This is a genomic window from Caulobacter sp. GW821-FHT09B11 (assembly GCF_059418205.1).
The window spans coordinates 1-53752 of the sequence record NZ_JBWKPK010000029.1; the positions used below are offsets into that span (position 1 = coordinate 1).

Below are 53752 nucleotides of genomic sequence, written 5' to 3' on the forward strand. Positions count from 1 at the left end.
CTTCGGAGCCGCGGGCGCGGGCGTCGCCGCAGCCGGTGTCCCAGCGGCCGGAGCCGGCGCGGGGGGCTTGGCCGGGCCCAGCATCGACTCTTCGGGGTTCTCGGTGATCACCGGCGGCAGCACCTTGGCGGCCAGGGCCTGCTGGTCGGCGAGCTGGGCGAAGTCCTTGAACAGCAGGATGCGGATGTAGTCGATCGAGGTGCTGTCGGCGAACAGCACCACCCGCCAGCGGCCGTCCAGGCCCTTGACGGCCGCGCCCACCGGCAGGCCACGCGGCACGACGCCGCCGTCGCCGGAGGTGACGACCCGGTCGCCCGGCTGGATCGGATCGGCGCCGCGCAGGTAGTCGAGCTTGGGATTGGGGCCGCCGTCGCCGGTCAGGATGGCGCGGGCGTTGGTGCGGTCGATCATCACCGGCGTGCGCGAGGCGATGTCGGTCAGCAGCAGCACGCGGCTGGCGCCGGGCGCGACGCCGACCACGCGGCCGACCAGGCCGCGCTCGTTCATCACCGGATTGCCGACCACCACGCCCTTTTCCTTGCCGGCGTCGGCCAGGCGGGTGTTGGCGAAGGGGCCGCGGCTGTCGGCCACCACGCGGGCGGCGACCATCGGGATCGGCGGATCGGTCTTCAGGCCCAGCAGCGACTTGTAGCGGTCGTTCTCGTCGACGAGCGCCAGATACTTGTCGCGATAGGCCCGCATCTCCTGAAGCTCGGCCTTCAGGCGGGCGTTCTCGGAGCCGGCGAAGAAGTAGTTGCGCACCGCGCCGACGCCGACGCCGGTCCAGCGGCCGGGCGCGGCGATGACGCCGCTGACCGGCTTGGCCACCGTGTCGACCGTCTGGCGGGTGACGCCGTAGGCCTGCAGCTGCAGGGTCTCGCGCCGGTCGGCCAGGAGGAAGGCCACCGCGATCACGATCGCGACGATGAGCGCCACGGCCGCGGTCCAGGTGAGCGGCACTTTCAGGTCGCCGAGCGGACCTTCACGAAAGGGCACGAACTGTTCTCCTGGCGCCCCCCGGCGCCGATACGGATTGTACTACGCTTAGGCCAGGGTCGACTCGAGGACGCCCTTCATCCACTTGGGATGCTCGAGCACCTTGCCGCAGCCGAGGGCGACGCACGACAGCGGGTCGTCGGCCACGGTCACCGGCAGGCCGGTGTGGTCGCGGATCTCGGCGTCCAGGCCGCGCAGCAGCGCGCCGCCGCCGGTCAGCATGATGCCCTTGTCGGCGATGTCCGAGGCCAGTTCCGGCGGGGTGGCTTCCAGGGCCACCTTCACGGCTTCGACGATCTGCCCGACCGGTTCGGCCAGGGCGTCGGCGGCCTGCTTTTCGCTGATGCGCACTTCGCGCGGCACGCCCTGCATCAGGTCGCGGCCCTTGACGTCGATCGACAGGCCTTCGCCGTCGGCCGGCGCGCGGGCGGTGCCGATTTCCTTCTTGATGCGCTCGGCGGTCGTCTCGCCGATCAGCAGGTTATGGTGGCGACGCATGTAGCTGATGATCGCCTCGTCCATCTTGTCGCCGCCGACGCGGACCGAGCGCGAATAGACGATGCCCGACAGCGACAGCACGGCCACCTCGGTGGTGCCGCCGCCGATGTCGACGACCATCGAACCGGTCGGCTCGTGGATCGGCAGGCCGGCGCCGATGGCGGCGGCCATCGGCTCGTCGATCAGGCCGACGCGGCGGGCGCCGGCGTTCAGGCAGCTGTCGTTGATGGCGCGGCGTTCGACGGCGGTGGCGCCCGACGGCACGCACACGATCACCTTCGGGTTCACGAAGCCCTTGCGGTTGTGAACCTTGCGGATGAAGTACTTGATCATCTCCTCGGCGACTTCGAAGTCGGCGATGACCCCGTCGCGCATCGGGCGGATGGCTTCCATGTGGCCCGGCGTGCGGCCCAGCATCTGCTTGGCCTCGATGCCCACGGCGTGGACGATCTTGCGGCCGCCGACGTTGCGCAGCGCCACGACCGACGGCTCGTTCAGCACGATGCCCTTGCCCTTCTGGTAGATCAGGGTGTTGGCCGTGCCCAGGTCGATGGCGATGTCGTTCGAGATAACGCCGAAGAGGGAAGAGAACATCGAAAACCCTGACTGAGGGGTAGAAGGGGCGAGACGTCGAAAACCACGGAAACCGTGGGCGAGGAGCCTTTTCCACCGGAACGGCGGAGCAGACGAGAAAAAGGCTCCTACTGCAAATCAGGGAGAGGACAACATGATTCCCCGCGTACGCGGATCATCGCCTTGTCCTGCCCTGCGCCTTCCTGCGGCGACGGGAGCGCAGCCGCCGGGCCGCGCCGTCGTCCAACCACCGGAAGAGTGTGGGAGACGCCGCCCGTTTGCACCGCGAAAGCGTTGATTTCAAGGTCTATTCGCCAAGCCTTCTCACCTGTTTCAAACTCGTGAGCGAAGCGGCAGGGGGAACGCATAAACGTGGCGAAAACTAGCCGAGCGCCGCCATGACGACTCCGAGCGCGGTAACCACGCCGGCGAGGATCTGAAACGGGCTCAAACGCTCGGCGAACAGCCTGCGTCCGGCCAATGCGGCCAAGGGAATTTCGACCACGCCGACCGCCCTCACCGGCCCCACCGGCGACAGCGCCATGGCCGTGAACCACAGGCCCGAAGCCGCCGCGCCGCAGAAACCGGCGCCCAGAGATTTACGCCAGGCCGCCAGCACGGCGACCACGGCGTCGGGATTGCGGATCAGCAGGATCGCCGTCAGGGCCACCGACTGGATGGCCTGCACCACCATCACCGTCACGAAGGCCGAATAGGCCAGGTGCTGCGGATCGAAGGTCAGCGAGGCCTGGCGGAAGCAGTTGGCGCTGAGCGAGAACATCGCGCCGGCGCCCAGACCGGCCAGGGCCGCGCCGCGCTTCATCGTCACCGGACCGCGCGGCCAGGACAGGGCGGCCAGGCCGGCCGTGGCCACCAGGCCGCCGGCCCATTGCAGACCGCTGATGCGGTCGCCGAACAGCAGCGCGCCCCAGACCAGGGCGAACGGCAGGCCGCTCTGCTGCATGGCCGTGCCCAAGGCGAAGGACGAGCGCTGCATGGCGACCAGCAGCGCCGCCGTCGCCGCCATCTGCAGGCCGGCGCCGGCGAAGGCGCCCAGCCAGAAGCGCGTCGTCAGATGCGCCTGCGGGTCCTTGGTGACCAGGAACGCGATCGCGGCGAAGACGATCGCGAACGGCAGGCCGAACAGGAACCGCACGAGGGTCGCGCCCCAGGGGCCGGCCCCGCCCATCACCGAACGCTGCGCCGCGTTGCGGGCGACCTGGAGAGCCGCCGCGCCGATGGTGATGGGGATCCAGATCATGCCGCTCTCTTCGCCGCCACCAGAACGCCCGAGGCCCAGTCCATGCCGACAATGGCCAGGCGCGGATCGCTGGCCAGGCGCAGCACCAGGTCGTCGACCCGCGCCTGGTGGCCCTCGGGCCAGTTCGGCTGGGGCGACATGTCGTCGACCACATAGATGCCGCCGACCTGCAGCAGGCGCAGGGCGTCGTCCAGGCTCTCGTACTTGCCCGGCACGGCGTCGGCGAAGATCAGGTCGAAGCCGCCGTCGTTCTGGCCCGCCAGATAGGCCGCGCCGTCCTCGGTGACGAAATCGACGCGCGGGTCCTCGCCCAGCACGTCGCGCGCCACGGCCTGGACCTCGGGGTCGTTGTCGACGGTGGCCAGGCGGGCGTCCTCGTCCATGCCGTCCAGCAGCCAGGCGGTCGCCAGGCCCGTGCCCGTGCCCATTTCCAGCAGCGCCTTGCGGCCGACGGCGAGCATGCGAAGCATTTCGCCGATGCGCGCCTCGGACGACATGTCGAAGCCGGCCTCGATGGTGCGCATGGCGATTTCGTGCCAACGCGGCGGCGAGGCGACGCTGCCTTCCAGGGTCGAGCTCATGGGTTCGGCTCCTTTATGCCGCCCTTACGCCGGCGGCGGGTTTACGAATAGCGCCCTGACGCGGCGCGGCGGCAGAACAGTGGGGTTGGCGCACTTAAGCTGCGTTCCCTAACAAGGTGTTCACCATGTCCGCCCACCCGCTTCGTCAAGCCGCGCAGTTCCTGCTGGGCGTCCCGACCGAGGGGATCGATCCGACGCTCGACCGGATGCTCGAGCTCGCCCAGTCCACCCCGCTGTGCTTCGTCGCCGTGACCGGGCCCGACGCCGCCGAGGCCATGGGCCAGCTGTGGCGTCGCGGCTACCAGCGCGTCGAGATCGCCCGCCGGGCCACCTGCTCGGCCGCCGACGAGCGCAACGACGTGCTGCTGGTCGTGGGCTGCCCCAAGGCCGACGACATGCGCGCGACCGCGGCCTCCACCCTGGGCCTGCTGCGCCCGGGCGGGGTGATGGTGATCGACGTGAGCGCCGTGGTGGACGCGGAGGAGCGCCTGTCGCTGTGCGAGGGCCTGGCCCAGCTGGGCCTGGACGTGCAGCCGCAGGCGCACCTCGCCGCCGAGATCCTGGCGACGCGACGCTGGGGCTGGCGCAAGGCGGCCTAAAACCGCCCTGCCCCGTCAGCTAGGAAGCAGGTGAGGCTCTACTAGCCTCAGAAGCCGCTGGCGATGGCCGCCGGCGCGCTCTTCTCCTTGCGGGCGAAGAGGTTGTTGAGGGCGTTGACGTACGCCTTGGCCGAGGCCGTGAGGGTGTCGGTGTCGGCGGCCGCGCCGGTGGCGATGCGGCCGTCCTCTTCCAGGCGCACCGAGACCTGGGCCTGGGCGTCGGTGCCTTCGGTGACCGCGTGCACCTGGAACAGGCGCAGGGCGGCGCTGTGCGGCACGATCTTCTGGATGGCGTTGAACACGGCGTCCACCGGACCGTCGCCCGAGGCCTCGGCGCTCTTGGGCTGGCCGTCGACGTCCAGGGTCAGCTCGGCCGACTGGCCTTCGGTGCCGGCCACCACGCGCAGATGCGAGACGCGGATCTTCTCCGAGCCGCGCGCCAGGGCGTCGTCGACCAGGGCGATGATGTCGTCGTCGTAGACGTGCTTCTTGCGGTCGGCCAGGTCCTTGAAGCGGCCGAAGGCCTCCTTCAGGGCGTTCTGGCCCAGCTCGTAGCCCAGGTCCTTCAGCTTGGCGCGGAAGGCGTGGCTGCCAGAGTGCTTGCCCATGACCAGGCTCGACGGGGCCTGGCCCACCGATTCCGGCGTCATGATCTCGTAGGTCTCGCGGTTCTTGAGCATGCCGTCCTGGTGGATGCCGCTCTCGTGCGCGAAGGCGTTCTTGCCGACGATGGCCTTGTTGTACTGCACCGGGAAGCCGGTGATGGCCGATACGTAGCGGCTGGCGCGGGTGATGTGGGTGGTGTCAATGCGGGTCTCGAAGGGCAGCTTGTCGCCGCGCACCTTCAGGGCCATCACCACTTCTTCCAGCGCAGCGTTGCCGGCCCGCTCGCCCAGGCCGTTGATGGCGCACTCGATCTGGCGGGCGCCGCCCTGCACGCCGGCCAGGCTGTTGGCCACGGCCAGGCCCAGGTCGTTGTGGCAGTGGGTCGAGAAGATCACCTTGTCGGCGCCCTCGACGTTGTTGACCATCCAGTTGAACAGGTCGGCGTATTCCGACGGATAGGTGTAGCCCACCGTGTCGGGCAGGTTGATCGTCGTGGCGCCGGCCTTGATGGCGGTCTCGATGGCGCGGCGCAGGAACTGGCGGTCGCTGCGGGTGGCGTCCTCGGCCGACCACTCGACGTCGTCGCGCAGGTTGCGGGCGTGGGTCACCGAGCGGGCGATCACGTCGATGACGGCGTCCGGCTCCATCTGCAGCTTGTGCTTCATGTGCAGGTCGGAGGTGGCGATCACCACGTGGATGCGGCCACGCTGGGTCGGGCGCAGGGCCTCGGCGCAGCGGTCGATATCGACCTGGTGGGCGCGGCACAGGCCGGCGATGGTCGAGTTCTTGACGATCTTGGCGATCTCGTTGACCGACTGGAAGTCGCCGTTCGAGGCGATCGGGAAGCCGGCCTCGATGATGTCGACCCCCATCTCCTCGAGGATCTTGGCCAGTTCCAGCTTTTCTTCCAGCGACATCGAGGCGCCGGGCGACTGCTCGCCGTCGCGCATGGTGGTGTCGAAGATAACGACGTTATCGCGGCCGGACTCTTTCTTGGAATCGACGGCGGCGGTGATCGGGGCGGTCATGGAGTTGTCTTTCGCGAGGTCCGGAGGGCTGAAGGGCGGTTCATCCCCTGAGCGACCGGCCGCGACGATACGTACGCGCGGCTAGACGGACGCCCAGGGGCGGCTAAGCCCCAGCGCAAGGAGAAGGAGATTGTCGCGTTCGCGGCACATGACGGATTGTTTAGCGAACCACGCCAAATCCAGCAAGCCGTTTGCTCGCGACACGGGCATTTCGCCGCGCCAGGGGCATGAAATGCCCTTGACGACTTTAGGTGTCGGCTTGTTCTTCCTTGGCTTTCAGCCAATTGCGGGCGACCCAACCCGCTCCGATCCAGATCGCGGCGGCGATGACCAGCAGCACGATGTGCTGGATCCCGCCGCCCCGCATGGCCTGGACGATGGTGTTTCCGGCGAAGGCGGTCAGGGCGATCTTGGGGATGATCCCGATCGCGGTGCCGGCCGTGAAGTCGCGCACCTTCATCGGCGTGACGCCGGCGGCCATGTTGACGACGATGAACGGCGCCGACGGCACCAGGCGCACGATCAGGCTGGCCAGGAAGCCGTTCTTGCCGATCAGCTTCATGAACTTGTGCACGCCGTCGCTGGGCAGGCTGGCCAGCATCTTGCCGCCGAACGAGCGGCCGACCCAGAAGCCGACCAGCGACGAGACCAGGGTGCCGATCCAGCTGTAGGCCAAGCCCGTCCAGGGACCGAAGGCGACCACCGCCGCGGCGATCAGCACGAACTGCGGCACGCCCACGAAGGCCAGGGCCGCGAAGGCGCCGACGGCCGCCGGCAGCGCCCACGGGCCGTGCGCGGCGGTCAGCCACTGCTCGACCGTGGTCTCGCCGTTGAGGCCCAGAAGCTGGGCGCCGAACAGGAAGACGATCCCCACCCCGCCGAACAGCACGAAGGAGACGGCCACCGCGCGCCAGGCGCGGGCGTCCATGTTGGTGAAGAAGTCGATGAGACGGCGGATGATCACGGGTCCTGCCTCGCGCATGGTCGGCGCCGGGTCAAGCGCTCCGATGGCGTCAAAAGCGTGGCCGCTGTGCATCGACGGGAAAAGTTCGCCCCGGCGGCGGGCGCCGAAGGGCCGGATTCCCGCGTGACGACTTTGACGTTGCGATAACGTCGTATACCAACGCTACTTATCCACAGGCCTGCAGGGGGACGCGGGCGCAGTGAGGAAACGAACGTGAAGACCTTGGCCGTCATCTCGCGCAAGGGGGGCGCGGGCAAAACCACTCTTTCCGTCAACCTGGCGCTCGCCGCTCATCTGGCAGGCCGCCGGACGATCCTGGCCGACATCGATCCGCAGCGCTCGGCGTCCGACGTGCTGCGCGGCCGGACCGCCGACGGTCCCGTGCTGATGGAAAGCAGCGCCGGCAAGCTTTTCCAGGCCCGCTTCCACGCCGAGCACGAAGCCTTCGACCTGATGGTGGTCGACACGCCCGCCGCGCCCGACGCCGACGTCGTCACCGCCGTCAACGTCGCCGACCTGTGCCTGCTGGTCTGCCGCCCGACCTTTCTCGACATCGCCGCCGTGGCCCGCTCGGCCGAGGCCGTGCGCCGCCTGGGCAAGAACGGCCTGATCGTGCTGAACCAGGCCCCGGCCAAGCGCGGCGGCGTCGAGCCGTCCAGCGTGGTCAAGGCGGCCGAGGCCCTGCGCTTCTGCGGCCTGCCGCTGGCCGTCGTCGGCCTGCGCTCGCGCACGGCCTTCCAGCAGTCGATCGCCCACGGCCGCTCGGTGCTGGAATGGGAGCCGGCCGGCGCCGCGGCCCAGGAGATCGGCCGCCTGTGGAGCCAGGTCGCCGCCCAGCTTCACCTGACCGAGGCCGACCTCGCCGCCGCCCGCGCCAGCTGAGCTTGCCGCCGCCGGACGACGCCGGGCATGGTGCGCGCCACGCTCACCTTCCGGAATCGCGCATGAACCTTATCGGCGTCTCGGGCAGCCTGCGGGCCGCCTCGCTCAACACCGCCCTGCTCCGCGCGGCCCTGGACCTCGCGCCCGAGGGCGTGACGATCACGCCCTTCTCGCTGCGCGACCTGCCGTTCTTCGACCAGGACCTCGAGGACGAGGGCGATCCGCCCGCCGTCGTCGCCTGGAAGGAAGCGATCCGCGCCGCCGACGGCCTGGTCATCGCCTGCCCAGAATACAACGGCGGGATCACCGGCGTGCTGAAGAACGCCGTCGACTGGGCCTCGCGCGGCAAGCCCGCGCCGCTGGCCGGCAAGCCGTGCTGCCTGTTCGGCGCCTCGCCGGGGATCACCGGGACCGTCCGCGCCCAGGACGCCCTGCGCCTTTCCCTCCGCCGCGCCGGCGCCCGCACCGAGCCGCAGGGCGACGTGCTGGTCGGCCAGGCCCACACCAAGATCGTCGATGGCGCGCTGACCGACGAGCGCACGATCGAGGGGCTTCGGAAGCACCTGGCAGGGTTTGTCGAGGTGGTGCGGACTTAGGACGAAGATCCTCCCCCTCTGGGGGAGGTGGCCCAGAGGGCCGGAGGGGGTAGCGCCGGCCGATGCCGAGCAGACCCCCTCAGTCGCTTCGCGACAGCTCCCCCAGAGGGGGAGCATCTAAGCGCCCGCCCCCTACTTCAGCTGCGACGGATCGTAGTTCGGGCCGAAGTCCAGCACGAACAGCGGGCCCAGGACGATCGTCTGCTTGGTCGAGCCCAGGTGCAGGGCCACGCCCGCCCCGCCCTTGTCGGCGTCCATCGTGGCGCGGCCGCTGACGCTGTAGATCTTCCAGTCGGCGCTATCGACCTTCACCGAACCGCCTTCGACTATGCCGCCCCATGGCTCGCTGGACTGCTGGACGCGCACCGAGGCGACGGTGGCCGCGGCGGGGCCGCCCTCCACCGCTTCGGCCTTGGCCCAGAAGGCCACGGTGATGACGTCGCCCTTGGCGATCTTGCCGTTGACCGCCTGGCCGCCCGAGACCCGCCAGGCCGCCGCCGGGTCGGGCGTGGCGACCACGACCCGCACCCCGCCGCCGCCGGTCACGGCCTTGTCCTTGACATAGGCGTTGGTCTGGCCCGGGCCATAGACGTTCCAGGCCGTCGACGGCTTGTTGAGGGCGTATTTCATGATCCCCTCGTCGCGCGCCGAGGCGACCGGCGCGACAAGCGACAGAGCGAGGGCCGAGACGGCGGCTCCGAGGATGGTCTTCTTCATCAGGTGTTCCCCCTTCCGAAAGGCGTGACTTGTGACCGCTCGCCTGTGCGAGTCGGCGGGCCGTTTCCTTCCCAGGGGGATGCCGGATGCTCCGACCACGTCCCCCGACGCGTGGCTCCGCCGTACGCGCGGCGGACCCTTGTTATCGAATGGTAGCGGTAGCGCGACCGCCACAGCCTGGCAAGAAGCACAGCTTTAGTCCGGTCTCGCGTTGCGCCGCGAAGGGGTCGGGCGTAAAGACCGCCGCAATCCTGAAACCGGTCCTTTCCAGGGGAGTCCAAGATCATGTCGCTCGAGTCCGCCGCCCTGCGGCGCATCGCACCTTCGGCCACCATCGCCATCAGCGCCAAGGCGCGCGCGCTGAAAGCCGCCGGCCGCGACGTGATCGCCCTTTCGGCCGGCGAACCGGACTTCGACACCCCGGACAACATCAAGGACGCGGCCATCGCCGCGATCAAGGCCGGCCACACCAAGTACACCGACCCGGACGGCATGCCCGCGCTGAAGCAGGCGATCTGCGACAAGTTCAAGCGCGAGAACGGCCTGGAGTACAAGCCGAGCCAGGTGCACGTCGCCCCGGGCGGAAAGCCGGTGATCTACAACGCCCTGGTCGCCACCCTGAACCCGGGCGACGAAGTGATCATCCCCGCGCCGTACTGGGTGTCGTATCCCGACATGACCCTGCTGGCCGGCGGCACGCCCGTCTCGGTCGAGACCACCGCCGAGAGCGGCTTCAAGATCACGCCGCAAGCGCTGGAAGCGGCGATCACGCCGAAGTCCAAGTGGCTGATCATCAACAGCCCGTCCAACCCCTCGGGCGGCGCCTACACCCGCGCCGAGCTGCAGGCGATCGCGGACGTGCTGCTGCGCCACCCGCAGGTCTGGGTGCTGACCGACGACATGTACGAGCACCTGGTGTTCGACGACTTCGAGTTCACCACCATCGCCCAGGTCGAGCCCAAGCTCTATGACCGCACCCTGACGATGAACGGCGTCTCGAAGGGCTATTCGATGACCGGCTGGCGCATCGGCTACGCCGCCGGTCCCGAAGCGCTGATCAAGGCCATGGGCAAGATGATCAGCCAGACGACGTCCAACCCCTGCTCGATCTCGCAGTGGGCGGCGCTGGAGGCCCTGAACGGCCCGCAGGACTTCATCAAGCCGAACGCCAAGCTGTTCCAGGAGCGCCGCGACCTGGTGGTGTCGATGCTGAACCAGGCCCAGGGCCTGCACTGCCCGACCCCGGAAGGCGCCTTCTACGTCTATCCGTCCTGCGCCGGCGTGATCGGCAAGACGGCCCCGTCGGGCAAGGTCATCGAGACCGACGAGGACTTCGCCGGCGAACTGCTGGAGGCCGAGGGCGTGGCGGTCGTGCACGGCGCGGCATTCGGCCTGTCGCCGTTCTTCCGCATCAGCTACGCCACCAGCAACGACGTGCTGGAAGACGCCTGCCAACGCATCCAGCGCTTCTGCGCCAACGTGAAGTAGGCGTTGGTTGGAGCGCTAGATTGTGGATCTAGCGGTATGATCGAAGGGGACCGGCCCATGGCTGGTCCCCTTTTTCGTTGAGAGGCCCTGCGTCCTTCGAGGCCCGCTGCGCGGGCGCCTCAGGATGAGGAGTTCAGTGCAACCAACGTCCTCATCCTGAGGTGCGAGGCGCAGCCGAGCCTCGAAGGACGCACCGTCCCCTCAGTGCTTTTCGCGCCAGCGGGCCTTGGCGTCTTCCTGGGTGAGGCTCAGGTGCACCGCGTCGTCGTCGACATACTCGACCCACGACAGCGGGATCATGTGGTGCTTGAGGCCGCCGCCGAGGTCGAACTTGGCCAGTTCGATCTCCGTGCCGACCACGTGATCGACCCGGCCGACGTGCTTGCCGTCCGAGCCGACGACTTCCAGATGTTCGTGGATTTGAGATGCATCCATCATGGATGTGTCCTCCCATCGGCCGCGCCGTCATAGCGCGGCCCTGACCGCATCAACGGCCATGGGCGACCGTTGGTTTCCCGATTGCCGCGGCCTCGCGTTCGCCATACGTTCGCAGGCAAGGCCCACTGTAGAGACGGGTCCCAGGAGACGCCGCCATGCTCACCCTGTTTCACGCGCCCCGCTCGCGTTCGACCCGCTTCCTCTGGCTGCTGGAGGAACTGGGCGCGCCCTACAAGATCGAGAAGGTCGACATCTTCCGCAGCACCACGGGCACGGGCGCGCCCGACCCGCGCAACCCCCACCCGCACGGCCAGGTGCCGGCCTTGCTGGACGAAGACGTGCTGATCACCGAAAGCGCGGCCATCGCCCTCTACCTGACCGACAAGTTCCCGACCGCAGGCCTGGGCCCCATGATCAGCGACCCGCACCGCGGCCCCTATCTCAGCTGGCTGGCCTATTACGCCGGCGTGCTGGAGCCGGCGGTGACCAATCTCTGGAAGAAGCGGCAGGACGACCAGGACAAGGCCCAGTACGCCGCCCTCGACGAGCGCCTGCGCACCACCCTGGAAAAGCAGCCCTGGCTGCTGGGCGAGCATTTCTCGGCGGCCGACATCCTGTTCGTCAGCCTGCTGCAGTTCGCCCGCCAGATGCTGCCGCCCCACGCGGTCTATGACGACTGGCTGGCCCGGGCCAACGCCCGCCCCGCCCTCGCCCGCGCCCTGACCAAGGACGACCTCTCCTGATGAAGAAAGCCGCCCTGCTCGCCGCCGCCCTTCTGGTTGGGGCCTCGCCCGCCTTCGCCGGCCGCATCGACGCCGCGCTCAGCGACGACGCCATAACCGTGACCGAGGACGGCAAGACCGCCCTCGTCTATCGCACCAAGCCGCTGGACCCGGCCAAGGAGCCGGGCCGCTCCAACTACGTCCATCCGCTGTATGCGCCCGACGGAACGGTGCTGACCGAGGACCGCCCCGCCGACCACCTGCATCAGCGGGGCGCGTTCTGGAGCTGGCACCAGGTGCTGGTGAACGGCAAAAGCGTCGGCGACGGCTGGTTCATGCAGGGCCTGAGCTTCCACGTGCACGACCGCGGCTTCGAGGGCGACGCGGTCGGGCGCGGGATCGTGACCATCAAGGCCGACTGGCTGGTCAATTCAGGACCGGAGGTGGTCTACGCCGCCGCCGAGACCACCAAGGTCACCGTTCATCCGCTGAAGGGCGGCGTGCGGCGGATCGACTTCGACACGACCATCACCGCCCGCACCGACACCCTGGCCCTGGGCGGCAGCGACGACGCCAAGGGCTATGGCGGCTTCTCGATCCGCCTGGTTCGCCCCGACGCCCTGGTGTTCGGCTCGGGCGGCAAGCAGGTGAAGCCGCAGAACGAGCCGGTCGAGGCCGGCAAGGCCATGGGCTTCGCCTGGCCCGCCGCGCCGGGCGTTCCGGCCTGGACCGTGGGGTTGAGCTGCAAGGCCAATGACAAGCCGGTCACCCGCTGGATCCTGCGCAACACGCTGTCGATGCAGAACTGCGTCTTCCCCGGACGCGCGCCTTATGTGATCAAGAAGGGCGAAAGCCTGCACCTGCAGGAAACCCTGATCATCCGCCCGGCCGGCAAGCGCGCTCCCAAGCCCGCCGCCGCGCCGGCGCCGAAGCCCTGAAGACACCAAGACCGAACCGCATGGCCGAGATCCTCAACCTCAACCAGGCCCGCAAGGCCAAGGCCAAGACCGACGCCAAGCAGGTCGCGGCCGAGAACCGCGCCCGCTTCGGCCGCACCAAGGCCGAAAAGACCCTCGACGCCGCCCGCGCGGAAAAGCTGACGCGCACGCTGGACGGCGCCAAGCGCGAGGACTGATTGGCCCGCTCTCCCTGGCCGTTCCAGGATCTGGCCGTCCGCTTCGCCCCGATCCTGGTCGCCGTCATCGGCTGGAACACGATCTGGACCTGGGCGACGCCGCTCGATCCGGCCTGGACGCCGCCGCCCCGCGACAGGACCGTCCTGACGATCGGCGTGATCAAGAGCCGCACCGACACGCCCCAGGCCGACGGCTACGACTACGAGACCGTCGATGGCCGCCGCCTGCGCCTGCGCTGCGCGCCGGTCGGCGCGACGGCCGACGACTGCCTGAACGGCGGCGGACGGGTGGGCGATCATGCGGGCCGCTACGCCACCGTGCGCTATTATGAGCTGGCCGAAGGCGCCGGCGGCGCGCCCCGGCGGGTCCTGCTCGGCGCCAAGTCCGGCGAGGACTGGCTGCTGCGGCCCGAAGACCAGAAGGCGCGGCTGGCGGCGCAGGCCGAGAGCGAAAAGAACCGCAAGGTGCATTGGCGGGCGGCGATCTCAGCGGCCCTGACCCTGGCGGCAGGCTTCATCGGCTTTCTGCTCTACCGCCGCTTCCGGCGCTGAACGCTCACCGCGGAACGAGGTAGCGCGCGCCCTTGGGCAGGGCGTCGCAGCCGACCACCGGCGCCGTCGGTATCGGCGGCGCAGCGGCTTGGCTCTTCCAGGCGGCGATCAGGCGTTCGATCGCCCATACCCAGCCGAACGTGGTTTCCTTATGGGTCTTGTGAAACTCTTCCATGATCGCGCCTCCTGACGCCTTTCAATGTCAGGAAGATCGGCGCGATCACGCCGCGCGACAAACGCGGTTCGTTGAGCTATGGATAAGCCAGACTTATGGCAGACATCCTCGCATCCGTTCCGCTCGGCGCCATCCGCGCCTTCGAAGCCGCCGCCCGGCTGAAGAGCTTCACGCGCGCCGCCGACGATCTGGGCGTCACCCAGGCCGCCGTCAGTTGGCAGGTGAAGGCGCTGGAGCAGCGGCTGGGCCAGGCCCTGTTCGTGCGCAAGGTGCGCGAGGTCGATCTCACCCCGGCCGGCGAGCGGCTGTCACGGGCGGCGACTGAATCCATGGGCCTGCTGCGCTCGGCCTTCGCCGACCTGATCGAGGCGGACGAGGGCGTGCTGGCCGTCACGACCATGCAGAGCCTGGCCAGCCATTGGCTGGCGGCGCGCCTGGGCGCCTTCCAGCTGGCCCATCCGCGCATCGCCGTGCGCCTCGACACCACCTCGGCCATGCGCGACCTGACGCGCGGCGAAGCCGATCTGGCCCTGCGCGCCGGAGACGGCGACTGGCCGGGCCTGACCGCCCACTTCCTGATGCCCTTCGTGCAGACGCCGCTTTGCTCGCCGGACTTCCTGGCCCGGATGGGCGGCTTCGAGCGCCCTGCCGACCTGCTGGACGCGCCGCGCATCGGCTCGCCGGGCGAATGGGCCGTATGGTTCGCCGCCGCCGGCGTCACCCCGCCCCAGGGCGCGCAGGCCCCGCGCCTGGCGGCCGACGCCCAGTCGGTGGAGGTGGCCACGGCGATCGCCGGCCAGGGCCTGGCCCTGGGCTCGCCGATCTTCTTCGCCCCCGACATCGCCGCCGGGCGCCTGGTCCAGCCCTTCGATATCGCGCCCCGCTACGGCGGCGGCTATTGGCTGGCCTATCCCGAGGAGCGTCGGCGCGTGCGCAAGATCGCCGCCTTCCGCGACTGGCTGCTGGAAGCCGTCGCGGCCGACCCGGCCCTCGCCCGCTACCTGTAGGGCCGCGCCCTCAGCCGGTGATCGCCGTCTCGACCTTTCGCGGCGTGCGCTTGAGCACCACCCGCAGGTCCAGCCGGTCGTGCCTTAGGATCAGCGCGCCGTCCTTGGCCAGGCGATAGTCGAAGACCAGTTCGGACTCCGGCAGCGACAGCTGGTCCTCGTTGGCCTCGTAGCCCTCCGGCTCGTCGGCCTTGAGCGCGCCCCGCTGGCGGCGGCTGACCACCAGATCCTCCTCGCCGAAGCGCAGCTGGTCGCCGCGCTTGATGTCGATCTGGCCTTCGCCGTCGATGCGCGCCACCGTCCACGCGCCCAGCAGGTTGACCGGTCCCTCGGCCCGCGCCTCGCCGGCATAGCCCGCCAGGAAGGCCGCGCGGGTCAGCATCTCGGCCACCAGCTTGCGCTCCGGCTCCAGGCGCGGATCGGCCTGGGCCCGCAGGCGGCCGTCGAAACCCTTCAGCACCTGGTAGGTCCCCTCCTCGTCGCCATCCTTGTGGTGAAGGGTGGCGGCGCGGTGCAGCGACTGGAACTCGTCGAGCAGCAGATGGCCCAGCTTCAGGCCATCAGAAGCCTGTCCGGCCGGCGCGGCCACGGCCAGGACCTGGCGAGCCTCGGCTCCATCGGCGGCGACCGTGTAGTTCAGATCGACGTCCAGCAGGCGATCACCGGGGGCCAGCGCCGGTTCGGGCAGGAAGGCCGCGCCCTTGGCCAGGGCCACGAACAGCCCGCCGCCCTCGTTGCTGAGGAAGGCCGTCGGCACGGTCATCGACACCGCCCCGCCCGGCCCCGACTTCAACTCGTCGCCCGGCACGCCGTAGACGCCGCTGATCCGGTAGCCGGCGCGCGGCCTGATGGTCAGCGTCAGGTCGTAGGCGAGTTCCGAGACCATGGTGTCGAGCTTGGCCGCGAACACGGTCTCGACGTCGGCCTTGTCGCGCAGGAAATAGAGGTTGCCCCCCCGCACGCTGGAAACCTTGGTCGCCAACGGCGCGTCGAACTGCGTGCCGACCCCGATGGTCGTCAGGCCGATCCCCTTGAGCGAGGCCTCCCTGGCCATGCCCATGAAGCTGGCCGCATCCGTGCGGCCGACATTGGGCTGCTCATCGGTGAACAGCATCACCCGGGTGACGCCCTTGAAGCCGTCCTTGCTGGCGAAGGCGGTCTCGTAGCCGACCTTGAGGCCCGCCTCCATGTTGGTGGAGCCCGCGCTCTCGATGGCGTCGATGGCCAAGCGGATGGCGGCGCGCTTGTCGCCGATCACCGTCGGCTCCAGGTGCCGGTAGGAGCGGTCGCCGTAGAGCACGATGCTCAGCTGGTCGCCGGGCCGCAGCTGTTCGAGGATCTGGTGCAGGCTCTCGCGCACCCGCATCAGCGGGCCGCCCTGCATCGAGCCGGACTTGTCGACCACCGCCACCAGGTTCAGCGGCGCGCGCTTCCAGGTCTTGGCGTCAATACCGCTGTCGAAGCCCAGTCCCACCAGCACCTTGTCGGCCGGCGACTGCGGCAGGTCGGCGCGCATGGCCTCGCCGGTGACGCACAGCACGCGGGCGCAGGCCTCCTTGCCGGGGATCCGCAGGTCGTAGCCGCCCATCAGCCCCTCGGGCGTCAGGGTGTCGGGCATCGGCATGCGCTGGGCCTGCGCCTCGCCGCGGAAGTAGTTGATGTCCTGGGCGCCGCCCTGGCGCACCCGCATGCCGGAGACGACAATCTCGTCGATGTCGACCTGCTCGTCCCGCGGCGGCGGGGTCTGGGCCCAGGCCGGGGCGGAAACGAGCGCCAGCGCCAGGATGGAGGCGGCGGACCAAAGGCGACGCGACATCGAAACCTCCCGTTTTGATTGCGGGAAGGCTAACGCCGCACGCTCAAGCGGTACAAGAAAAATTGCAGCGGTTGGCGAACGCTCAGACGACCCGGTGGAAGTGCTGGCGCAGGTTCGCCGGAATGGCCTCGTAGGTGGTCGGCGGAACGATGCGCAAGGTTCGCCGGGCCTCGTCCAGCGGCATGGCGAACAGGGCCGGATAGTCGACCTCGGGCAGCCAGGCGGCCTTGCGCCCCGCCCGCCAGGCCTCGCGCACGGCCCGGCCGTAGGGCTGGCCGTCCTTCAGGCGGCGGAATTCGCGGGTCCCGGCCAGGGCGATCAAGGCAAAGCCCAGGCTGCGGGTCTGGGCGTAGGAGAAGGCCACGACGCAGACCTCGCCCAGAGCGTCGGTGCCGTAGCCGGTCAGCACGTGCCAGACGTCGTGAACGTCGCGAAGGCGGCGGGCGTACCACAGCAGCGGATGGGCCGCGTCCATGTCGGCGTCGGCGACCTTGCGGCTCTCGTCGGCCAGCCCCTCGGCGGTCAGGCCGCGCGGGGCGATGAAGTCGCGATAGGCCGCGCCCACCGTCCCCGGCTCGAACCGCGCCAGCCAGGCCGCGTCGGACAGCCGATCGGCGAATTCCTCGCGACGATAGGCGATCGCCCCGCCCTGCGGCGTCTTCAGCAGCCGGGCGTAGCCGCGGGGGATCGCGCGGCCGGAAAGCGCCCGCATGATCTCGAACACCTGGGCCGTGTCCTCCTTGTCGGCGATCAACCGACGGACGGCGCGAAACGCCCGCAAAGGCTGCAGGCGGAAGCTCGCATCGCGGGCGCCGAGCGGCGGACGCGCCGAACCGGCGTCAAGGGCTTGCGCGGCTGCGTTCATCAGGCATGCTCCCGGCGTGACGTGAGTAAAGATGACACGACGTCATTTTTATTCAAGGGCCGTGCAGGCGATCACTGGGGACCCACGTCGATGGGCAGTCTGAAAAAGCGATCGGTGAACCTCGCGGGCCACGCCACCTCGCTGGCGCTGGAGCCCGAGTTCTGGGCCGCGCTCGAGCGCATCGCCAAGCAGGACGCCGTCAGCATCGCCGCCCTGATCCAGCGCATCGACGTCGGCCGCGCCGACCGGCCGCTGGCCTCGGCGTGCAGGGTGTACGCGCTGGAACGGGCGGGGGGCTAGGCCCCCTCAGTCGCTCCGCGACAGCTCCCCCAGAGGGGGAGCATCCAGGCCGCGCTGACCAGATCCTCCCCCTTTGGGGGAGGTGGCCCGGAGGGCCGGAGGGGGTCCTCCCCTACCCCGGCCGCGGAACCGGCGACGGCAGCGGCTCGGGATTGGGCGTCGGCAGGGTCGGCGGGGCCAGGTTCGGCAACCGCAGTTCCGCCAGGTCCGGCCGCACGGCCAGCAGGCCCGAATTCCAGACCGCGTAGATCAGCAGCGCGACGAACAGCAGGACCGCGAGCATCGCAGCCCCGCTCCATGCTCCTTCGTGCTGGGCGCCCTCGTGATGATTTTCATGATGGCGAGCCATGCCCGCCTCCTCTGTCTAGCCCGATACCACTAGCCGGGGGCCTTGGGCGCTTCGGGGACCTTCGGCGCGTCCGGCAGCTTGGGCGCGGAGGCCGAGATGTCGACGTCCACCGTCTTCTTCTGCGTGAAGCCGCCGGAGAACATCATGAAGGCCAGCACGGCGACGATCACCACCAGGGCGCCGACGATGAAGGCCAGACCCGCGTTTCCCCCGCCCGATTTGGTTTCTTCCGCCATTCTTCCTGCTCCTGTTCCGTCCCTGGGGATCAACGGGAGCGTCGCGACCGGAGTTCCCTAAGCGGGCGCCACGGGGCTTAAGCCGGAGGAACTTTGTGCTACATATGTTCCCATGTCTTCCGGCTTCGACTCGACCGACCCGCTCGGCGACCTCCCCGCTCCGCGTATCTCCGACCTGGCCCGTCCGCAGGCTCCCGGCGGCGGCGGTCCCGCGCCCGACTATCTGAACGGTCTCAACACCGAGCAGCACGAAGCCGTCGTCACCACCGAGGGACCGGTCCTGGTGCTGGCCGGGGCCGGCACCGGCAAGACCCGGGTGTTGACCACGCGCCTGGCCCACATTCTCGCCACCGGCCGCGCCCGGCCGTGGGAGATCCTGGCGGTCACCTTCACCAACAAGGCCGCGCGCGAGATGCGCGAGCGGATCACCCATATCATCGGCCCGGAGGCCGAGGGCCTGCGCTGGCTGGGCACCTTCCACTCGGTGGCCGCCCAGATCCTGCGCCGCCACGCCGAGCTCGTCGGGCTGAAGTCGAACTACACGATCATCGACACCGACGATAACGAGCGGCTGCTCAAGCAGTTGATCGAGGCGGCCAATATCGACGCCAAGCGGTGGACGCCACGCATCCTGTCGGGGCTGATCGACGCCTGGAAGAACCGCGGCTGGACGCCCGACAAGGTGCCGCCGTCCGAGGCCGGCGAGTTCGCCAACGGCAAGGGCATCAGCCTCTATCGCCAGTACCAGGAGCGGCTGCGCATCCTGAACGCCTGCGACTTCGGCGACCTGCTGCTGCACAACATCACGATCTTCACGGGCAATCCCGACGTGCTGGCCGACTTCCAGCGCCGCTTCCAGTACGTGATGGTCGACGAGTACCAGGACACCAACGTTGCCCAGTACCTGTGGCTGCGCCTACTGGCCCAGGGCCGCCAGAACGTCTGCTGCGTCGGCGACGACGACCAGTCGATCTACGGCTGGCGCGGCGCGGAAGTGGACAACATCCTGCGCTTCGAGCGCGACTTCCCCGGCGCCAAGGTGGTGCGGCTGGAGCGCAACTACCGTTCGACCGAGCACATTCTCGCGGCCGCCTCGACCCTGATCACCGCCAACAAGGGGCGCCTGGGCAAAACCCTGTGGACCGAGGCGACCGGCGGCGAGAAGGTCAAGGTTTCAGGCGTCTGGGACGGCGAGGCCGAAAGCCGGATGGTCGCCGACGAGATCGAGAAGGCCAAGAAGGCCGGCCGCCGCTACAACCAGATGGCCATTCTGGTCCGTGCGTCCTTCCAGATGCGCGCCTTCGAAGAGCGCTTCGTGATGCTGCAGATCCCCTACAAGGTGGTCGGCGGCCCGCGCTTCTTCGAGCGGGCGGAAATCCGCGACGCCCACGCCTATCTGCGCCTGATCCAGTCGCCCGACGATGATCTGGCCTTCGAGCGTATCGTCAACACGCCCAAGCGCGGCATCGGCGACACCTCGGTGCAGAAGCTGCTGCAGATCGCGCGCGGCGAAGGCATCTCCACCGTCGAGGCGGCCCGGGTGATCATCGGCAGCGACGACCTGCCGGCCCGCACGCGCACGGCGCTCAGCAACTTCATCCGCGACCTCGACCGCTGGCGCGCCCAGATCGGGAACATGCATCACCAGCGGGTGCTGGAGATGGTGCTGGAGGAGAGCGGCTACACCGACGCCCTGCGCCTCGACAAAGGCCCGACCAGCCAGACGCGGCTCGAGAACCTGAAGGAACTGGTCCAGTCGATGGGCCAGTTCGACAGCCTGGAGGCCTATCTGGAGCACGTGTCGCTGGTCATGGACCTCGACCGCGAGGCCACCGGCGACGCCGTCTGGATCATGACCCTGCACTCGGCCAAGGGGCTGGAATTCCCGCTGGTGTTCCTGCCCGGCTGGGAGGAAGGCGTCTTCCCCAGCCAGCGCAGCATGGACGACAAGGGCGAGAAGGGCCTCGAGGAAGAGCGGCGGCTGGCCTACGTCGGCATCACCCGCGCCCGCGAGGAGGCCCGCATCAGCTTCGTGGCCAACCGGCAGGTCTATGGCCGCTGGACCTCGCAGCTGCCTAGCCGCTTCGTCGACGAACTGCCGCTGGAGCACGTCGATGCGGGGTCGGAGACCGGCTATTACGGCGGCGGTCCGGGCATGCAGCAGACGGCGGCGTCGCGCTGGGACGATCCGGGCGTCAGCGCCTTCCAGAGCGGCAGCTACGACAGCCCCGGCTGGAAGCGGGCCCAGGACCGGGTGCAGGCGCGCGGCTTCGCCGAAAAGGGCGGCGGCCACGCGGCCTGGCGCGGCGGCGGCTCGGCGGCGCGGTCCAAGCCGATCGAGGGCGAAGGCCGGCTGGTGGCCGTCTCGGCCCCGACCAACAGCGCCTACAGCCGTGGCGACCGGGTGTTCCACGTCAAGTTCGGCTACGGCCAGGTCGCCTCGATCGAGGGCAACAAGCTGACCGTCAATTTCGACAAGGCCGGCGAGAAGAAGGTCATCGACAGCTTCGTCGAGAAGGCCTGATGGCGGCGGGGGCCAGGCGGGGCGTCAATCCCGACAGCCCCCTGGGCCGCCTGATCGCAGGACCGATGCGTCCCGGCCGCCTGGCCTGGATCGGCCTGCGCCCGGCTCGCCACGCAGCCCTGATCGCCGTCGAGCGGGCGGAGGTCACGCTCGAGGCCGGCCTCGTGGGCGACCACTATGCCGGCCGCCCCGGCGGTCCGCGCCAGGTGACCCTGATCCAGGCCGAGGACCTGGCCGCCATCGCCGGCTTCCTGGGCCGGGCGGATCCCGCCTCCCCCTTCGAGCTGCGCCGCAACCTGGTGGTCGAGGGGATCAACCTGCTCGGTCTTGCCGACAAGCGCTTCCGGGTCGGCGACGTGCTGCTGGAAGCCACCGGCGGCTGCCACCCGTGCAGCCGCATGAACGAGATCCTCGGCGAAGGCGGCTACAACGCCGTCCGCGGCCGCGGCGGCCTCACCGCCCGCGTCATCGAGGGCGGCGAGATCGCGGTGGGGGATGCGGTGAAGGTCGAGGGTTCGCCCCCTTAAGCCGTCACCGGCTCCGGCGTCGTCTTGGCCTTGGCCGCCGGTTTCCTGCGGCGCTTGGGCAGGCCCGAGGGATTGCCCCAGAAGGTGACCACCGCCAGCGTGCCCAGCAGGGTCAGGGCCAGGCCCGAGACGGTCATCACCAGCCGGTAGGCCAGGCCGCCGACCTTGGCCGCGTGCAGCGGGAAGTCGGCGTTGGCGATCCGCGAGCCCAGCGGCATGGCCTGGGCGTCGCGCGCGGCGACCATCTTGCCGGTGGCGGGGTCGAACCAGGCCATGCTGCGGCCGTTGGGCAGCCACTCGGCCTGCTGGCGCAGGCGGATGGCGACCAGGCCGCCGGTCTTGGCCGGCAGGCCGATGGTGCGCACCTCGGCGCCCGGGAAGCGGGCCTGGGCCTGGCCGATCACCATCGCCCAGTCGAGGTCCCTGGCCAGCTTGCCGCCCTTGATCTTCGGCGCGGCGGCCGCCTTCTCCATCACCGCGGGCGAGGAGAACGGCGCGCGCAGAGCCTGCGAGAACCATTTGAGGTTCATGGTCGCGCCGGTGGCCAGCGACAGGATCAGCAGCGGCGCCACGATCACACCGAGATCGCGATGGTGGTGGACGATGGCCGCCCGCTTGGCCATCCGCGGCCAGAGCCTCAGGTGAAACATCCGCCGGGTCGGCCACCACAGGATCAGGCCGGTGACTACGAAGCCTAGCCCCGCCAGCCCGGCGATCCCGCCGACGATCTCGCCGGCGTCGCCGTTGAAGAGATGGTGGTGCAGGTCGAACAGCCAGATTTCCGGCCGCGCCCAGTTGCTGGTCCAGGCCTGGACGATCGCGCCGTCCTGGTCGGCGTAGGCGCCCTTCTCGGTCTCGCCGGGATAGGACAGCTTGTGCAGACCCTTGCGCTCGCTCGCCAGGACGATGGAGCGCGGGCGGTCCTCCGCGCCGAAGATCCGCGTGGCCGCCGCCGCCAGGGTCGCCGTGTCCTGCCGCTGGGTGTCGGCGGCGTGGGGCACGGTGGCGCGCAGGAAGGCGTCCTCGTGCACCAGCAGCGCGCCGGTGAAGCCGAGCACGGCCAGCAGCAGGCCGATCAGGCCGCCGGCCCAGCGATGCAGGAGCCGCAGCGTCTTCATCAGAAGCGCGCTTCCCAGCCCAGCGTCGCGGTGCGGCCGCGGCCGGCGTAGAACTTGTCCTTGGCCGGCAGCACGGTGTCGGAGTTGTAGGTGATGTACTGCTCGTTCAGCAGGTTCTGGACCCCCAGCGACAGCGCGCCCACCGGCAGCTCGTAGCGGGCGAAGGCGTCGACCACGGTGTAGCCCGAGAAGTCGTCCTTCACGAGGGCGTGGCTCATGTCGCGTTGCAGGTACGACTGCACCTGCAGGCGCAGGGCCAGCTTGCCGGCGCGGTAGTCGGCCGCCAGGTTCACTCGGTCGGGCGAGATGTTGGCGCCGTCGAGATCGGTGTCGAGCTTGCCGTCGCCATTGGCGTCGGTCTCGCCGCGCAGGCGGGCGTAGCCGGCCGAGACGCCCAGGCCCGGGACCGGGGTCCTGGCCTTGACGTTCAGCTCCAGCCCCTCGATGGCCACCTTCTGGCGCTGCACGTCGAAGATGCCGCCGGTGTTCTTGACCAGCAGTTGGCCCAGCTTCGACGACGACCAGAAATAGGCGACGCTGGCGTCGAACGGCCCGCGCTTCCACTCGCCGCCGATCTCGCGGTTGTTCGACACGATCGGCTCGATGTTGAGGTAGCTGTCGACGTCCACGCCGTTGACGTTGATGCTGCGCAGGATCCGGCCGACGTCGGGCACGGTGTAGCCCTCGGCGTAGCTGGCGTAGAGGCGCAGGCCCGAGGCCGGCTCCAGCACGATCCCGCCGTTGGCCAGGGTCGACTTGAAGTCCGGATCGCCGCCCGCGACCTTGCGCGAGCCGTACGAGGCCAGGGTCGTGAAGTCGTCGACCTTCAGCTGAACGTTCTCGAAGCGCAGGCCGCCGGCCAGGCGCAGCTTGCCGTCCATCAGGGCGTAGTTGCCCTGGACGAAGGGTGCGACGCTCTGGAACTTGGTCGGCGGCACCCAGGCGCGGCCGGTGGCGATCAGCAGCTGCTCGGTGCGGTCGTTCATGGCGTCGAGGCCGACGGTGGCGGTCAGGCCCTGGATGCCCGGCACTTCGCGCTCGTAGTTCAGGCGCGCGCCCAGCTTGCGCGAGCGGTTCGACGACTGGTCGAACAGCGTGCCCGACGGGGCGATGCTGACGTCCTGGAAGGTGGCGCTGCGGTCGCCGCCGAAGGTGTCGCGCGAGCGGTTGAAGAACACCTGGGCGGTGAAGTCGCCGCCCAGCACCTCGCCGCTGGTCAGCGAGGCCGACAGGGTCTCGACACGGTTGGCGGCCGTCTTGCCGGGCGCCGGGCCGCGCACCGAGGTGGTCGGCAGGCGCGCGAGCCTGTTGCCGTCGGTGACCGCCGGCGCCGTGCCGGTGACGGTCACGTAGTCGCCGTCGCCCTTCAGCTCGAAGCGGTTGGCGACCACGTCCAGGCGGGTGCTGTCGCCCAGCTGCCAGCCGAAGCGGCCGAACACCGACAGGCTCTTGGAATCCTGGACGTCGCCCTGGGTGTTGTCCATGCCGATACGGCGGCCGTCGGCGTCGTAGAAGGCGCCGCGGGTCTCGTAGGCCACGCCGCCGGTGGCGTCGAACGCGCCGCCGCGCCAGGCGAGGAGGCCGGCGACCTTGCCGCCGACGCTGTCGCCCAGGTCATGGCCGATCGTGCTCTGCACCAGGGTGCGACCCGAGACGCCGTCGTTCTTGGGCGGGCCGACCGTCACCTGGTTGACCACGCCGCCGGTGGCGCCGATGCCCTGCAGGGCGTTGGAGCCGTAGATCAGCTCGACGCGGTCCACGAAGAACGGGTCGATGGTGTAGCCGTCGCGCGAGCCGTCGCGGATCGGGGTCGACTGCGGGATGCCGTTGATGGCGTAGAGCGGCGAGCGGCCGCGCAGGCTCTCGCCCGCGCCCGACAGCTTCTGGCGGGTCGGCGAGAACGACGGCGACAGGGTCGACAGGGCGTCGACGATCGACCCGCTGATCGCCACCTGCTGGTTCAGGGCCTCGGCGCCCACCACGTCGACGGTCAGCGGCAGGGCCGTGACCGGCAGCTTGGTGCGGGCGGCCGTGACGACCACCTGCTCGACGTCGTCAGCCTTAGGCGCCTGGGCGTGGGCGCCGGCGGCGATCGACAGCGCCGCCAGGCTGAGCGTCGAGAACAGGGCGCGCCGAGCGGCGGCGCGCGAGAAGCAAAGTCGCATGACCATCCCCTGAAAGAGAGGGCCGGCTATTGACGCAACTGCGACTGAGTTTCAATCCTGAAATCCTATCCGACAGGCGATCAGGCGCTCCTAAGCCGCCGGTTCACCCTGCCCCATCGCCGCCATGTCCATGAACATCACCTCCCAGACGTGGCCGTCGGGGTCCTGGAAGCTGGCGCCGTACATCGGGCCCATGTCCATGACCGGCTTCCATTCGCGGCCGCCGTTGGTCAGGGCGTTGGCCAGCAGGCTGTCGACCTCGGCCCGGCTGTCGGCCGACAGGCAGGTCAGGACCTCGGTGGCCTTGAAGGCGTCGGCGATGTCGCCGTTGATGAACTGGCGGAACTTGTCGTGGGTCAGCAGCATCACGTGGATCACGTCGGACACCACCACGCAGGCGGCGGTCTCGTCGGTGAACTGTGGATTGATCGAAAAGCCCAGGGCCTCGAAGAAGGCCTTGGAACGGTCGAGGTCGGCGACCGGCAGGTTGACGAAGATCATGCGCATGATGCGGCTCCCTAAGCTGTGTCGGCCGAAGGACGTTTGGCCCTCGACGTTCCCGACATCCTGGCTGATCTTTTTGTCAGCCCTTCACGCGGGCCGGATTGCCCACCGCCGTCGCGCCGGCCGGCACGTCGCGGGTGACCACCGCCCCGGCCCCGATCACCGCGCCGTCGCCGATCGTCACGCCCGGAACGATGATCGCCCCGCCGCCGATCCAGACGTCCTTGCCGATGGTCACCGGACGGCCGAACTCCAGTCCCGAACGGCGGGTCTCGGCGTCGCGGGGGTGATCGGCGGCGAAGATCTTCACGTGCGGGCCGATCATCGAGCGGTCGCCGATCGTGACCGTGGTCACGTCGAGGATCACGCAGCCGAAGTTCATGAACACCCCGTCGCCCAGCACGATGTTGTAGCCGTAGTCGCAGTGGAACGGCGCGCGGATGTTGGCGCCGAGGCCGACGCTGCCGAACCGCTCCTTCAGCAGGGCCATGCGCTGGGCCAGGGTCTGGCCGGGAGCGTTGTAGCGCTCCATCCAGGCCAGGGCCGCCTCCTGGTCGGCGATGATCTCGGCGTCCAGCGGATCATAGAGGTCGCCGGCCAGCATGCGCGCTTTGTGGGTGCGGTCGTCGGTCAAGGCGGAACTCCGGAAAACGGGAAGAGCCGCGTGAATGGCCCCGGCGGATTCTTCGATCAAACCACAAAAGCGGCGAAACGAACGGCCCAGACCGCGCAAGACCATCCTATAAATCCGCGCGGCGCAGCCTATATGCCGGGCGACTGACACGGAACGCCGCCCCCTCCCCCTTCTTCGGGCGGCCTGGAGCCGATCATGAGCACAGCCGCCCTCCCCGCCGACGCGCCCCCTCCAGGTATCAAGGGCGCCCATGCCTTGGGCAAGGGCCTGACCTTCGCCATGGCGGCCGCCGCGGGCCTGGCCGTGGCCAACATCTATTACAACCAGCCGATGCTGGGCCTGATCGAGCGCGACCTGCCCGGCCCGCTGACCGCCTTCGTGCCGACCGCCACCCAGCTGGGCTACGCCGCCGGCCTCTTCCTGCTGACGCCGCTTGGCGACCGGGTCGAGCGCAAGGGCCTGATCGTTGTGCAGTTCCTGGTGCTGGCCCTGGCCCTCGTGGCCGCCGCCCTTGCGCCGAACACCGGCCTGCTGCTGGCCGCCTCGCTGCTGGTCGGGGCGGGGGCGACCGTGGCCCAGCAGATCGTGCCCTTCGCCGCCCACCTGTCGGCGCCCGAGCGGCGCGGCCAGACCGTGGGCGTCGTGATGTCGGGCCTGCTGTGCGGCATCCTGCTGTCGCGCACCCTGGCCGGGTTCGTGGGCGCGCACGGCGGCTGGCGGGCGATGTTCTGGCTGGGCGCGCCGATCGCCCTGGCCGCCGCCGGCCTGATGGCCCTGGCCCTGCCGCGCAGCAAGCCGGACGCGGACCTCACCTATGCCGGCCTGCTCGGCTCGCTGGGCAAACTGTGGCGCGAGTTCCCGGCCCTGCGGCGCGCGACCCTGACCCAGGCCTGCCTGTTCGCCGCCTTCACCGCCTTCTGGACCATCCTGGCCCTTCAGCTGCAGGCCCGCTTCCACCTGGGGGCCGACGTCGCCGGCCTGTTCGGGATCGTCGGCGTGGTCGGCGTGCTGGCCGCCCCGATCGCCGGCCGCATCGCCGACAAGCGCGGTCCGCACCTGACGATCGCGCTCGGAGCCGTGCTGACCCTGGCCTCGTGGATCCTGTTTGGAACCTGGATCTCGATCGCCGGCCTGATCGCCGGGGTCGTGCTGCTCGACTTCGCCATCCAGGGCGCGCTGATCTCCAACCAGCACCTCGTCTACGCCTTGCGGCCCGAGGCCCGGGCGCGGCTGAACACCCTGTTCATGGGCGGGATGTTCCTAGGCGGAGCGGCCGGTTCGGCGGCGGCCGCGGCGGCCTGGAACCTCGGCGGCTGGACCGGCGTGGCGCTTATGGGCGCGGGCCTGGCGGCAGTGGCCAGCGTGCTGCAGGTGGCGGGGCTGAAGGGGCGGAGGGGCTGAGGCCCATCACGTTTCCCCCCCGTCGTCATCCCGGAAGCCGCGCAGCGGCTATCCGGGACCTAGGGGGACTGGGCTACACAGACAACGCCGCAACCTCGCGGTAGCCGGCGCGGTGCGGCGGCCCCTGGGTCCCGGCTCTACGCTACGCTTCGGCCGGGATGACGATGGGGGTAAATGGAACTCAATCCACCGAGTGCTCGACCGCCAGCGCCAGATCCAGCGCCCGGGCGGCTTCTTCGCCCGTCACCACCGGACGCGGCGCTTCGCCGCGAACGGCCTTCAGGAAGCCGGCGACGCTCTGGCCCAGGGGGTCCTTGCCGGCCGGGGTCTCGGTGAAGTCCTCGATCAGCGGGAACGGGGTGGTGTTGCGGAAGGTGCGGGCCAGGAAGTCGATCTCGACCTCGCCCGAGGGGTAGACCACCTTCATCGTCCGCTCGCGGGCTTCCGCCACGCGCGAGCTGTCGAACACGGCGGTGAACCCATTCGCGAAGGTGGCTTCCACCTTTACCCAGTCCAGGCCGTAGCCGCGCGCGGCCTCGCCCTCGCCTTCGACGGCCACCGGGTCGGCGGCGCACAGCGCCAGGGCCAGGTCGATGTCGTGGATCATCAGGTCCAGCACCACCGAGACGTCGAGATTGCGGTCCGACGGCGTGCCGCGACGCACCGCTTCCAGGCGCAGCGGCTGCTCGGGGATGTCGAGCAGGCCCATGGCCTGGAACACCACCCGCTCCTGGTGGCCGCAGGCCAGGGGCACGCCGGACTTGGCCGCGGCGGCGATCAGGGCGTCGGCGTCTTCCGGCGACACGGCCAGGGGCTTTTCGGAATAGACCGGCTTGCCCGCCTTCAGCGCCGCCAGAGCCGCCTTGGCGTGGTGCACGGCCGGGGTGGCGACGGTGACGACGTCGACCGCGGCCAGGAAGGCGTCCATGTCGTCATAGGCCGCAGCCCCCAGCGGGCCGGCCAGGGCCTGCGCGCGCGCCAGGTCGATGTCGAACACGCCGACCAGCTCGACGCCCGGCAGCTCGGCGTATTTCTTCGCGTGGTAGCCACCGAACACGCCGGCGCCGACAACGCCAGCCTTCAGGGTTTTGACTTGAGCATCTTGGGTCATGGGCGCTGTCTCTAGCCGCTTCGGGATGCCGCGAAAAGCTTTGGCGGGCGACGCAGAGCAGCGCTAAACATTCGTTTGAACCAGAACATAAGGGAGGTCGCCATGACCACGTCGCGTGAGATCCGCCTCAAGAGCCGCCCCGTCGGCGTGCCTACCGCCGAGAACTTCGAGCTGGCCAGCGTCGACCTGCCCCTGCCCGGCGACGGCGAGATCCAGGTCAAGAACCTCTACATGTCGGTCGATCCCTACATGCGCGGCCGCATGACCGACCGGAAGAGCTATGTGCCGCCGTTCGAGCTGGGCAAGGCCCTGCAAGGCGGCGCGGTCGGCGAGGTGACGGCCTCCAACGATCCGGACTTCAAGGTCGGCGACCTGGTCAGCTCGATGTTCGGCTGGCGCGAGGCCTATAACGCCCATCCGAAAGCCCTGGCCGCCGCCGGGCCGATGGGCGGGATCATGAAGCTTTCCACCCATGGCATGGCGCCGCAGGCGTTCCTGGGCGTGGCCGGCATGCCCGGCATGACCGCCTATGCCGGCCTGCTACGGGTCGCCGCGCTCAAGGAAGGCGACGTCGTCTTCGTCTCGGCCGCCGCCGGGGCCGTGGGCTCGGTCGTCTGCCAGATCGCCAAGATCAAGGGCCACACGGTGATCGGCTCGGCCGGCGGTCCGGAGAAGGTCGCCTTCCTCAAGTCGATCGGCGTCGACCACGTGATCGACTACAAGGCCACGCCCGACGTGGTGGCGGAGTTGGCCAAGGTCGCGCCCAAGGGCATCGACGTCTATTTCGAGAACGTCGGCGGCGCGCACCTGGAAGCCGCCCTGAACTCGGCCCGGCCGTTCGGACGCTTCGCCCTGTGCGGGATGATCTCGCAGTACAACGACACCGGCCGCCCGACCGGCCCGGCCAACATCATCCAGGCGGTGGGCAAGAGCCTGCGGCTGGAAGGCTTTATCGTCTCCAACCACTACGATCTGTTCCCCGCCTTCGTGCGCGACATGGCCGACTGGATCGGTTCGGGGAAGCTGACCTGGAAGGAGACCGTGCTGGAAGGCGTCGACCGCGCGCCCGAAGCCTTCATCAAGCTGTTCTCTGGCGAGAACCTGGGGAAGATGCTGGTGAAGCTGTAGGATCAAGATCCTCTCCCTCTGGGGGAGGTGGCCCGGAGGGCCGGAGGGGGGACGTTCTCAGCTGCCGCGGCGTCGGGAAGTCATCAGCAACTCCCCTCTCCGTCCGCTTCGCGGACACCTCTCCCGCAGGGAGAGGGTCTCTGATTTCCTACCGCCCCCGCATCTCCGTCAGTTCCCAGCCCTCGCCCTCGGCGACCTTGCGGAACTTGAACGTCACCCGCGCGCCGGGCGCCAGCGGGGCTTCGGCCAGGACGTCGCCATAGGCCTGGAAGGTCGTCCGGCCGGCCGGCAGGGGCGCGGCGCTCGCGCCGTCGTGATCGAGCGTGAGAACCTGACCGTCGACCGTGGCGATCACGCCCTGAGTCTCGTACTGGGGCGCGGTCGAGATCGGCGGCGCGGGTCGGGCGGCGGGCGGCGTGGCGCTGTCGCCCTTCGGGGCCGGACCGCAGCCCGCCAGGCTCGCAACCGCGAGAAACGCCAGAACCGTATTGAATTTCATAGCCTTACCCAATTCCAAGCCCATTGCCGGCCGCGCCGTTAAGCGCATTTGCACAGATTTTTCACCGCACCTGCGAAATCGATCACATTTTCGATAGCGATTTCGTGATCGAAGTTTTACTCTAGATGCGTCGGCGGTTCCTCCGCCGGACTTCGTGCAACGCCAGACCCCTCCCTGAACGCAGCCGATCCCTAGCGGACCGGAGGCGTCCCGTGAAGGCGTTCGGCGTGAATCGAGGCTCTGAATTTCGTCCGACCACGGTCGGATCCACCGAGACGGACCCGATGACCGAACGCGGCGCCTTCTTCGACCTGGCCACCTCGACCCCGGTGGCCTTCGAAACCGTGATCTCTCCGCGCGACCGGGTCGAGATCCCGACCGAGGCGCCGCTGGCCATGCCGGTCCAGCCGCTGGGCTTCTGGCAGGGCGCGGCCCGCGCCGTGAGCACCCCGGGTTCGGAAACGGTCATGCGCCGCTGGGTGGTGTTCATCGCCACCGCCATCATGGGCGCGGCCGGCTGGAAGGCCACGTTCGACACCGTGGCCCTGGGCGGCGTCACCCGCCTGGAAGCCGTCTGCCTGACCCTGCTGGCCCCGCTGTTCCTGGCGCTCGCCCTGTGGTTCGTCACCGCCGTCGCCGGCTTCGTGGTGCTGCTGCGCACGCCGAAGGACCCGCTCGGCATCGACAGCAGCAAGCCCATGCCCAAGCCGCGCGCCCGCACGGCCATCCTGATGCCGGTCTACAACGAGGACGCCCAGGCGGTGTTCGCCCGCCTGCGGGCCATGGACGCCTCGATCGCCGAGACCGGAAACAGCCGCGCCTTCGACATCTTCATCATCTCCGACACCCGCGACGCGGCCGTGGCCCTGGCCGAGCAGGCCTGCTTCGCCCGCTTCCGCCGCGAGGCCTCGAGCCACGCCTTCTATCGCCGCCGCCCCGACAACGCGGGCCGCAAGGCCGGCAACGTCGCCGACTGGGTCGCGCGCTGGGGCGGCGACTACGAGCACATGCTGGTGCTCGACGCCGACAGCCTGATGACCGGCGACGCCATGGTCCGCCTGGCCGACGCCATGGAACGACACCCGGGCGTGGGTCTGATCCAGACCATGCCGACGATCATCAACGGCCAGACGATCTTCGCCCGCACCCTGCAGTTCGCCACCAAGCTCTATGGCCGCGTGGCCTGGACGGGCCTGGCCTGGTGGTCGGGTTCGGAAAGCTCGTTCTGGGGCCACAACGCCATCATCCGCACCAAGGCCTTCGCCCAGACCTGCGGCCTGCCCTCGCTGAACGGCCCCAAGCCCTTCGGCGGCGAGGTGATGAGCCACGACGCCCTGGAAAGCGCCCTGCTGCGCCGCGGCGGCTGGGCCGTGCACCTGGCCCCCTACCTGGAAGGCTCGTACGAGGAGAGCCCCTCGAACCTGCTCGACTTCGCCACCCGCGACCGTCGCTGGTGCCGGGGCAACGTCCAGCACGTGCCGCTGATCGGCCTGCCGGGCCTGCACTGGATGAGCCGCCTGCACCTGGTGATCGGCGTGCTCAGCTACGCCCTGTCGCCGATCTGGTTCGTGGCCCTGTCGGCCGGCGTGATCTCGCGGGCCCTGATGCCCGAGGTCAAGAAGGCCGCCTTCACGATGGCCGACCTGCAGGCCGCCGCCCACGCCCTGATCGACTGGCGCGAGATCCAGGCCACCGCCTGGGCGATGATCATCACCTTCGTGCTGCTGTTCGGCCCCAAGATCATGGGCGCCACGCTGATCTTCATGCGCAAGCACGAGATCAAGGGCTTCGGCGGCCGCCGCCGGGTGATGGCGGGCCTGGGCGTCGAGATGCTGCTCTCGGCCCTGGTCGCCCCGATGCTGATGTTCACCCAGACCCGCGCCCTGGTCGAGATCCTGGCCGGCCGCGTCGGCGGCTGGAGCGCCCAGCGTCGCGACGCCGACAAGGTCGCCTTCAAGGAAGCCTGCGCCGCCATGGGCTGGATCAGCGCCACGGGCCTGGGCCTGGCCGCGATGTTCTGGTTCACGCCGGACCTCTTGACCGCCACCGCCCCGATCCTGGCCGGCCTGATCCTGGCCGTGCCGCTGACCATGCTGGGCGCCAGCAAGGCCGCGGGCCTGGCGGTGAAGGCCAATGGCCTGTTCATGACCCCCGACGAGCGCACCCCGCCGGCCATCGTCCGCGCCGCCCTCGGCCCGGTCTGCGAGCCGCCGGTCCGCTGGAAGGTCGGCAAGGTCCCGGCCGCGCCGCTGGCGACCGCCGAGCAGAACGCGGCCTGAAGCCGCTTCGCCCCGATGTGAAAAGCCCCGCCCTCACCGGCGGGGCTTTTTGTTTTCGGCCGACCAGAAACAGCTACTCAAGCTTCGCAACGTCTGGCGGCTCGCCCTCCGGGGGAGTAGAAGCGCGCTTCGTTTGGATTTGACGGAGCCTTCGCCGTGTCGCGGCTTTTCAGCGCCTATGTGATCGTCGACTGGAGCGCGGCGGCCAAGCCGACAACGGGGGCGGATTCCGTCTGGATCGGCGTGCTCAAGCGCGACGTGCGCTTCCGCCTGACCTTCGAGAGCTACAATCCGGCCACCCGCAACGAGGCCGAGGCCAAGATCGCCGTCATCCTCGACGACCTGAAGAAGCGCGGCGAGCGTGCGCTGGTGGGCTTCGACTTCCCGCTGGGCTTCCCGCGCGGCTTCTCCCAGGCGCTGAACCTGCCGGGCGAGACGCCCTGGCGCGCGGTCTGGGACCAGCTGAACAAGATGGTCAAGGACAAGGCCGACAACACCAACAACCGCTTCGGCGTGGGCTCGGAGATCAACCGCCGCCTGACCGGCGGGCCGTTCCCCTTCTGGGGCTGCCCGCCCAAGGACGCCCTGACCACCCTGCAGCCCAAGCGCACCCGTGAGCATGGTCCGGACGACCTGCCGGAGTTCCGCCACGCCGACGTGGCCGCCCAATCTTCCATTCAAGGAGGGGGCGCGCACTCGATCTGGAAGCTCTATTACAACGGCTCGGTCGGCGGCCAGGCGATCATGGGCATCCCGGCGGTGCGCCGCCTGAAGGACGCCCGCGGCGAGCCCGTCCGCGTGTGGCCGTTCGAGACCGGCTTCAAGGCCCTGACCGAGGCCGACCTCGACGGCGTCGACGTGGTCGTGGCCGAGGTCTATCCGTCGCTGGTCAAGGCCGTCCCCGGCCCCGGCGAGATCAAGGACCTGGCCCAGGTGCGCACCCTGGCCGAACACTTCGCCAAGCTCGACGAGGCCGGGAAGCTGGCCGCCCTGTTCGGCCCGGGCAAGGACGCGCCGGAGAGCCTGGTGAACGAGGTCCAGACCGAGGAAGGCTGGATCCTGGGGGCAAGCATCTGATCCCTCTCCCCTTGCGGGAGAGGGTGGCCCCGCAGAGCGGGGTCGGGTGAGGGGTCGCACGAACAGAAACGCCGCGACGGCTGATCGGCTGTCGCGGCGTTTTGCGTCTGAGAAACCCCTCATCCGTCGTCCTTCGGACGACACCTTCTCCCGCAGGGGGAGAAGGATCAGCTCTTGCGATCCAGCATCCGATACCGCCCCAGCAGCATCGCGGCCGCCGCGAAGCTGGTGACGATCACCGACCAGACGATGCCGTTGACGCCCATCTTCATCGGCAGGGCCAGCCACCAGGCCAGCGGCCCCATGATCAGGGCGTAGGCGACCATGTGGGTGCCGGCGGGGATCCAGACCTCGCCGCGCGCCCGCAGAGCCTGGGCGCAGACCACCTGCACGGCGTCGGGCACCAGGAACAGGCAGGTCAGCACCAGGGCCGGCGCGATCAGGGCGATGGCGGCGGGATCGGCGGTATAGGCGCCGGCCACCAGGTGGCGCAGCGGATAGAGCAGCAGCGCCACCACCAGCGAAAACACCGCCGTGACGCCGAACGCGATCCAGCCGGCGCGGCTCATGCCCTCCGGATCACGCGCGCCGTGGGCCCGGGCGACCTGCACCGCCGTCGCGGTGGCCAGGCCCAGCGGGACCATGAAGATCACCCCGGCCACGTTCAGCACCACCGCCCAGGCCGCGACGTTCAGTCCGCCCAGCCAGCCGGCCACCAGGCTCATGCCGGCGAAGGCCGAGACCTCGAACAGGTTGGACGTGCCCGCCCCGTAGCCGACCCGGCGCTGCTCCTTCTCGGCGGCGCGATCCAGGGCGGGCTTGTCGAACACGCCCAGCGCCCGGGCGTCCTTCAGGCGGACGATGACCACCGCCAGCATGATCGTGAAGGCGGTGCGGGCCACGAAGGTCGCCCAGGCCGCGCCGACAGCGCCCAGCGCCGGCAGCCCCATGACGCCGGGCACCAGCAGCAGGTTGACCCCCAGATTGATCAGGTTGGCGATCCACATCGTCACCGTCACCAGCCCCGGCCGGCCCAGGCCCTCCAGCCAGAAGCTCAGCGCCACGCTCAGCGCATAGGGGGTCAGCGACAGCGAGAACACGATCAGCGGCGCGGTCGCGCCGTCGGCCAGGGCCTCGTCGATGCCGACGTGGTGCAGCAGCGGCGGCGCGGCCAGGGCCAGCAGCACCGAGCCGGCCAGGCCCAGCCACAGGCCATACTTCACGCCCCGGCGCAGCACCGCGCCCGCTTCGTGCAGCCGCCCCGCACCGAGCGCCCGCGAGCCCATCACCTGGGTCCCGGCCAGCAGGCCGACCGTCACGGTGACGAACACCGAGGTCGGGGCCCAGGCCATGGCGTGGAAGCCCAGCTGCTTTGCCGAATAGTGGCCCACCACGATGGCGTCGGTCAGGCCCATCACCATGATGCCCAGGCGCGACAGCACCACCGGCCCGGCCAGGCGCAGCAGTTCGATCAGGTCTGAGACGATGACGCCGCGCGACTTCCCGGAAGCCGGCGCGGCCGCGGGACGCGACATGGGTGGAGCCTTTCGAAACGGGGCGGGAAGGTGGCCGATGCGCGATGGGAGGGCAAGGGGCGGCGAGCCCCCTCCGGCCCTCCGGGCCACCTCCCCCAGAGGGGGAGGATCTTGAGCGCCCAGATGCTCCCCCTTTTGGGGGAGCTGTCGCGGAGCGACTGAGGGGGCTCTCCCCCTACTCCGCGTACAGCCGAAGCGCCTGCAGGCACATCTCCAGCCCGGTCAGGTCGTGCAGCGGCTCGGGCGTTACGATGACGAACAGACGGCGCGCTTCGGCCCACAGCATGACGCTTTCGGGCAGGCCCAGGTCCTCGACCACGCAGCCGTCCTCGTCGCGCCAGATCCCGTCCTCGCCGCGCTCGGCGCCGACCAGCACATCGACCCGGTCGACATATTCGGCCAGGCTTTCGTCCTCGACGTTGAGATAGGCGAAGATCGGCTTGCCCAGCCCCGCCAGCACCCCGGCCTCGAAGGCCGTGGCGGCGTCGCAGGACGGCCCGCGCCAGGGGGTCAGGTTGACGATCGCCGCATCGGCCCGACGCAATTGGGCCATGCGCTCCATGTAGAGTTCGCGGGCCTGGATCTCGGAGCTGAACTCGTCGCCGGGCGCCGGCTGGGCGCCGGAAAAGGCCGTGAAGCCGGCGTCCAGGCACAGGGCCTTGCGCCGCAGGTCTTGGGCTTCTGCATCGGGGAGCCAGGCCTCGGGGCCGGCCAGCCAAAGGGAACGGACAGGTCGCATCCGGCCTTAGAGCGGACGACCGGCGTGTCCTGTCAACTGTATTGGAGCCAAAGCCCGCCCCGATGACCGCCCTTCCCCGCCGAACCGTCCTCAGCCTTGGCGTCGCGGCCCTCTTCCTGCCTGGGCTTGCGCAAGCCGCCCCGGCCCAGACCTGGCTGGCCTACGAGCGCCGCCTGCGCGACCAGCTGGCCGCCCGGCGCGGCGACTTCGACGCCGATTTCGAGCGCGAGCTGCAGGGCCAGGGCGACGCCTTCCGGCAGGCGCGCCGCCTGCCGCCGCTGACCTTCGACCCGGGCCTGGCGCTGGCCGCCCGCGCCCACGCCGCCGACATCGCCCGCACCCGCCTCTACGACCACGTTACGCGCGAGGGCTTTGGCCCCGCCGCCCGCGTCGGCCTGCTGGCCCGCGACCTGGTCGGCGCTCCGGCCGAGAACATCGCCATGCGCCGCAACGCCTCCGGCCAGGTTCGTCCCGACCAGATCATGGGCCAGTGGAAGTCGAGCCCCGGCCACCGCGCCAATCTGCTGGCGCCGGGCCTGACCCACGTCGGCTACGCCGCCCTGCGCGACGGGCCTGAGGTCATCGCCGTCGGCGTCTATGCCGAGGTCTCGGCCCGCCTGGCCGCCCCCGCCCCGCTGCGCGCGCCCTCGGTCGAGGCCATCGCGGCGGCCCTCTCCCGCGCCAGCCCGCGCATCGACCAGTTCTCGCTGTCGGACCCCGGCGGCGAGGTGCTGACCCAGACCTATGTCGAGCGCCCCCAGCCGGTCGCCATCCCGCCCGGCGCCTGGCAGCTGCGGCCGCATCTCTCCAGCGGCGCGCACCGCTATCAGGTGGCCTGGGGTCCGGTGGTGGTGCTGGGGTAGGCGGCGTACTCCCTCTCCCATAGGGAGAGGGGCGTTACACCCCCTCCACGAACGCCTTCAGCCGTCCGAGGGCGTCGTCCCAGCGGGCCGAGACCGTGTCGAGCCAGGCCCGCGCCTCACGCACCTGCTCGGGGCGATAGGCGAACCGACTCTCGCGGCCTTCGCGCAGGCTGGCGACGAGCCCCGCCCCCTCCAGCACCCGCAGGTGCTTGGTCACGGCCTGGCGGGTGATGTCGCCGCCGCTGGCCAGGGCCGAGATCGAGCGGGGCCGGCCGTCGCTCAGCCGGTCCAGCAGGGCCAGGCGGGTGGGATCGCCCAGGGCGGCGAACACGACGGCCGGATCGGGGGCGTTCGGCGCCCCGGCCTCAAGCCTCGACATGGGCCTTGATGTTCTCGACCTGCTGGGCCCAGCCGCCCTCGTTCATGCGGAAGGCCTCGTCGCGGCGATGGGCCGGCACGGCGTCGAAGCCGCTCTCGATCACGTCCAGCCGCACGCCCTGCCCTTCCGGCGTCAGCAGGAACTCGACCAGGGTCGGGGTCTCGCCCGAATAGTCGATCTCGGGGTCGATCGCGTAGGGACGCCAGTGGAACGCCAGCCGCCGCATCGGCTCGACGGCCACGACCTGCGCCCGCCACTGGATATGCTCGTAGCCCGGATAGGTGATGTGGCCGGTCGAGGCCTCGCCGGCCACGAACGGCCCGTCCAGCTTGACCCGGAACCAGGCCCCGAACTGCTCGTGGTCGGCGATGGCGCTCCAGACGCGCTCGAGCGGCGCGTTCAGCACGATGGTCTTCTCGATGCGGTCGGTCATTTCAGCAACCTCCTGGTTGCCCGACCATGACTCCGGCGCGCGACATCCGCAACCATATGATTGCATGATGACCCAAACGAAAAACGGCGGGCCCTTGCGAGCCCGCCGTTTCCGTCTTCAGCCGTGAGGCGGAAGCTTAGTTCTTGGTGACGTCCACCAGCTTGTTCTTGGCGATCCACGGCATCATGCCGCGGAGGCGCGCGCCGACTTCCTCGATCTGGTGCTCGGAAGCGCGACGGCGGGTCGCCTTGAAGGACGGCTGGCCGACGGCGTTTTCCAGCATGAAGTCACGGACGAACTTGCCCGACTGGATGTCTTCCAGCACGCGCTTCATCTCAGCCTTGGTCTCGGCGGTCACGACGCGCGGGCCGGTGACGTACTCGCCGTACTCGGCGGTGTTCGAGATCGAGTAGTTCATGTTGGCGATGCCGCCTTCGTAGATCAGGTCCACGATCAGCTTCAGCTCGTGCAGGCACTCGAAATAGGCCATTTCCGGCGCGTAGCCGGCCTCGACCAGCACTTCGAAGCCGGCGCGGATCAGCTCGACCGTGCCGCCGCAGAGGACGGCCTGCTCGCCGAACAGGTCGGTTTCGCATTCCTCGCGGAAGTTGGTCTCGATGATGCCCGAGCGGCCGCCGCCGATGGCCGAGGCGTAGGCCAGGCCGAGGTCGTGGGCGTTGCCGGTGGCGTTGTGGTGCACCGCGATCAGGCAGGGCACGCCGCCGCCCTTCTGATACTCGCCACGCACGGTGTGGCCCGGGCCCTTCGGCGCGACCATCAGCACGTCGATGGTGTCCTTCGGCTCGATCAGGCCGAAGTGGACGTTCAGGCCGTGGGCGAACAGCAGGGCGGCGCCGTCACGGATGTTGGGGGCGATGTCGTTCTTGTAGATCGCGGCCTGGTGCTCGTCCGGCGCCAGGATCATGATCAGGTCGGCCCAGGCGGCGGCTTCGGCCACCGACAGGACCTTCAGGCCTTCGCCTTCGGCCTTCTTGGCCGAGGGCGAACCCGGGCGCAGGGCGACGGCGACGTTCGAGGCGCCGCTGTCACGAAGGTTGAGGGCGTGGGCGTGGCCTTGGCTGCCATAGCCTACGATGGCGATCTTCCGGTCCAGGATGCGGGCGAGGTCGGCGTCGCGGTCGTAGTAGACGCGCATGATTTCTTCTCCAGGACTGGTCAATCTGGCCGCATCGCGCACGGCGAAGCGACAAAGGCCGGGCGTTTGAGCGTTTTTTTGCCGTTTCGTCAAGGCGAAGCCGGCAAAAGCCTGTGTCGCGAAAGCCTCTGCGGTCAGGTTTTTAGACCGCGGGCGCGAACTTGCCCACCACCGCTCGTCGAGCGCGCGCCCCGAATGCGAAATCGCCGCCCTCCGGAGACCGGAAGGCGGCGATCAAGAGCCCCGTCGGGCTGTCACCAGAAGAGGTCGTAATAGACGCTCAGCACCTGGCCGGACCAGACGTCGACCAGGACGGCGTCACCGCCGACCCGGACCCACTCGCAGCCGATCGGCGGCATCGGCAGGCCGTAGCGGTACCAGTCGAGATAGTACGAGCTGCCGTACCAGCCGCCCGGCAGATAGTCGCCGAAGCTCCAGCGGAACGAATACCAGCCGCGCGGATAGCGGTAGGCCGGCGCGCGGTAGCGCTGGGCCGAACGGTAGCTGGGCCGCCAGCGACGCTGGTCGTACTGCGGACGGCCGTTGTCGCGGTCGCGCCAGCGCTGGTCGCCGGGGCGTTGCGCGCCGGGACGGGACCCGCCGCGATCGCCCTGCCAGCCGCCGCCGGGACGGCCGCGGTCGTCGTTACGGTCGTTGCGGTCGGGACGCCGGTCGTCGGGACGGCGATCGCCGCCCTGCGCGCCGCTGGGACGGTAGTTGCGGTCGGGGCCGCGGTCTCCACGATCCTGGCCGCCGCGATCTTGGCCGCCGCGATCCTGGCCGCCCCGGTCCTGACCGCCCCGATCGGGACGATCGCCCCGGCCTTGCCAACCGCCGCGGTCGCCGCCGCGATCGGCCTGGGGAGCCTGGGGCGCCTGCTGGGCCGGACGGGCCTCGGGCGGACGCTGGGCCTGGGGCGCGCCGTCGTTCACACGGCCGCCGCCGCGCCAGCCGCCTTCCTGGCGATCGCCCCGGTCGGGACGTCCGCCCTGCTCGCCGCCGCCCTGCTGGGCGCGGCCGCCTTGATCGCCGCCGCGCGAACCGCGATCCGGACGCGCGGGGCGATCCTCGCGATCGCTCCGTTCCTGCTGTTGGGCGGCCACGGCCGCGATCCCGGCCTGCGCCGCCGCGCCGCCCGTCAGCGACAGGATCATGGCGGCGGTGATCAGACGTTTCATTTCCAGCTCCAATAGGCCTTGCGCCGGCCCGTGGCTCATCCCTTGATTCCAGTGTCGCGCTCGGCGCATGAACCGCAATTGAACGAAACCCGCAGCGAGGATTCGATGGCCGCGCAGCCCCAGGACATTCTTGGCTTCTGGACCCAGGCCGGACCCAAGAAGTGGTTCGAGAAGAACCCCGCGTTCGACGAGGCGATCCGCCTGAAGTACGAACCCACCCACCACAAGGCCGCGCGCGGCGACTATGACGACTGGCTGGAAAGCCCCGAGGGCGCCCTGGCGCTGGTCATCGTGCTCGACCAGTTCCCACGCAACCTCTACCGCCGCAGCGGCCACGGCTTCGCCACCGACGGCAAGGCCCGCGCCGTGGCCCGCGTCGCCATCGCCGCCGGCTTCGACCAGGAGGTCGCGCCCGAGCTGCGCTATTTCTTCTACCTGCCGTTCGAGCACTCCGAATCCCTGGCCGACCAGGAGCTGTGCATCGAGCTGTGCGCGGGCCTGCAGGCCGACACCGGCGACGAGGGGCCGATGAAGTGGGCCCTGATCCATCGCGACATCATCGCTCGCTTCGGCCGCTTCCCCCACCGCAACGTCGCCCTGGGGCGGGAAACCACGCCCGCCGAGCAAGCCTTTCTCGACGAAGGCGGTTTCGCCGGTTAGGCGAGCTTGGCGCGCGTGCAATCGTTACTGTAGTGTCCGCACGCAATTTCCGAGGGCTCTGGAGGGTTCGTTCCCATGTCGATGAAGAATAGCCTGCTGGCGGCGGGCGCTGTCCTGTGCGCGATCGTTCCGGCCGAAGCCTTCGCCCAGGCCAAGGCCAGCAAGGCCCAGCAGGCGCAGACCCAGGCCGTCGCCGAAGTGCCGCGCTGCACGCGGAAGCTGGGCACCCTGTCGATCATCGACGGCGACGATCCCCGCGGCTGGACCCAGTACAACCTCGCCTCGCCGCAGAAGCTGCTGCGGGCCATCGTCCAGAAGTCGGGCTGCTTCAACCTCGTCGATCGCGGCGCAGGCCTGAACGCCGCCCAGATCGAGCGCAACATCGGCGGCAATCTGGGCCTGCAGCGCGGCTCCAACGTCGGCCAGGGCCAGATCAAGGCGGCCGACTACGTGCTGGTGGCCGAGGTCCAGGCCAGCGACAGCAACGCCGGCGGCGGCGCGGTGGCCGGCGCCATCGGCGGCCTGATCGGCGGTCGCGCCGGCGCCCTGGTCGGCGGCATCAAGACCAAGAAGCTGGAAGCCAACACCGTCCTGTCGCTGACCAACGTGCGCACCACCGAGACCGTGGCCGTACAGGAAGGCTACGCCGTGAAGAACGACATCGGCTGGGGCGCGGGCGGCGGCATCGGCTTCGCCGGCGCCGTGGGCGGCGGCTACGAAGACACCGAGATCGGCCGGATCATCACCCTGGCCTTCATCAACAGCTACTCGAAGATGGTCGGCGAACTGGGCCTGGTCGGCGACAGCCCCGCCGCCGCCCAGAACGCCCCGGCCAAGACCTTCGTGGCCACCCGCGTCGTCAACATGCGCGCTGCGCCGGTCGCCGCCGGCAAGCTGATCCGCGCCCTGCCCGCCGGCGCCATCGTCTACCCGACCGGCAAGAAGCAGGACCTGTGGTGGGAAGTGGCCGACGAGAACGACAATGTCGGCTGGGTGCTGAACACCGGTCTCGAACCGTCGAAATAGGCGTCTTCGCCACCTGAGCTAGAACGCCCCGCCGGATCGCCGAGCGGGGCGTTTTTGTGATTGGCCACGGGCTCGATTCGTCGCGATTGTGCGCCCCATGATCACCGCCGTTCTCGACGCCCCGAAAGCCGCCACCGACCATCCCGAGCGCCAGTATCTCGGCCTGCTCGCCGATATCCTGGAAAACGGCGTGCAGCGCGGCGACCGCACCGGCACCGGCACGCTGGGCGTCTTCGGCCGCCAGATCCGCTTCGACTTGGCCAAGGGCTTCCCGGTCCTGACCACCAAGAAGCTGCACCTGCGCTCGATCATCATCGAGCTGCTGTGGTTCCTGCGCGGCGAGACCAACATCGCCTGGCTCAAGGACAACGGCGTGCGCATCTGGGACGAGTGGGCCGACGAGAACGGCGAGCTTGGCCCCGTCTACGGCAAGCAGTGGCGCTCGTGGGCCACCCCGGACGGCGGTTCGATCGACCAGATCGTCAATCTGGTCGAGGGCCTGAAGACCAATCCCAACAGCCGCCGCCACATCGTCTCGGCCTGGAACCCGGCCGACGTCGAGGACATGGCCCTGCCGCCCTGCCACTGCCTGTTCCAGTTCTTCGTCGCGGACGGAAAACTGTCCTGCCAGCTCTACCAGCGCAGCGCCGACGTCTTCCTGGGCGTGCCGTTCAACATCGCCAGCTACGCCCTGCTGACCCTGATGGTCGCCAAGGTCGTGGGCCTGCAGCCGGGCGAGTTCGTGCACACCTTCGGCGACGCCCACCTCTATCTGAACCACCTGGACCAGGCCCGCGAGCAGTTGGCCCGCGAGCCCAAGCCGTTCCCGACGATGAAGATCGCCGACAAGACCGACCTCTTCGCCTTCGCGTACGAGGACTTCCAGCTGGAGGGCTACGAGGCCCACCCGCACATCAAGGCGGCGGTCTCGGTCTGAAACCCGACCTTCCGGATCGGGCGGCGGGCGGCTAAGAGTCGCCCATGACCGCCCCCATCCTCACACTCGGCCCCGTGGCCCGCTCGCTCAACGGCGTCATCGGCCGCGACAACGACCTGCCCTGGCGGCTGAAGTCGGACCTTGCGATGTTCAAGGCCGCCACCCTGGGCAAGCCGGTGATCATGGGCCGCAAGACCTGGGACAGCCTGCCCCGCAAGCCCCTGCCCGGCCGGCTGAACATCGTGCTGACCCGCGACCACAAGTTCGAGGCCGAGGGCGCCGTGGTCTGCGACACCTGGATGGAAGCCGTGCAGATCGGCAAGGAGCAGGCCGCCGAGGACGGCGTCGAGGAGGTCTGCGTGATCGGCGGCGCGGCCCTGTTCGAGCTGGCCCTGCCCCGCGCCAAGCGAATCTACGTCACCGAGGTTCAGGCCGAGGTGCAAGGCGACGTCCACTTCCCCGCCTTCGACGAGAACGCCTGGACCGAGGTGCGCCGCGAGGAGCGCCCGGCCGGCGAGGGCGACGACTTCCCGTTCGTGTTCCGCGTGCTGGAACGCAGATGAGCGCCCCGCTGATCGCCGCGATCCTGCTGGCCCAGACGGCTGCGACGCCCGCCGCGCCGTCTCCGGCCGACGTCCGCCAGGCCGCGCGCGACAAGGCCGCCGAGATCGCCGTGGTCCAGGTCCAGCACGTGGGCGTGCCGCGCGGCGTGCGCGGTCGCTGCCTCGTCGTGGCCAAGGTCTATCGGGCCGAGCCGGGCGTGAAGCTGGCCGTCGGCCGCACCCTGCGCCTCAATGTCCCCTGCGCCGCCCCCGGCGCCAGCGGATCGGACGTCGAGCACGGCGTCGACCAGATGGCGCTCAAGCGCTCCAGCTACGGCCGGGCCTTCTTCGACGCGCGGCTGAAGCTGATCGCCTACGACCTGTTCGACCTGAACTGAGAGCGCCCATGAGCACCTGGACCGACCGGCGGCTGATCGACCTTCTGGGCGTGGCGGCGCCGGTGCTCCAGGCGCCGATGGCGGGCGCCGGCACGCCGGCCATGGCGATCGGCGCGGCCCGTGGCGGCGGCCTGGGGTCCCTGCCCTGCGCGCAGTACACGCCCGACCAGGCCCGCGAGGCGATCGCCGAATTTCGGGCCGCGGTCGACGCGCCGCTGAACCTCAACTTCTTCGCCCACACGCCTCCGGCCGCCGATCCGGCGCGGATGATGGCCTGGCGCGCGCGCTTGGCGCCCTACTATGTCGAGGCGGGCCTGGATCCGGCCCCACCCCCGCCCGCCGGCGGCCGCGCCCCCTTCGACGAAGCCTTCTGCGCCCTGGTCGAGGACCTGCGCCCCGAGGTGGTCAGCTTCCATTTCGGCCTGCCCGAGGCCGGCCTGCTCGACCGGGTGAAGGCGGCGGGGGCCAAGGTGCTTTCGTCGGCCACCACGGTCGCCGAGGCCGTCTGGCTGGAGGTCAACGGCGCCGACGCCGTCATCGCCATGGGAGCCGAGGCCGGCGGCCATCGCGCCGTCTTCCTGCCGGGCTTCGGCCCAGGGATCGACAAGGCGATCGACAAGACGATCGACAACCGCCTGGACAGCGCCGCCCAGCCCGGCCTCTTTTCCCTGCTGCCGCAGGTGGTTTCGGCCGTCTCGGTTCCGGTGATCGCGGCCGGCGGCATCGCCGAGGCGCGCGGCGTCGCGGCCGCCCGGGCCCTGGGCGCGTCCGGCGTGCAGGTCGGCACGGCCTACCTCTTCACGCCCGAGGCCAGGATCCCGCCGGCCCACCGCGCCGCCCTGGACGAGGCCCGGGACGACAACACCATGATCACCGACCTCTTCACCGGCCGCCCGGCCCGGGGCGTCGCCAACCGGCTGATGCGCGAGGTCGGGCCGATCGGCGGCGAGGTCGTGCCGCCCTTCCCGCTGGCCGGCGGCGCCCTGACGCCGCTGCGCCGGGACGGGACCAATCCCGACTTCACCAACCTGTGGGCCGGCCAGTCGGCGCGGCTGGCCCCGCGCGGCCTCAACGCCGAAGACCTGACCCGGCTGCTCGCCGACGCCTGAGTGGGTTGCGGCCCGGTTCAAACGACCGTTTACTCCCATGCAGCGTCCAGCAGAGGCGCACATCCTGGGAGCGAGACGACATGGACCTGACCCTCGTCGCCGAAGGCCTGCAATTCCCCGAAGGCCCGATCGCCATGGCCGACGGCTCGGTGCTGCTGGTCGAGATCCAGCGCCAGACCCTGACCCGCATCGCGCCGGACGGAACCCGGACCACCGTCGCCGACCTGCCCGGCGGTCCCAACGGCGCGGCGATCGGCCCGGACGGCGCGGTCTATGTCACCAACAACGGCGGCAGCTTCGAATTCTTCGACATGGGCGGGCTGAACATCCCCGGCCCCACGCCCGCCAGCCACCAGGGCGGCTCGATCCAGCGGGTGGATCTCTCCACCGGGGCGGTGACCACGCTCTACGAAGCCTACGACGGCAAGCGGCTGGTCGGTCCCAACGATCTGGTCTTCGACAAGCAGGGCGGGTTCTGGTTCACCGACCACGGCTGCTCGACGCCCGAGGGCCGCAAGTACGGCGCGCTCTACTACGCCCGGACCGACGGCAGCCATATTGTCCGCGCCCGCGACCACCTGATCTCGCCCAACGGCGTTGGCCTGTCGCCAGCCGAGGACGTGGTCTATGTGGCCGACACCATGCTGGGACGCCTATGGGCCTTCGACGTCGTCGCCCCCGGCGAACTGGCCCCGCCCGCCCCGCTCCAGCCCGGCCGCGTGGTCTGCAACCTGCCGGGCTACCAGCTGCTCGACAGCCTGGCGGTCGAGGCCGACGGGCGGGTCTGCGTGGCGACGATCATCAACGGCGGGATCACGGCGTTTTCGCCCGACGGGACCACCGAGCACGTGGCGGTTCCGGACGTGATCGTCACCAACCTCTGTTTCGGTGGTGCGGACCTGCGAGACGTGTGGATCACCGGATCCGGGACCGGGAAGCTCTGGCGCGGGCGGTGGGAGCGGCCGGGGCTGAGGCTGAACTTCAACGGCTGACCGCTTCGCGGCCCCCTCAGTCGCTCCGCGACAGCTCCCCCAGAGGGGGAGCATCTTGGCGCTCTGGATCCTCCCCCTCTGGGGGAGGTGGCCCAGAGGGCCGGAGGGGGCCGCCGCAGGCGGCTACAGCCTAGTACAGCACCCCCAGCGCCTCGCGCGAGAAGCTCTGCAGCTCGTCATTGCGCCCATCGCGGATCTTCACCACCCACTCCGGATCCTGCAGCAGCGCCCGGCCGACGCCGACCAGGTCGAACTCGCCTCGGTCCAGGCGTTCGAGCAGGCCGTCGATCGAGGCCGGCTGGCTGCCTTCGCCGCCGAAGGCCGCGATGAACTCGCCCGACAGGCCCACCGAGCCGACGGTGATGGTCGGGGCGCCGGTCAGCTTCTTGGTCCAGCCGGCGAAGTTCAGGTCGCTGCCCTCGAATTCCGGCTCCCAGAACCTGCGTTGCGAGCAGTGGAAGATGTCGGCGCCGGCGTCGGCCAGCGGCTGCAGCCAGGCTTCCAGCAGTTGCGGGGTCTCGGCGTTCTTCACCGCGTAGTCCTGCTGCTTCCACTGCGACAGGCGGATGATCACCGGATAGTCCGGGCCGACGGCGGCGCGGACGGCTTTCAGGATCTCGGCGGCGAAGGCGCTGCGCTCGGCGATGGTCGGGCCGCCGAAGGCGTCGCCGCGCAGGTTGGTGCCGTTCCAGAAGAACTGATCGATCAGGTAGCCGTGGGCGCCGTGCAGCTCGATGGCGTCGAAGCCCAGGCGCTTGGCGTCGGCGGCGGCCGTGGCGAAGGCGGCGATGGTGTCGGCGATCTCGGCGTCGGTCATCGGCTCGGTGAACGGCGAGCCGCCGGCCTTGGACACGCCCGAGGGGCTGTCGATCTTGCCCAGCACGTCCTTGCCCTTGGCCGAACCCACGTGCCACAGCTGCGGCGCGATCAGGCCGCCGGCGGCGTGGACGTCGTCGACGACCTTCTTCCAGGCCGCCAGCTCCTTCTCGCCATGGAAGCGCGGGATGTTGGCGTCGTTCAGCGAGGCGTCCCGGGCCACGCCCGTGCCCTCGGTGACGATCAGGCCGACCTGGGCGGCCGCGCGGCGGGCGTAATAGGCCGCCACATCGTCGGTGGCCACGCCGCCGGGCGAGAACGACCGAGTCATCGGCGCCATCACCACCCGGTTGGGCAGCTTCAGCGACTTGAACTCGAAGGGCTTGAAGAGGGCGTCGAGGGCCATGCGGGCGCTCCAGCAGGAGTATGAACCGGCGCGATCCAAACACTTGTTCGGAGCGACCGCCATGCAGAAATACTGCAACGGTCGTTGTATCTGGTGCGGCCCGTACGGAAAGAAAACCCCTGCCCGCCAATTAGCCCGTCATCCCGGGCGAAGGGCCGCGAAGCGGACCACAGACCCGGGACCCAGGGGCCGCCGCAATGCGACAGCCGGCGCCGGGCGCTTGATCCAGCCGCCGAGCCCAGCCCCCTGGGTCCCGGCTCTTCGCTGCGCTCCGGCCGGGATGACGGTGATGGGGAAGTCCTACCCCAGGATTTCGTCCAGCGCCCCCAGCAGGCGGTCGATCTGGCCGTCCATCCCGACCGTGATCCGCAGGTGATCCCCGATGCGCGGCGCATCGAACCGGCGGACGATGACCCCGCGCGCGCGCAGTTCCGCCGCCAGCTCGGCGCCGGGCCGCGAGGCGTGGCGGGCGAAGACGAAGTTGGCCGACGAGGCCGGGGCGGAAAAGCCTCGCGCCTCCAGCCCCTCGACCAGGCGCCGGCGGCCGGCAATCACGCGGGCGCGGCTGTCCTGGAAGAAGGCCTCGTCCTCGATCGAGGCGAGCGCGCCGGCCTGGGCGGGACGGCCAAGGGGATAGGAATTGAAGCTGTCCTTCACCCGGGTCAGCCCCTCGATCAGGGCCGCATCGCCTATGGCGTAGCCGACCCGCAGGCCGGCCAGGGCCCGCGACTTCGACATGGTCTGCACGACCAGCAGGTTGGGATGGTCGGCGACCAGCGGGATGGCGCTGTCGCCGCCGAAATCGACATAGGCCTCGTCGATGACCACCGGCTTGTCGGGATGCTCGGCCAGCAGGCGGGCGATCTCGGCGCGGGTCAGGGCCACGCCGGTCGGGGCGTTGGGGTTGGCGATGATGATCGCGCCGGACGCTCGGCGATAATCGTCGATCCGCACCGACAGGTCGTCGGCCAGCGGCACGGTCTCGTAGGCGACGTCGAACAGCCGGCAGTAGGTCGGATAGAAGCTGTAGGTGATGTCGGGGAACAGCAGCGGCGCGTCATGCCCCAGCAGGGCGCGGAAGGCGTGGGCCAGCACCTCGTCCGAGCCGTTGCCGACGAACACCTGATCCACGGCCACGCCGTGATAGGCGGCCAGGGTCTCGCGCAGCGCGCTGGAGGTCGGATCGGGATAGAGCCGCAAGGCCTCGCCCGCCGCCGCCGCGATCGCCTCGACGGCCTTGGGCGAAGGCCCATAGGGGCTTTCATTGGTGTTCAGCTTGACCAGGTCGGCGATCTTCGGCTGCTCGCCCGGCACATAAGGCGACAGCTTGTGGACCAGCGGGCTCCAGAAACGGCTCAAGGTCTTGCTCCAAACGGCTTTCGCCGTCGGGATGCGCGAACCGGCCGGGGCCCGTCAAGCGCGGGCTTGCGCCCTACTCCACCGCGTCGAGATATTCGATCTCCGGACGGCCGGCCATGAACGGCCCCATGGCCGCGCCGGCGGCCTTGAAATAGTCGGTGCCGCCGTGGTGCTTGAGAGCGTCTTCCGAGGCGTAGAGCTCCAGCACCTTGTAGACGCCGGCCTCGCTCCTGGACTTGGTCAGCTGATAGACGATCGCCCCCGGCTCGTTGGCCTTCACCTTGGCGGCCAGGCCCAGGAACACCGCTTCGAACTCGGACGTCTTGTCCGGCTGGACCTTCAGGGTCGCCACCACGCCGATCATGCTCGCCTCCCAACGTTTGTTTGAAAGGCAGGTTGGACGAGCGAGGGCGAGTAAGGCAAGCGTTTTGACACGCCCTCTCCTCCCGTCATTCCCGCCCTTGTGGCGGGAACCCCTGGTTCCATTCGCACGTGAGGCGCCAGCGGATCGCCGGCGATCCGCCCCTAATGCCCTTGCGGCTGACAGAGGGTTTCCCGCCACAAGGGCGGGAATGACGGGAGATGGTGAAGTCGGGTGGCGGCTACCGCCGCTCGTTCCAGCCGTAGGCGACCCACGAGTGGCCGCCGACGTTGCGGGCTTCGATCAGGTTGGGATCGGCGTTGGCCTTGGCGTGGGCGTGGCGGCGGCCGCGCAGGGCGAAGGCGGCCAGGCCCAGCAGCGCGGTGGCCATGAAGCCGACCACCACCAGGGTCGCGGCGAACACGACGGCGACGATGGCGGCCACCGAAACGGCGATCGCCGTGGCCACGCCGCCGATCACTCCAGCCAGGCCGCGCCAAGCCGAAGACTGCGTCGCGCCGATGTTCGCGCCCAGGGTCATGGTCATCGTCGTCCTCGATCGGCGCCGGAGCGCCCAGAATCTCCGTCCTCGCCCCTTAGGTTGGCTTCGGAGGTCTGAACGTCAACTGAACACCCATTGGGTTCAATCACAAAGACTTTTCCGCTCAACCCGCGGCGGCCAGTCCCAGTTCCCTGCGCTCGCGCATGACGGTGGTGAAGGCGGCGTTGATCGCGGCCGCCTTGGCCTCGGCCACCTCGATGAACTCGGCCGGCAGGCCGCGGGCGCGGGCCCGGTCGGGGTGGGCGTCCGACAGCGCCAGCTTCCAGGCGCTGCGCACGGCCGCGTCGTCGGCGTCGGCCGCCACGTCGAGGATCACATAGGGATCGTCCGCCTCCGCTCCCAGGTGGGTGGCGCTGAGGCGGCGGAAGGCCAGCGGCGACAGGCCGAACAGCGCGGCCACCCGCTCCAGGTAATCGAGCTCGTCCTGGGTCACCGCGCCGTCGGCCTTGGCGATGTGGAACAGGCCGTCGAGCACGTCTTCCAGGAGCTGCGGACACGAGCGATAGCGCTTGGCCAGCCGCTTGGCGTAGCTCTCGAAGCCGTGGGTGGTCTGGCGGGCCAGGTCGTACAGGCGGTGGATGTTCTGTTCGGAGGCCGGATCTGGATGGAAGACCTGCGAGAAGGCCGCGAACTCGTGGCCGTCGGCGCTGCCGTCGGCCTTGGCCAGCTTGGCGCCCAGCGCCGTGACCGCGGTCGAGAAGGCCGGGTCCTGTCCCGGCGGTCCGGGCGGGCACTCGGCGCACTCCGCCAGGTCCAGACGGCGGGCCGCGATGCTTGCGATGTTGCGCCAGAAGGTCATGCGGAGGGGTCTTAAAAGCCGGCCGGTCCTGGGAGATACGGATCCGAACGTCTCCAGGATGACGCTCCGGAAGCGCCTCATAGCACACGCCTCGCGGCGGACCCACCCGGCGATTGCTGCGCCGCACATGTAAACTTGTTCAGAATCGCCGCGAACTTCGGAGCCATCCGGCGGCTTCGTCGTTATGGCTGAGCTTGAAGCGCCGCTTCGTCCTGCCGGCGCCATGCTGCGGTCCCATTGCGGCCCGAAATGATCTAGTCAGTCCGCTGACGCTACCGAAAGGATTCCCGGCCGTATGGCGACCGCTCTTCTCTTCGCCCTCGCCCTGATGGCGCAGGACGCGCCCGTGACCACCGCCGCTCCGCCGCCGCGCACCCAGCCCGCCGCGACGCCGCCCAACGACGAGTACGGCTACATCGCCTGGTGCTACGGCGCGCTCGGCGGCTACATCGAGCTGTACGATCGGGTCATGCCCGAGGTGACCCGGATCGAGAAGGCCTTCCCCGGCCCCGACGGCGCGGCCGCGGCGCTGAAGGAATATCCGGCCATGCGCACCCAGGCGCGCTCGGACCTCAGGATCTACGCCTCGGCCATCACCGCCGCCGAAAAGGCCAGCCCGCGCCCGATCTCGGAATACGGCGCGGCGGCGATGAAGAAGGGCCGCTCGATCTGGGGCGGCTCGGAAAGCGTCGACAAGGCGCGCCTGGCCCAGGTGTGGATGAGCTGGTCGCCGCCCGGCGACTGCGAGACCCGCGCCAAGGCCCTGGAAAGCAAGTCCAACCTGTTCGGCCAGGCCCTGAACTACAACGTCAAGAGCGCCGTGCCGGCCCAGCCCGAGCCGGAAGCCGCGCCGGAACCGACCCAGCCGCCCGTCGAGGAGCCCGCCGCGCCCGCAGAAGCGCCCGCCGCCAAGGTCGAGGTCTCGGCCCCCACGCCGGCGCCCAAGGCCGCGGTGCAGAAGCCGGCCGTCCAGAAGCCCGCGGCGACCAAGCCGGTCGTCGCCAAGCCCGTGGCCGCCCCGGCGGTCAAGAAGCCCCTGGCCGCGATCGGCGCGACCCCGGCCAAGCTGCCGGCCAGCCGCGAGATCATCATCGACCCCTCCAACCCGCAGGCCTGCGCCGGCAGCCTCCTGCCCGCCAAGCGCGGCGGCAAGGACGTGCTGATCTGCAAGCCGGACTGAGGATTTAGCTCGGTTCCCTTTCTTCCCGTCATTCCCGCCCTTGTGGCGGGAACCCCTGGATCCGCTCGCACGTGAAGCGCAAGCGGATCGCCAGCGATCCGCCCCATGCGCACCTGCGGCTGAAAGAGGGGTTCCCGCCACAAGGGCGGGAATGACGGGCGGAACGGAAAGCGGCTTCTCGCTAAGGCGCCGTCGGCAACACACCGCTCCGCACCAACGCCGCGTACCACGCGTAGGACGCCTTCGGCGTTCTCACCCCGGTCGCCCGGTCGTGGGTCACCAGGCCGAACTTCGAGCGGTAGCCCAGCGCCCATTCCCAATTGTCGATCAGGCACCAGGCGAAGAAGCCCTTCACCGGCGAGCCCGCCTCCATGGCCGCCTTCACCGCTTGCAGGTGCCGGCGCAGGAAGGCGATGCGGAAGGTGTCGGCCTGGATGCCCGGCCCGTCGCCGAACGGGTCCGAGCAGCCGTTCTCGGTGACGAACACCGGAGGGTTGCCGTACTCGGTGCGCAGCCGCGCCAGCACCTCGGCCAGGCCCGAGGGATCGACATGACGGCCGAAGGCGTCCAGCTCCACGCCCTTGGGCGGCGCGGCGGGCGCGATCTTGCCAGGCGACAGCGGCGCCAGGCGCATATAGGCTGGCGCGTAGTAGTTCACCCCCATGAAGTCGACCTTCTGGCGGATGGTCGAAAGATCCTCAGAACGCACCCGGTCGCCCAGGAACTCGTCCATGGCGTCGGGATATTCGCCCTTCAGCAGGGGATCGAGCCACGCGCGGTTCCACAGGGAGTCGAGCCCGTCCGACGCCAGCCGGTTCCAGAACGCCAGCCCGCCGCCCGCCGGCCGGCAGGGCTGCAAGGCTAAAGTGGTGCCGATCGACAGGTCGCCCTTGGCCGCGCGCAGGGCCTGGATCGCCAGCCCTTGCGCGAGGTTCATATGGTGGGTCACCGGCCCCAGCAAGGCGACGTCCTTCAGGCCTGGCGCATGCTCGCCCGTGACGTGGCCGAACACCGTGTGCACGGCCGGCTCGTTGAGCACGATGATGCGTTTGAGCCGATCGCCCAGCCGCTCGCCGACCAGGGCGGCGTAGTCGGCGAAGGCCTGGGCCGTGTCGCGCGCCGCCCATCCGCCGCGATCCTGCAAGGCTTGCGGCAGGTCCCAGTGGAACAGCGTGGCGTACGGCGTGACGCCCTTTTCCAGCAGGCCGTCGATCAGCCGGGCGTAGTGATCGACACCCGCCTGGGCGATGGCCCCTGCTCCGGTGGGCAGCAGCCGCGACCACGAGATCGAGAACCGGTAGCCGCCCAGCCCCGCCCCGGCCACCAGGTTCACATCGTCGGCCCAGCGGCGATAGCTGTCGGTGGCGACCTTGGCGTCGGAGCCGTCGACGATCTTGCCCGGCAGGTCCTGGAACACGTCCCAGACGCTGGGGCCTCGCCCGTCGGCGTCGGGCGAGCCTTCGGTCTGGAAGGCTGCGGTGGCGGTTCCCCAGACGAAGTCCTTGGGAAAGTCGCGCGTCTTCGGCTGCACATCACCGGGCCGCTGCGTTCCGCAGCCCGCCAGTCCCGCCGAAAGCCCAGCCGCCGCTCCCCCGACCGCCAGCGCGCCCAGCGCCCGGCGGCTGACGCCGCTGCCGTCCATGTTTCACCCCCAGCCCCGGATCGGAGGTCCAGGCCTCCGTTGAGGCCAGCATGCACTCGAAGACCGACGGTTGGCCAGAGGTCTGCCCTCGGTGGACGATCGTGTTAGGCTCTGCTCATGAACGCCCCGGTCCGCCCCCCGCTCGACCTGCCCCATCGGCTGTTCACCACGGAAGACGTCTTCCGCATGGTCGAGGCCGGCGTGCTTGCAGAGAACGAGAACATCGAGCTGATCGACGGGGAAATCCTGGTCATGGCCGCAAAGAAGAACGACCATGAGATCGTCAAGAGCGCGCTGGTCGAGTGGTTGGCCAAAGCCATGCCCGGCGACTTGCGGATCGGCGTCGAGACGACGCTGTACCTGACCGAGCGGCTGTTCGTCGAACCAGACGTGATGCTCTATCCGCGCCGGCTCAAGCCGCAGGACCTGAGCGGCGGGGACATCACGTTGCTGATCGAGGTGGCCGACGAGTCACGCGCCTACGACCTGAGCGTCAAGGCCGGGATCTACGCCCAACACGGCGTGGCCGACTATTGGGTCGTCGACGTGGTCGCCCGAAGCGCCGTCATCCACCGGCGGCCGTCCGACGACGGCTATCGTTCGGTGGAGGTGGTCGAAGGCGATCTACAGGCCCTGCTGCTGCCTGACCTGAGGATCACTCTCGCCACGCTGTTCGCGGACTAGGCCGCCTCACCCCGCGCCCGGGCCAGGGGATCATAGTTCAGGATCGGCGACAGCCAGCGCTCGGTCGTGGCCAGGTCCCAGCCCTTGCGGCGGGCGTAGTCCTCGACCTGGTCGAAGTCGATCTTGCCGACGCCGAAATAGTGGCTCTGCGGGTGGCTGAAATAGAGGCCCGACACGGCCGCGCCGGGGCTCATGGCGAAGCTCTCGGTCAGGGCCATGCCGGTGGCGGCCTCGGCGTCGAGCAGGCGGAACAGCGTGCCCTTCTCGGTGTGGTCGGGCTGGGCCGGATAGCCGGGGGCCGGGCGGATGCCGACATACTTCTCGGCGATCAGGCGATCGGCGTCGAAGCCCTCTTCCGGCGCATAGCCCCACAGCTCGACCCGGGCCTTGTGGTGCAGCCACTCGGCGAAGGCCTCGGCCAGGCGGTCGGCGAGCGCAGAAGCCATGATCGCCGAATAGTCGTCGCCGGCGTCCTTGAATTTCTTGACGATCTCGTCCTCGCCATGGCCGGCGGTGACGGCGAAGCCGCCGACATAGTCGGCCGGGCCGCCGACGGGCGCGACGAAGTCCGACAGGGCCAGGTTGGCCTTGCCCTCGCCCTTACCCTTGTCCATCTGCTGGCGCAGGGTGTGCAGGCGGGCGATC

General features: G+C 69.8%; 58 protein-coding genes (1 of these 58 cut by a window edge). 26 read left to right on the plus strand and 32 right to left on the minus strand.

The genetic code is table 11. The annotated features are described in order from the left end of the window. From mreC to AC07N1_RS19450, 4 genes are all read right to left on the minus strand, one after another. Positions 1 to 996, minus strand: a 996-nt coding sequence (gene mreC, locus AC07N1_RS19435) for a rod shape-determining protein MreC (RefSeq protein WP_494673278.1), incomplete at its 3' end; no start/stop codon positions are given. A gap of 48 nt (positions 997 to 1044) precedes the next feature. Continuing rightward, positions 1045 to 2088 carry a rod shape-determining protein gene (locus tag AC07N1_RS19440; RefSeq protein ID WP_056761599.1) on the minus strand — a complete coding sequence of 348 codons (1044 nt, stop codon included), beginning with the start codon at positions 2086 to 2088 and terminating at the stop codon, positions 1045 to 1047. Positions 2089 to 2449: 361 nt separating this feature from the next. Continuing rightward, a complete protein-coding gene (locus tag AC07N1_RS19445; RefSeq protein WP_494673279.1) occupies positions 2450 to 3328 on the minus strand; it encodes a DMT family transporter in 879 nt (292 codons plus the stop codon). Beyond that, entirely contained in the window at positions 3325 to 3909 is a 585-nt protein-coding gene (locus AC07N1_RS19450; protein WP_110119946.1) for an O-methyltransferase, read from the minus strand. Before AC07N1_RS19450 ends, AC07N1_RS19445 begins: the two co-directional genes overlap by 4 nt. 125 nt (positions 3910 to 4034) lie before the next feature. On the opposite strand from AC07N1_RS19450, the gene AC07N1_RS19455 reads away from it, so the two are divergent. After that, positions 4035 to 4508: a hypothetical protein gene (locus AC07N1_RS19455; RefSeq protein ID WP_494673280.1), complete on the plus strand. Its 474-nt coding sequence runs from the start codon at positions 4035 to 4037 to the stop codon at positions 4506 to 4508. Between the two features lie 47 nt (positions 4509 to 4555). Here the strand turns inward: AC07N1_RS19455 and AC07N1_RS19460 are convergent, their stop codons facing one another. Further along, complete coding sequence (locus AC07N1_RS19460) at positions 4556 to 6142, minus strand: 2-isopropylmalate synthase (protein ID WP_494673281.1); 1587 nt, start codon at positions 6140 to 6142, stop codon at positions 4556 to 4558. 247 nt (positions 6143 to 6389) lie between these two features. Further along, positions 6390 to 7103 carry a TVP38/TMEM64 family protein gene (locus tag AC07N1_RS19465; protein WP_494673348.1) on the minus strand — a complete coding sequence of 238 codons (714 nt, stop codon included), beginning with the start codon at positions 7101 to 7103 and terminating at the stop codon, positions 6390 to 6392. A 216-nt stretch (positions 7104 to 7319) separates the two neighbouring features. On the opposite strand from AC07N1_RS19465, the gene AC07N1_RS19470 reads away from it, so the two are divergent. Beyond that, positions 7320 to 7988, plus strand: coding sequence for an AAA family ATPase (locus AC07N1_RS19470; RefSeq protein WP_494673282.1), 669 nt, complete (start codon positions 7320 to 7322; stop codon positions 7986 to 7988). Between the two features lie 62 nt (positions 7989 to 8050). Next, a complete protein-coding gene (locus tag AC07N1_RS19475; RefSeq protein WP_494673283.1) occupies positions 8051 to 8584 on the plus strand; it encodes an NADPH-dependent FMN reductase in 534 nt (177 codons plus the stop codon). 132 nt (positions 8585 to 8716) lie between these two features. Here AC07N1_RS19475 and AC07N1_RS19480 read toward each other — a convergent pair whose 3' ends face one another. Next, a complete protein-coding gene (locus AC07N1_RS19480) occupies positions 8717 to 9301 on the minus strand; it encodes a hypothetical protein (RefSeq protein WP_494673284.1) in 585 nt (194 codons plus the stop codon). A 285-nt stretch (positions 9302 to 9586) separates the two neighbouring features. On the opposite strand from AC07N1_RS19480, the gene AC07N1_RS19485 reads away from it, so the two are divergent. Further along, positions 9587 to 10789 (plus strand): pyridoxal phosphate-dependent aminotransferase, encoded by a 1203-nt coding sequence (locus tag AC07N1_RS19485; RefSeq protein WP_494673285.1) that lies wholly within the window; start codon positions 9587 to 9589, stop codon positions 10787 to 10789. Between the two features lie 201 nt (positions 10790 to 10990). Here the strand turns inward: AC07N1_RS19485 and AC07N1_RS19490 are convergent, their stop codons facing one another. Continuing rightward, the gene (locus tag AC07N1_RS19490) at positions 10991 to 11227 is read right to left on the minus strand and encodes a DUF2171 domain-containing protein (protein ID WP_494673286.1); all 237 of its coding nucleotides are present in this window, start codon (positions 11225 to 11227) and stop codon (positions 10991 to 10993) included. Positions 11228 to 11382: 155 nt separating this feature from the next. Between AC07N1_RS19490 and AC07N1_RS19495 the strand changes: the two genes are divergently transcribed. The 4 genes from AC07N1_RS19495 to AC07N1_RS19510 are packed head-to-tail and all read left to right on the plus strand — an operon-like array spanning position 11383 to position 13636. Next, positions 11383 to 11970 carry a glutathione S-transferase family protein gene (locus AC07N1_RS19495; protein ID WP_494673287.1) on the plus strand — a complete coding sequence of 196 codons (588 nt, stop codon included), beginning with the start codon at positions 11383 to 11385 and terminating at the stop codon, positions 11968 to 11970. Beyond that, positions 11970 to 12887, plus strand: coding sequence for a DUF6807 family protein (locus tag AC07N1_RS19500; RefSeq protein ID WP_494673288.1), 918 nt, complete (start codon positions 11970 to 11972; stop codon positions 12885 to 12887). Before AC07N1_RS19495 ends, AC07N1_RS19500 begins: the two co-directional genes overlap by 1 nt. Positions 12888 to 12907: 20 nt before the next feature. Next, positions 12908 to 13084 (plus strand): DUF4169 family protein, encoded by a 177-nt coding sequence (locus AC07N1_RS19505; protein ID WP_494673289.1) that lies wholly within the window; start codon positions 12908 to 12910, stop codon positions 13082 to 13084. Next, positions 13085 to 13636 carry a hypothetical protein gene (locus AC07N1_RS19510; RefSeq protein ID WP_494673290.1) on the plus strand — a complete coding sequence of 184 codons (552 nt, stop codon included), beginning with the start codon at positions 13085 to 13087 and terminating at the stop codon, positions 13634 to 13636. Positions 13637 to 13640: 4 nt separating this feature from the next. On the opposite strand, the gene AC07N1_RS19515 is transcribed toward AC07N1_RS19510, so the two are convergent. Further along, positions 13641 to 13811, minus strand: a complete 171-nt coding sequence (locus AC07N1_RS19515; protein WP_494673291.1) for a hypothetical protein — start codon at positions 13809 to 13811, stop codon at positions 13641 to 13643. A 95-nt stretch (positions 13812 to 13906) separates the two neighbouring features. On the opposite strand from AC07N1_RS19515, the gene AC07N1_RS19520 reads away from it, so the two are divergent. Further along, on the plus strand, positions 13907 to 14818 hold the full coding sequence (locus AC07N1_RS19520; protein ID WP_494673292.1) for a LysR substrate-binding domain-containing protein: 912 nt from the start codon (positions 13907 to 13909) through the stop codon (positions 14816 to 14818). A gap of 10 nt (positions 14819 to 14828) precedes the next feature. Here the strand turns inward: AC07N1_RS19520 and AC07N1_RS19525 are convergent, their stop codons facing one another. Both AC07N1_RS19525 and AC07N1_RS19530 read right to left on the minus strand, forming a co-directional pair. Then, on the minus strand, positions 14829 to 16634 hold the full coding sequence (locus AC07N1_RS19525) for a vWA domain-containing protein (RefSeq protein WP_494673293.1): 1806 nt from the start codon (positions 16632 to 16634) through the stop codon (positions 14829 to 14831). Positions 16635 to 16716: 82 nt separating this feature from the next. Continuing rightward, positions 16717 to 17499 carry a Coq4 family protein gene (locus AC07N1_RS19530; RefSeq protein ID WP_494673294.1) on the minus strand — a complete coding sequence of 261 codons (783 nt, stop codon included), beginning with the start codon at positions 17497 to 17499 and terminating at the stop codon, positions 16717 to 16719. A 90-nt stretch (positions 17500 to 17589) separates the two neighbouring features. Between AC07N1_RS19530 and AC07N1_RS19535 the strand changes: the two genes are divergently transcribed. Beyond that, positions 17590 to 17799 (plus strand): ribbon-helix-helix domain-containing protein, encoded by a 210-nt coding sequence (locus AC07N1_RS19535; RefSeq protein ID WP_110121631.1) that lies wholly within the window; start codon positions 17590 to 17592, stop codon positions 17797 to 17799. Positions 17800 to 17911: 112 nt separating this feature from the next. On the opposite strand, the gene AC07N1_RS19540 is transcribed toward AC07N1_RS19535, so the two are convergent. Together AC07N1_RS19540 and AC07N1_RS19545 are read right to left on the minus strand one after the other, a co-directional pair. After that, positions 17912 to 18082: a hypothetical protein gene (locus tag AC07N1_RS19540; RefSeq protein ID WP_494673295.1), complete on the minus strand. Its 171-nt coding sequence runs from the start codon at positions 18080 to 18082 to the stop codon at positions 17912 to 17914. 95 nt (positions 18083 to 18177) lie between these two features. Then, entirely contained in the window at positions 18178 to 18384 is a 207-nt protein-coding gene (locus AC07N1_RS19545; protein ID WP_494673296.1) for a hypothetical protein, read from the minus strand. Positions 18385 to 18496: 112 nt separating this feature from the next. Between AC07N1_RS19545 and AC07N1_RS19550 the strand changes: the two genes are divergently transcribed. Continuing rightward, positions 18497 to 20908 (plus strand): DUF3553 domain-containing protein, encoded by a 2412-nt coding sequence (locus AC07N1_RS19550; protein WP_494673297.1) that lies wholly within the window; start codon positions 18497 to 18499, stop codon positions 20906 to 20908. Next, positions 20908 to 21435, plus strand: a complete 528-nt coding sequence (locus AC07N1_RS19555) for an MOSC domain-containing protein (protein ID WP_494673298.1) — start codon at positions 20908 to 20910, stop codon at positions 21433 to 21435. Before AC07N1_RS19550 ends, AC07N1_RS19555 begins: the two co-directional genes overlap by 1 nt. On the opposite strand, the gene AC07N1_RS19560 is transcribed toward AC07N1_RS19555, so the two are convergent. The 4 genes from AC07N1_RS19560 to AC07N1_RS19575 form a co-directional block, all read right to left on the minus strand. Continuing rightward, positions 21432 to 22553: a PepSY-associated TM helix domain-containing protein gene (locus tag AC07N1_RS19560; protein ID WP_494673299.1), complete on the minus strand. Its 1122-nt coding sequence runs from the start codon at positions 22551 to 22553 to the stop codon at positions 21432 to 21434. The two genes, AC07N1_RS19555 and AC07N1_RS19560, sit on opposite strands and share 4 nt — an antisense overlap. Continuing rightward, positions 22553 to 24718 (minus strand): TonB-dependent receptor, encoded by a 2166-nt coding sequence (locus tag AC07N1_RS19565; RefSeq protein ID WP_494673300.1) that lies wholly within the window; start codon positions 24716 to 24718, stop codon positions 22553 to 22555. The genes AC07N1_RS19560 and AC07N1_RS19565 overlap by 1 nt, the downstream gene beginning before the upstream one ends. Positions 24719 to 24808: 90 nt before the next feature. After that, complete coding sequence (locus AC07N1_RS19570; RefSeq protein ID WP_494673301.1) at positions 24809 to 25225, minus strand: VOC family protein; 417 nt, start codon at positions 25223 to 25225, stop codon at positions 24809 to 24811. A gap of 76 nt (positions 25226 to 25301) precedes the next feature. Further along, positions 25302 to 25856, minus strand: a complete 555-nt coding sequence (locus AC07N1_RS19575; RefSeq protein WP_494673302.1) for a sugar O-acetyltransferase — start codon at positions 25854 to 25856, stop codon at positions 25302 to 25304. Between the two features lie 195 nt (positions 25857 to 26051). Between AC07N1_RS19575 and AC07N1_RS19580 the strand changes: the two genes are divergently transcribed. After that, positions 26052 to 27257, plus strand: coding sequence for an MFS transporter (locus AC07N1_RS19580; RefSeq protein WP_494673303.1), 1206 nt, complete (start codon positions 26052 to 26054; stop codon positions 27255 to 27257). A 181-nt stretch (positions 27258 to 27438) separates the two neighbouring features. Here the strand turns inward: AC07N1_RS19580 and AC07N1_RS19585 are convergent, their stop codons facing one another. Further along, positions 27439 to 28368 (minus strand): Gfo/Idh/MocA family protein, encoded by a 930-nt coding sequence (locus AC07N1_RS19585; RefSeq protein ID WP_494673304.1) that lies wholly within the window; start codon positions 28366 to 28368, stop codon positions 27439 to 27441. 102 nt (positions 28369 to 28470) lie between these two features. Here AC07N1_RS19585 and AC07N1_RS19590 point away from each other — a divergent pair, with 102 nt between their 5' ends. Then, complete coding sequence (locus AC07N1_RS19590) at positions 28471 to 29496, plus strand: NADP-dependent oxidoreductase (RefSeq protein ID WP_494673305.1); 1026 nt, start codon at positions 28471 to 28473, stop codon at positions 29494 to 29496. A 148-nt stretch (positions 29497 to 29644) separates the two neighbouring features. Here AC07N1_RS19590 and AC07N1_RS19595 read toward each other — a convergent pair whose 3' ends face one another. Then, entirely contained in the window at positions 29645 to 29995 is a 351-nt protein-coding gene (locus AC07N1_RS19595) for a copper-binding protein (RefSeq protein WP_494673306.1), read from the minus strand. A 284-nt stretch (positions 29996 to 30279) separates the two neighbouring features. Here AC07N1_RS19595 and mdoH point away from each other — a divergent pair, with 284 nt between their 5' ends. Then, positions 30280 to 32274 (plus strand): glucans biosynthesis glucosyltransferase MdoH, encoded by a 1995-nt coding sequence (gene mdoH / locus AC07N1_RS19600; RefSeq protein ID WP_494673307.1) that lies wholly within the window; start codon positions 30280 to 30282, stop codon positions 32272 to 32274. Between the two features lie 156 nt (positions 32275 to 32430). After that, entirely contained in the window at positions 32431 to 33351 is a 921-nt protein-coding gene (locus AC07N1_RS19605) for a cobalamin biosynthesis protein CbiG (protein WP_494673308.1), read from the plus strand. Positions 33352 to 33518: 167 nt separating this feature from the next. Here the strand turns inward: AC07N1_RS19605 and AC07N1_RS19610 are convergent, their stop codons facing one another. Together AC07N1_RS19610 and AC07N1_RS19615 are read right to left on the minus strand one after the other, a co-directional pair. Then, positions 33519 to 34886, minus strand: coding sequence for an MATE family efflux transporter (locus AC07N1_RS19610; protein WP_494673309.1), 1368 nt, complete (start codon positions 34884 to 34886; stop codon positions 33519 to 33521). A gap of 175 nt (positions 34887 to 35061) precedes the next feature. Next, positions 35062 to 35625: a nucleoside 2-deoxyribosyltransferase gene (locus AC07N1_RS19615; protein WP_110121645.1), complete on the minus strand. Its 564-nt coding sequence runs from the start codon at positions 35623 to 35625 to the stop codon at positions 35062 to 35064. 62 nt (positions 35626 to 35687) lie between these two features. Here AC07N1_RS19615 and AC07N1_RS19620 point away from each other — a divergent pair, with 62 nt between their 5' ends. After that, positions 35688 to 36488: a CAP domain-containing protein gene (locus AC07N1_RS19620; RefSeq protein ID WP_494673310.1), complete on the plus strand. Its 801-nt coding sequence runs from the start codon at positions 35688 to 35690 to the stop codon at positions 36486 to 36488. A gap of 34 nt (positions 36489 to 36522) precedes the next feature. Here AC07N1_RS19620 and AC07N1_RS19625 read toward each other — a convergent pair whose 3' ends face one another. The 4 genes from AC07N1_RS19625 to AC07N1_RS19640 all read right to left on the minus strand — a co-directional run bounded on the left by AC07N1_RS19625 (position 36523) and on the right by AC07N1_RS19640 (position 39634). Further along, positions 36523 to 36867, minus strand: coding sequence for an ArsR/SmtB family transcription factor (locus AC07N1_RS19625; RefSeq protein ID WP_494673311.1), 345 nt, complete (start codon positions 36865 to 36867; stop codon positions 36523 to 36525). Further along, positions 36854 to 37300 (minus strand): SRPBCC family protein, encoded by a 447-nt coding sequence (locus AC07N1_RS19630; RefSeq protein ID WP_494673312.1) that lies wholly within the window; start codon positions 37298 to 37300, stop codon positions 36854 to 36856. The genes AC07N1_RS19625 and AC07N1_RS19630 overlap by 14 nt, the downstream gene beginning before the upstream one ends. 136 nt (positions 37301 to 37436) lie before the next feature. Then, complete coding sequence (ilvC, locus tag AC07N1_RS19635) at positions 37437 to 38456, minus strand: ketol-acid reductoisomerase (RefSeq protein ID WP_494673313.1); 1020 nt, start codon at positions 38454 to 38456, stop codon at positions 37437 to 37439. A 254-nt stretch (positions 38457 to 38710) separates the two neighbouring features. After that, the gene (locus tag AC07N1_RS19640) at positions 38711 to 39634 is read right to left on the minus strand and encodes an RcnB family protein (RefSeq protein WP_494673314.1); all 924 of its coding nucleotides are present in this window, start codon (positions 39632 to 39634) and stop codon (positions 38711 to 38713) included. Between the two features lie 105 nt (positions 39635 to 39739). Here AC07N1_RS19640 and AC07N1_RS19645 point away from each other — a divergent pair, with 105 nt between their 5' ends. From AC07N1_RS19645 to AC07N1_RS19675, 7 genes are all read left to right on the plus strand, one after another. Continuing rightward, positions 39740 to 40294, plus strand: a complete 555-nt coding sequence (locus tag AC07N1_RS19645) for a DUF924 family protein (protein WP_494673315.1) — start codon at positions 39740 to 39742, stop codon at positions 40292 to 40294. Positions 40295 to 40375: 81 nt separating this feature from the next. Beyond that, positions 40376 to 41320, plus strand: a complete 945-nt coding sequence (locus AC07N1_RS19650; protein WP_494673349.1) for a CsgG/HfaB family protein — start codon at positions 40376 to 40378, stop codon at positions 41318 to 41320. A gap of 97 nt (positions 41321 to 41417) precedes the next feature. Next, positions 41418 to 42257, plus strand: a complete 840-nt coding sequence (locus AC07N1_RS19655) for a thymidylate synthase (RefSeq protein WP_494673316.1) — start codon at positions 41418 to 41420, stop codon at positions 42255 to 42257. A gap of 44 nt (positions 42258 to 42301) precedes the next feature. Continuing rightward, complete coding sequence (locus AC07N1_RS19660; protein ID WP_494673317.1) at positions 42302 to 42820, plus strand: dihydrofolate reductase; 519 nt, start codon at positions 42302 to 42304, stop codon at positions 42818 to 42820. Then, positions 42817 to 43197: a hypothetical protein gene (locus tag AC07N1_RS19665; protein ID WP_494673318.1), complete on the plus strand. Its 381-nt coding sequence runs from the start codon at positions 42817 to 42819 to the stop codon at positions 43195 to 43197. The genes AC07N1_RS19660 and AC07N1_RS19665 overlap by 4 nt, the downstream gene beginning before the upstream one ends. An 8-nt stretch (positions 43198 to 43205) precedes the next feature. Next, on the plus strand, positions 43206 to 44306 hold the full coding sequence (locus AC07N1_RS19670; RefSeq protein WP_494673319.1) for an NAD(P)H-dependent flavin oxidoreductase: 1101 nt from the start codon (positions 43206 to 43208) through the stop codon (positions 44304 to 44306). Positions 44307 to 44386: 80 nt separating this feature from the next. Beyond that, complete coding sequence (locus AC07N1_RS19675; protein WP_494673320.1) at positions 44387 to 45298, plus strand: SMP-30/gluconolactonase/LRE family protein; 912 nt, start codon at positions 44387 to 44389, stop codon at positions 45296 to 45298. Between the two features lie 130 nt (positions 45299 to 45428). Here the strand turns inward: AC07N1_RS19675 and AC07N1_RS19680 are convergent, their stop codons facing one another. The 5 genes from AC07N1_RS19680 to AC07N1_RS19700 form a co-directional block, all read right to left on the minus strand. Next, positions 45429 to 46520 carry an NADH:flavin oxidoreductase gene (locus AC07N1_RS19680; RefSeq protein ID WP_494673321.1) on the minus strand — a complete coding sequence of 364 codons (1092 nt, stop codon included), beginning with the start codon at positions 46518 to 46520 and terminating at the stop codon, positions 45429 to 45431. Between the two features lie 300 nt (positions 46521 to 46820). Further along, a complete protein-coding gene (hisC, locus tag AC07N1_RS19685; protein WP_494673322.1) occupies positions 46821 to 47879 on the minus strand; it encodes a histidinol-phosphate transaminase in 1059 nt (352 codons plus the stop codon). 73 nt (positions 47880 to 47952) lie between these two features. Then, entirely contained in the window at positions 47953 to 48243 is a 291-nt protein-coding gene (locus AC07N1_RS19690; RefSeq protein ID WP_494673323.1) for a putative quinol monooxygenase, read from the minus strand. Positions 48244 to 48481: 238 nt separating this feature from the next. After that, positions 48482 to 48781 carry a hypothetical protein gene (locus AC07N1_RS19695; RefSeq protein ID WP_110117930.1) on the minus strand — a complete coding sequence of 100 codons (300 nt, stop codon included), beginning with the start codon at positions 48779 to 48781 and terminating at the stop codon, positions 48482 to 48484. Between the two features lie 124 nt (positions 48782 to 48905). Continuing rightward, the gene (locus tag AC07N1_RS19700; protein WP_494673324.1) at positions 48906 to 49601 is read right to left on the minus strand and encodes a tellurite resistance TerB family protein; all 696 of its coding nucleotides are present in this window, start codon (positions 49599 to 49601) and stop codon (positions 48906 to 48908) included. Positions 49602 to 49896: 295 nt separating this feature from the next. Between AC07N1_RS19700 and AC07N1_RS19705 the strand changes: the two genes are divergently transcribed. Next, positions 49897 to 50781 carry a hypothetical protein gene (locus tag AC07N1_RS19705; RefSeq protein ID WP_494673325.1) on the plus strand — a complete coding sequence of 295 codons (885 nt, stop codon included), beginning with the start codon at positions 49897 to 49899 and terminating at the stop codon, positions 50779 to 50781. A gap of 181 nt (positions 50782 to 50962) precedes the next feature. Here AC07N1_RS19705 and AC07N1_RS19710 read toward each other — a convergent pair whose 3' ends face one another. Then, positions 50963 to 52423 (minus strand): GH1 family beta-glucosidase, encoded by a 1461-nt coding sequence (locus tag AC07N1_RS19710; protein ID WP_494673326.1) that lies wholly within the window; start codon positions 52421 to 52423, stop codon positions 50963 to 50965. A gap of 117 nt (positions 52424 to 52540) precedes the next feature. Here AC07N1_RS19710 and AC07N1_RS19715 point away from each other — a divergent pair, with 117 nt between their 5' ends. Further along, a complete protein-coding gene (locus tag AC07N1_RS19715) occupies positions 52541 to 53107 on the plus strand; it encodes a Uma2 family endonuclease (RefSeq protein ID WP_494673327.1) in 567 nt (188 codons plus the stop codon). On the opposite strand, the gene metH is transcribed toward AC07N1_RS19715, so the two are convergent. After that, positions 53104 to 53752 carry the end of a methionine synthase gene (gene metH / locus AC07N1_RS19720; protein WP_494673328.1) on the minus strand. 2027 nt of this gene lie beyond the right edge of the window, so only the last 649 of its 2676 coding nucleotides appear in the window; its start codon lies off the right edge, out of view — the gene reads right to left on this strand; the stop codon is at positions 53104 to 53106. The genes AC07N1_RS19715 and metH overlap by 4 nt on opposite strands.

What these genes read in the sequence shown, in the direction of transcription:
- AC07N1_RS19440 (WP_056761599.1), bottom strand. Translation starts at nt 2,088, where the DNA reads ATGTTCTCTTCCCTCTTCGGCGTTATCTCGAACGACATCGCCATCGAC.
- AC07N1_RS19445 (WP_494673279.1), bottom strand. Translation starts at nt 3,328, where the DNA reads ATGATCTGGATCCCCATCACCATCGGCGCGGCGGCTCTCCAGGTCGCC.
- AC07N1_RS19450 (WP_110119946.1), bottom strand. Translation starts at nt 3,909, where the DNA reads ATGAGCTCGACCCTGGAAGGCAGCGTCGCCTCGCCGCCGCGTTGGCAC.
- AC07N1_RS19455 (WP_494673280.1), top strand. Translation starts at nt 4,035, where the DNA reads ATGTCCGCCCACCCGCTTCGTCAAGCCGCGCAGTTCCTGCTGGGCGTC.
- AC07N1_RS19460 (WP_494673281.1), bottom strand. Translation starts at nt 6,142, where the DNA reads ATGACCGCCCCGATCACCGCCGCCGTCGATTCCAAGAAAGAGTCCGGC.
- AC07N1_RS19475 (WP_494673283.1), top strand. Translation starts at nt 8,051, where the DNA reads ATGAACCTTATCGGCGTCTCGGGCAGCCTGCGGGCCGCCTCGCTCAAC.
- AC07N1_RS19480 (WP_494673284.1), bottom strand. Translation starts at nt 9,301, where the DNA reads ATGAAGAAGACCATCCTCGGAGCCGCCGTCTCGGCCCTCGCTCTGTCG.
- AC07N1_RS19485 (WP_494673285.1), top strand. Translation starts at nt 9,587, where the DNA reads ATGTCGCTCGAGTCCGCCGCCCTGCGGCGCATCGCACCTTCGGCCACC.
- AC07N1_RS19490 (WP_494673286.1), bottom strand. Translation starts at nt 11,227, where the DNA reads ATGATGGATGCATCTCAAATCCACGAACATCTGGAAGTCGTCGGCTCG.
- AC07N1_RS19495 (WP_494673287.1), top strand. Translation starts at nt 11,383, where the DNA reads ATGCTCACCCTGTTTCACGCGCCCCGCTCGCGTTCGACCCGCTTCCTC.
- AC07N1_RS19500 (WP_494673288.1), top strand. Translation starts at nt 11,970, where the DNA reads ATGAAGAAAGCCGCCCTGCTCGCCGCCGCCCTTCTGGTTGGGGCCTCG.
- AC07N1_RS19505 (WP_494673289.1), top strand. Translation starts at nt 12,908, where the DNA reads ATGGCCGAGATCCTCAACCTCAACCAGGCCCGCAAGGCCAAGGCCAAG.
- AC07N1_RS19515 (WP_494673291.1), bottom strand. Translation starts at nt 13,811, where the DNA reads ATGGAAGAGTTTCACAAGACCCATAAGGAAACCACGTTCGGCTGGGTA.
- AC07N1_RS19520 (WP_494673292.1), top strand. Translation starts at nt 13,907, where the DNA reads ATGGCAGACATCCTCGCATCCGTTCCGCTCGGCGCCATCCGCGCCTTC.
- AC07N1_RS19525 (WP_494673293.1), bottom strand. Translation starts at nt 16,634, where the DNA reads ATGTCGCGTCGCCTTTGGTCCGCCGCCTCCATCCTGGCGCTGGCGCTC.
- AC07N1_RS19530 (WP_494673294.1), bottom strand. Translation starts at nt 17,499, where the DNA reads ATGAACGCAGCCGCGCAAGCCCTTGACGCCGGTTCGGCGCGTCCGCCG.
- AC07N1_RS19535 (WP_110121631.1), top strand. Translation starts at nt 17,590, where the DNA reads ATGGGCAGTCTGAAAAAGCGATCGGTGAACCTCGCGGGCCACGCCACC.
- AC07N1_RS19540 (WP_494673295.1), bottom strand. Translation starts at nt 18,082, where the DNA reads ATGCTCGCGGTCCTGCTGTTCGTCGCGCTGCTGATCTACGCGGTCTGG.
- AC07N1_RS19545 (WP_494673296.1), bottom strand. Translation starts at nt 18,384, where the DNA reads ATGGCGGAAGAAACCAAATCGGGCGGGGGAAACGCGGGTCTGGCCTTC.
- AC07N1_RS19550 (WP_494673297.1), top strand. Translation starts at nt 18,497, where the DNA reads ATGTCTTCCGGCTTCGACTCGACCGACCCGCTCGGCGACCTCCCCGCT.
- AC07N1_RS19555 (WP_494673298.1), top strand. Translation starts at nt 20,908, where the DNA reads ATGGCGGCGGGGGCCAGGCGGGGCGTCAATCCCGACAGCCCCCTGGGC.
- AC07N1_RS19560 (WP_494673299.1), bottom strand. Translation starts at nt 22,553, where the DNA reads ATGAAGACGCTGCGGCTCCTGCATCGCTGGGCCGGCGGCCTGATCGGC.
- AC07N1_RS19565 (WP_494673300.1), bottom strand. Translation starts at nt 24,718, where the DNA reads ATGCGACTTTGCTTCTCGCGCGCCGCCGCTCGGCGCGCCCTGTTCTCG.
- AC07N1_RS19570 (WP_494673301.1), bottom strand. Translation starts at nt 25,225, where the DNA reads ATGCGCATGATCTTCGTCAACCTGCCGGTCGCCGACCTCGACCGTTCC.
- AC07N1_RS19580 (WP_494673303.1), top strand. Translation starts at nt 26,052, where the DNA reads ATGAGCACAGCCGCCCTCCCCGCCGACGCGCCCCCTCCAGGTATCAAG.
- AC07N1_RS19585 (WP_494673304.1), bottom strand. Translation starts at nt 28,368, where the DNA reads ATGACCCAAGATGCTCAAGTCAAAACCCTGAAGGCTGGCGTTGTCGGC.
- AC07N1_RS19590 (WP_494673305.1), top strand. Translation starts at nt 28,471, where the DNA reads ATGACCACGTCGCGTGAGATCCGCCTCAAGAGCCGCCCCGTCGGCGTG.
- AC07N1_RS19595 (WP_494673306.1), bottom strand. Translation starts at nt 29,995, where the DNA reads ATGAAATTCAATACGGTTCTGGCGTTTCTCGCGGTTGCGAGCCTGGCG.
- mdoH (WP_494673307.1), top strand. Translation starts at nt 30,280, where the DNA reads ATGACCGAACGCGGCGCCTTCTTCGACCTGGCCACCTCGACCCCGGTG.
- AC07N1_RS19610 (WP_494673309.1), bottom strand. Translation starts at nt 34,886, where the DNA reads ATGTCGCGTCCCGCGGCCGCGCCGGCTTCCGGGAAGTCGCGCGGCGTC.
- AC07N1_RS19615 (WP_110121645.1), bottom strand. Translation starts at nt 35,625, where the DNA reads ATGCGACCTGTCCGTTCCCTTTGGCTGGCCGGCCCCGAGGCCTGGCTC.
- AC07N1_RS19620 (WP_494673310.1), top strand. Translation starts at nt 35,688, where the DNA reads ATGACCGCCCTTCCCCGCCGAACCGTCCTCAGCCTTGGCGTCGCGGCC.
- AC07N1_RS19625 (WP_494673311.1), bottom strand. Translation starts at nt 36,867, where the DNA reads ATGTCGAGGCTTGAGGCCGGGGCGCCGAACGCCCCCGATCCGGCCGTC.
- AC07N1_RS19630 (WP_494673312.1), bottom strand. Translation starts at nt 37,300, where the DNA reads ATGACCGACCGCATCGAGAAGACCATCGTGCTGAACGCGCCGCTCGAG.
- ilvC (WP_494673313.1), bottom strand. Translation starts at nt 38,456, where the DNA reads ATGCGCGTCTACTACGACCGCGACGCCGACCTCGCCCGCATCCTGGAC.
- AC07N1_RS19640 (WP_494673314.1), bottom strand. Translation starts at nt 39,634, where the DNA reads ATGAAACGTCTGATCACCGCCGCCATGATCCTGTCGCTGACGGGCGGC.
- AC07N1_RS19645 (WP_494673315.1), top strand. Translation starts at nt 39,740, where the DNA reads ATGGCCGCGCAGCCCCAGGACATTCTTGGCTTCTGGACCCAGGCCGGA.
- AC07N1_RS19650 (WP_494673349.1), top strand. Translation starts at nt 40,376, where the DNA reads ATGAAGAATAGCCTGCTGGCGGCGGGCGCTGTCCTGTGCGCGATCGTT.
- AC07N1_RS19655 (WP_494673316.1), top strand. Translation starts at nt 41,418, where the DNA reads ATGATCACCGCCGTTCTCGACGCCCCGAAAGCCGCCACCGACCATCCC.
- AC07N1_RS19660 (WP_494673317.1), top strand. Translation starts at nt 42,302, where the DNA reads ATGACCGCCCCCATCCTCACACTCGGCCCCGTGGCCCGCTCGCTCAAC.
- AC07N1_RS19665 (WP_494673318.1), top strand. Translation starts at nt 42,817, where the DNA reads ATGAGCGCCCCGCTGATCGCCGCGATCCTGCTGGCCCAGACGGCTGCG.
- AC07N1_RS19670 (WP_494673319.1), top strand. Translation starts at nt 43,206, where the DNA reads ATGAGCACCTGGACCGACCGGCGGCTGATCGACCTTCTGGGCGTGGCG.
- AC07N1_RS19675 (WP_494673320.1), top strand. Translation starts at nt 44,387, where the DNA reads ATGGACCTGACCCTCGTCGCCGAAGGCCTGCAATTCCCCGAAGGCCCG.
- AC07N1_RS19680 (WP_494673321.1), bottom strand. Translation starts at nt 46,520, where the DNA reads ATGGCCCTCGACGCCCTCTTCAAGCCCTTCGAGTTCAAGTCGCTGAAG.
- AC07N1_RS19690 (WP_494673323.1), bottom strand. Translation starts at nt 48,243, where the DNA reads ATGATCGGCGTGGTGGCGACCCTGAAGGTCCAGCCGGACAAGACGTCC.
- AC07N1_RS19695 (WP_110117930.1), bottom strand. Translation starts at nt 48,781, where the DNA reads ATGACCCTGGGCGCGAACATCGGCGCGACGCAGTCTTCGGCTTGGCGC.
- AC07N1_RS19700 (WP_494673324.1), bottom strand. Translation starts at nt 49,601, where the DNA reads ATGACCTTCTGGCGCAACATCGCAAGCATCGCGGCCCGCCGTCTGGAC.
- AC07N1_RS19705 (WP_494673325.1), top strand. Translation starts at nt 49,897, where the DNA reads ATGGCGACCGCTCTTCTCTTCGCCCTCGCCCTGATGGCGCAGGACGCG.
- AC07N1_RS19710 (WP_494673326.1), bottom strand. Translation starts at nt 52,423, where the DNA reads ATGGACGGCAGCGGCGTCAGCCGCCGGGCGCTGGGCGCGCTGGCGGTC.
- AC07N1_RS19715 (WP_494673327.1), top strand. Translation starts at nt 52,541, where the DNA reads ATGAACGCCCCGGTCCGCCCCCCGCTCGACCTGCCCCATCGGCTGTTC.